Source organism: Winogradskyella sp. A2, assembly GCF_046762865.1.
Taxonomy (GTDB): domain Bacteria; phylum Bacteroidota; class Bacteroidia; order Flavobacteriales; family Flavobacteriaceae; genus Winogradskyella.
The window spans coordinates 519,045-576,715 of the sequence record NZ_JBKQXM010000002.1 but is presented as its reverse complement, the minus strand read 5'-3'; the positions used below and the strand labels follow the sequence as shown (position 1 = coordinate 576,715).

48 protein-coding genes and 1 tRNA gene (2 of these 49 cut by a window edge) are annotated in these 57,671 nt (G+C 33.4%); 28 read left to right on the top strand and 21 right to left on the bottom strand.

Annotated features, from left to right (window positions below; translation table 11 throughout):
- The 5 genes from ACFWV9_RS05710 to ACFWV9_RS05690 all read right to left on the bottom strand — a co-directional run.
- Positions 1–1,371 carry the 5' portion of a hypothetical protein gene (locus tag ACFWV9_RS05710; RefSeq protein WP_411894272.1) on the bottom strand. It extends 126 nt beyond the left edge of the window, so the window shows 1,371 of its 1,497 coding nt (coding positions 1–1,371); the start codon lies at positions 1,369–1,371; its stop codon lies off the left edge, out of view.
- 77 nt (positions 1,372–1,448) lie between these two features.
- Positions 1,449–4,598, bottom strand: coding sequence for a type ISP restriction/modification enzyme (locus ACFWV9_RS05705; RefSeq protein WP_411894271.1), 3,150 nt, complete (start codon positions 4,596–4,598; stop codon positions 1,449–1,451).
- Between the two features lie 43 nt (positions 4,599–4,641).
- Complete coding sequence (locus ACFWV9_RS05700; protein WP_411894270.1) at positions 4,642–4,812, bottom strand: hypothetical protein; 171 nt, start codon at positions 4,810–4,812, stop codon at positions 4,642–4,644.
- A 186-nt stretch (positions 4,813–4,998) separates the two neighbouring features.
- Positions 4,999–5,262: a hypothetical protein gene (locus ACFWV9_RS05695; RefSeq protein ID WP_411894269.1), complete on the bottom strand. Its 264-nt coding sequence runs from the start codon at positions 5,260–5,262 to the stop codon at positions 4,999–5,001.
- Positions 5,249–5,767 carry a hypothetical protein gene (locus ACFWV9_RS05690; RefSeq protein ID WP_411894268.1) on the bottom strand — a complete coding sequence of 173 codons (519 nt, stop codon included), beginning with the start codon at positions 5,765–5,767 and terminating at the stop codon, positions 5,249–5,251. Before ACFWV9_RS05690 ends, ACFWV9_RS05695 begins: the two co-directional genes overlap by 14 nt.
- A 380-nt stretch (positions 5,768–6,147) precedes the next feature.
- On the opposite strand from ACFWV9_RS05690, the gene ACFWV9_RS05685 reads away from it, so the two are divergent.
- Positions 6,148–6,327, top strand: coding sequence for a MerR family transcriptional regulator (locus ACFWV9_RS05685; protein ID WP_411894267.1), 180 nt, complete (start codon positions 6,148–6,150; stop codon positions 6,325–6,327).
- Between the two features lie 123 nt (positions 6,328–6,450).
- On the opposite strand, the gene ACFWV9_RS05680 is transcribed toward ACFWV9_RS05685, so the two are convergent.
- Positions 6,451–6,523 (bottom strand) — tRNA-Gln (locus tag ACFWV9_RS05680).
- Between the two features lie 155 nt (positions 6,524–6,678).
- Between ACFWV9_RS05680 and ACFWV9_RS05675 the strand changes: the two genes are divergently transcribed.
- Positions 6,679–10,080, top strand: a complete 3,402-nt coding sequence (locus ACFWV9_RS05675; RefSeq protein ID WP_411894266.1) for a DUF2723 domain-containing protein — start codon at positions 6,679–6,681, stop codon at positions 10,078–10,080.
- A 5-nt stretch (positions 10,081–10,085) separates the two neighbouring features.
- On the top strand, positions 10,086–10,727 hold the full coding sequence (locus ACFWV9_RS05670; protein WP_411894265.1) for a polysaccharide deacetylase family protein: 642 nt from the start codon (positions 10,086–10,088) through the stop codon (positions 10,725–10,727).
- Here the strand turns inward: ACFWV9_RS05670 and ACFWV9_RS05665 are convergent.
- The 5 genes from ACFWV9_RS05665 to ACFWV9_RS05645 form a co-directional block, all read right to left on the bottom strand.
- Entirely contained in the window at positions 10,724–11,020 is a 297-nt protein-coding gene (locus tag ACFWV9_RS05665; protein WP_411894264.1) for a thioredoxin family protein, read from the bottom strand. The two genes, ACFWV9_RS05670 and ACFWV9_RS05665, sit on opposite strands and share 4 nt — an antisense overlap.
- Positions 11,021–11,126: 106 nt before the next feature.
- On the bottom strand, positions 11,127–12,371 hold the full coding sequence (locus ACFWV9_RS05660) for a metallophosphoesterase (protein ID WP_411894263.1): 1,245 nt from the start codon (positions 12,369–12,371) through the stop codon (positions 11,127–11,129).
- Between the two features lie 43 nt (positions 12,372–12,414).
- Positions 12,415–14,901: a beta-mannosidase gene (locus tag ACFWV9_RS05655; RefSeq protein WP_411894262.1), complete on the bottom strand. Its 2,487-nt coding sequence runs from the start codon at positions 14,899–14,901 to the stop codon at positions 12,415–12,417.
- Positions 14,891–15,580, bottom strand: a complete 690-nt coding sequence (locus ACFWV9_RS05650) for a copper homeostasis protein CutC (protein ID WP_411894261.1) — start codon at positions 15,578–15,580, stop codon at positions 14,891–14,893. The genes ACFWV9_RS05655 and ACFWV9_RS05650 overlap by 11 nt, the downstream gene beginning before the upstream one ends.
- 1 nt (position 15,581) lies before the next feature.
- Positions 15,582–17,864 carry a beta-N-acetylhexosaminidase gene (locus ACFWV9_RS05645; protein WP_411894260.1) on the bottom strand — a complete coding sequence of 761 codons (2,283 nt, stop codon included), beginning with the start codon at positions 17,862–17,864 and terminating at the stop codon, positions 15,582–15,584.
- Between the two features lie 39 nt (positions 17,865–17,903).
- Here ACFWV9_RS05645 and ACFWV9_RS05640 point away from each other — a divergent pair, with 39 nt between their 5' ends.
- Genes ACFWV9_RS05640 through ACFWV9_RS05630 form a run of 3 tightly spaced genes read left to right on the top strand, consistent with a single transcriptional unit; the run spans position 17,904 to position 23,182 of the window.
- Positions 17,904–20,858: a GH92 family glycosyl hydrolase gene (locus ACFWV9_RS05640; RefSeq protein WP_411894259.1), complete on the top strand. Its 2,955-nt coding sequence runs from the start codon at positions 17,904–17,906 to the stop codon at positions 20,856–20,858.
- A 15-nt stretch (positions 20,859–20,873) separates the two neighbouring features.
- Positions 20,874–22,181, top strand: a complete 1,308-nt coding sequence (locus ACFWV9_RS05635) for a sugar MFS transporter (protein WP_411894258.1) — start codon at positions 20,874–20,876, stop codon at positions 22,179–22,181.
- On the top strand, positions 22,178–23,182 hold the full coding sequence (locus ACFWV9_RS05630) for an isoaspartyl peptidase/L-asparaginase (RefSeq protein ID WP_411894257.1): 1,005 nt from the start codon (positions 22,178–22,180) through the stop codon (positions 23,180–23,182). The genes ACFWV9_RS05635 and ACFWV9_RS05630 overlap by 4 nt, the downstream gene beginning before the upstream one ends.
- On the opposite strand, the gene ACFWV9_RS05625 is transcribed toward ACFWV9_RS05630, so the two are convergent.
- Positions 23,179–24,591 carry an aldehyde dehydrogenase family protein gene (locus tag ACFWV9_RS05625; RefSeq protein ID WP_411894256.1) on the bottom strand — a complete coding sequence of 471 codons (1,413 nt, stop codon included), beginning with the start codon at positions 24,589–24,591 and terminating at the stop codon, positions 23,179–23,181. The genes ACFWV9_RS05630 and ACFWV9_RS05625 overlap by 4 nt on opposite strands.
- Before the next feature lie 277 nt (positions 24,592–24,868).
- On the opposite strand from ACFWV9_RS05625, the gene ACFWV9_RS05620 reads away from it, so the two are divergent.
- The gene (locus ACFWV9_RS05620) at positions 24,869–25,129 is read left to right on the top strand and encodes a hypothetical protein (protein ID WP_411894255.1); all 261 of its coding nucleotides are present in this window, start codon (positions 24,869–24,871) and stop codon (positions 25,127–25,129) included.
- Between the two features lie 68 nt (positions 25,130–25,197).
- On the opposite strand, the gene cphA is transcribed toward ACFWV9_RS05620, so the two are convergent.
- Positions 25,198–27,837, bottom strand: a complete 2,640-nt coding sequence (gene cphA / locus ACFWV9_RS05615; protein WP_411894254.1) for a cyanophycin synthetase — start codon at positions 27,835–27,837, stop codon at positions 25,198–25,200.
- A gap of 94 nt (positions 27,838–27,931) precedes the next feature.
- On the opposite strand from cphA, the gene ACFWV9_RS05610 reads away from it, so the two are divergent.
- Entirely contained in the window at positions 27,932–28,795 is an 864-nt protein-coding gene (locus ACFWV9_RS05610; protein ID WP_411894253.1) for a cyanophycinase, read from the top strand.
- Here the strand turns inward: ACFWV9_RS05610 and ACFWV9_RS05605 are convergent.
- Positions 28,788–29,150, bottom strand: a complete 363-nt coding sequence (locus ACFWV9_RS05605; protein ID WP_411894252.1) for a DoxX family protein — start codon at positions 29,148–29,150, stop codon at positions 28,788–28,790. The two genes, ACFWV9_RS05610 and ACFWV9_RS05605, sit on opposite strands and share 8 nt — an antisense overlap.
- 80 nt (positions 29,151–29,230) lie before the next feature.
- On the opposite strand from ACFWV9_RS05605, the gene ACFWV9_RS05600 reads away from it, so the two are divergent.
- On the top strand, positions 29,231–29,668 hold the full coding sequence (locus tag ACFWV9_RS05600; protein ID WP_411894251.1) for a winged helix-turn-helix domain-containing protein: 438 nt from the start codon (positions 29,231–29,233) through the stop codon (positions 29,666–29,668).
- A 95-nt stretch (positions 29,669–29,763) separates the two neighbouring features.
- On the opposite strand, the gene ACFWV9_RS05595 is transcribed toward ACFWV9_RS05600, so the two are convergent.
- Entirely contained in the window at positions 29,764–30,693 is a 930-nt protein-coding gene (locus ACFWV9_RS05595; protein WP_411894250.1) for an isoaspartyl peptidase/L-asparaginase family protein, read from the bottom strand.
- An 89-nt stretch (positions 30,694–30,782) separates the two neighbouring features.
- Between ACFWV9_RS05595 and polA the strand changes: the two genes are divergently transcribed.
- The 18 genes from polA (at position 30,783) to rpoN (ending at position 52,186) form a co-directional block, all read left to right on the top strand.
- On the top strand, positions 30,783–33,629 hold the full coding sequence (gene polA / locus ACFWV9_RS05590) for a DNA polymerase I (protein ID WP_411894249.1): 2,847 nt from the start codon (positions 30,783–30,785) through the stop codon (positions 33,627–33,629).
- Positions 33,630–33,663: 34 nt separating this feature from the next.
- Positions 33,664–34,623, top strand: coding sequence for an L-threonylcarbamoyladenylate synthase (locus ACFWV9_RS05585; protein WP_411894248.1), 960 nt, complete (start codon positions 33,664–33,666; stop codon positions 34,621–34,623).
- Positions 34,624–34,719: 96 nt separating this feature from the next.
- Positions 34,720–35,289: a Pycsar system effector family protein gene (locus ACFWV9_RS05580; RefSeq protein ID WP_411894247.1), complete on the top strand. Its 570-nt coding sequence runs from the start codon at positions 34,720–34,722 to the stop codon at positions 35,287–35,289.
- A gap of 23 nt (positions 35,290–35,312) precedes the next feature.
- Entirely contained in the window at positions 35,313–37,256 is a 1,944-nt protein-coding gene (locus tag ACFWV9_RS05575; protein ID WP_411894246.1) for an adenylate/guanylate cyclase domain-containing protein, read from the top strand.
- Positions 37,257–37,260: 4 nt separating this feature from the next.
- On the top strand, positions 37,261–38,172 hold the full coding sequence (locus ACFWV9_RS05570) for a hypothetical protein (RefSeq protein ID WP_411894245.1): 912 nt from the start codon (positions 37,261–37,263) through the stop codon (positions 38,170–38,172).
- A gap of 118 nt (positions 38,173–38,290) precedes the next feature.
- Positions 38,291–38,725 (top strand): universal stress protein, encoded by a 435-nt coding sequence (locus ACFWV9_RS05565; protein ID WP_411894244.1) that lies wholly within the window; start codon positions 38,291–38,293, stop codon positions 38,723–38,725.
- A 97-nt stretch (positions 38,726–38,822) separates the two neighbouring features.
- Entirely contained in the window at positions 38,823–39,794 is a 972-nt protein-coding gene (locus ACFWV9_RS05560) for a hypothetical protein (RefSeq protein ID WP_411894243.1), read from the top strand.
- 5 nt (positions 39,795–39,799) lie between these two features.
- Positions 39,800–40,885, top strand: coding sequence for a DUF3179 domain-containing protein (locus ACFWV9_RS05555; protein ID WP_411894242.1), 1,086 nt, complete (start codon positions 39,800–39,802; stop codon positions 40,883–40,885).
- Between the two features lie 183 nt (positions 40,886–41,068).
- Positions 41,069–41,524 carry a 50S ribosomal protein L13 gene (rplM, locus tag ACFWV9_RS05550; protein ID WP_411894241.1) on the top strand — a complete coding sequence of 152 codons (456 nt, stop codon included), beginning with the start codon at positions 41,069–41,071 and terminating at the stop codon, positions 41,522–41,524.
- Positions 41,524–41,910: a 30S ribosomal protein S9 gene (rpsI, locus tag ACFWV9_RS05545; protein WP_299122041.1), complete on the top strand. Its 387-nt coding sequence runs from the start codon at positions 41,524–41,526 to the stop codon at positions 41,908–41,910. Before rplM ends, rpsI begins: the two co-directional genes overlap by 1 nt.
- Positions 41,911–42,121: 211 nt before the next feature.
- Positions 42,122–42,913 carry a 30S ribosomal protein S2 gene (rpsB, locus tag ACFWV9_RS05540; RefSeq protein WP_411894240.1) on the top strand — a complete coding sequence of 264 codons (792 nt, stop codon included), beginning with the start codon at positions 42,122–42,124 and terminating at the stop codon, positions 42,911–42,913.
- A gap of 81 nt (positions 42,914–42,994) precedes the next feature.
- The gene (gene tsf / locus ACFWV9_RS05535; RefSeq protein ID WP_411894239.1) at positions 42,995–43,825 is read left to right on the top strand and encodes a translation elongation factor Ts; all 831 of its coding nucleotides are present in this window, start codon (positions 42,995–42,997) and stop codon (positions 43,823–43,825) included.
- A 118-nt stretch (positions 43,826–43,943) separates the two neighbouring features.
- Positions 43,944–44,651: a UMP kinase gene (pyrH, locus tag ACFWV9_RS05530; protein WP_411894238.1), complete on the top strand. Its 708-nt coding sequence runs from the start codon at positions 43,944–43,946 to the stop codon at positions 44,649–44,651.
- Between the two features lie 44 nt (positions 44,652–44,695).
- Positions 44,696–45,250: a ribosome recycling factor gene (gene frr, locus ACFWV9_RS05525; protein ID WP_411894237.1), complete on the top strand. Its 555-nt coding sequence runs from the start codon at positions 44,696–44,698 to the stop codon at positions 45,248–45,250.
- Between the two features lie 67 nt (positions 45,251–45,317).
- On the top strand, positions 45,318–46,598 hold the full coding sequence (locus ACFWV9_RS05520; RefSeq protein ID WP_411894236.1) for a DUF5686 family protein: 1,281 nt from the start codon (positions 45,318–45,320) through the stop codon (positions 46,596–46,598).
- A gap of 168 nt (positions 46,599–46,766) precedes the next feature.
- Positions 46,767–49,187, top strand: a complete 2,421-nt coding sequence (locus tag ACFWV9_RS05515) for an efflux RND transporter permease subunit (protein WP_411894235.1) — start codon at positions 46,767–46,769, stop codon at positions 49,185–49,187.
- A gap of 20 nt (positions 49,188–49,207) precedes the next feature.
- Entirely contained in the window at positions 49,208–50,641 is a 1,434-nt protein-coding gene (asnS, locus tag ACFWV9_RS05510) for an asparagine--tRNA ligase (protein ID WP_411894234.1), read from the top strand.
- A gap of 78 nt (positions 50,642–50,719) precedes the next feature.
- Positions 50,720–52,186 (top strand): RNA polymerase factor sigma-54, encoded by a 1,467-nt coding sequence (gene rpoN / locus ACFWV9_RS05505; RefSeq protein WP_411894233.1) that lies wholly within the window; start codon positions 50,720–50,722, stop codon positions 52,184–52,186.
- Here the strand turns inward: rpoN and ACFWV9_RS05500 are convergent.
- Positions 52,183–54,072: a hypothetical protein gene (locus tag ACFWV9_RS05500; protein ID WP_411894232.1), complete on the bottom strand. Its 1,890-nt coding sequence runs from the start codon at positions 54,070–54,072 to the stop codon at positions 52,183–52,185. The genes rpoN and ACFWV9_RS05500 overlap by 4 nt on opposite strands.
- Positions 54,073–54,174: 102 nt before the next feature.
- Here ACFWV9_RS05500 and ACFWV9_RS05495 point away from each other — a divergent pair, with 102 nt between their 5' ends.
- On the top strand, positions 54,175–54,783 hold the full coding sequence (locus ACFWV9_RS05495; protein WP_411894231.1) for a hypothetical protein: 609 nt from the start codon (positions 54,175–54,177) through the stop codon (positions 54,781–54,783).
- On the opposite strand, the gene ACFWV9_RS05490 is transcribed toward ACFWV9_RS05495, so the two are convergent.
- From ACFWV9_RS05490 to ACFWV9_RS05470, 5 genes are all read right to left on the bottom strand, one after another.
- Positions 54,778–55,467 (bottom strand): porin family protein, encoded by a 690-nt coding sequence (locus ACFWV9_RS05490; protein WP_411894230.1) that lies wholly within the window; start codon positions 55,465–55,467, stop codon positions 54,778–54,780. The genes ACFWV9_RS05495 and ACFWV9_RS05490 overlap by 6 nt on opposite strands.
- A gap of 89 nt (positions 55,468–55,556) precedes the next feature.
- On the bottom strand, positions 55,557–56,021 hold the full coding sequence (locus ACFWV9_RS05485; protein ID WP_411894229.1) for an ExbD/TolR family protein: 465 nt from the start codon (positions 56,019–56,021) through the stop codon (positions 55,557–55,559).
- Positions 56,022–56,032: 11 nt separating this feature from the next.
- Positions 56,033–56,668: an ExbD/TolR family protein gene (locus ACFWV9_RS05480; protein WP_411894228.1), complete on the bottom strand. Its 636-nt coding sequence runs from the start codon at positions 56,666–56,668 to the stop codon at positions 56,033–56,035.
- A gap of 6 nt (positions 56,669–56,674) precedes the next feature.
- Positions 56,675–57,127: a hypothetical protein gene (locus ACFWV9_RS05475; protein WP_411894227.1), complete on the bottom strand. Its 453-nt coding sequence runs from the start codon at positions 57,125–57,127 to the stop codon at positions 56,675–56,677.
- Between the two features lie 15 nt (positions 57,128–57,142).
- Positions 57,143–57,671 carry the 3' portion of a MotA/TolQ/ExbB proton channel family protein gene (locus tag ACFWV9_RS05470; protein WP_411894226.1) on the bottom strand. The gene runs 242 nt beyond the window's last position, so 529 of the gene's 771 nt are visible here — the last part of the coding sequence; its start codon lies off the right edge, out of view — the gene reads right to left on this strand; it ends in the stop codon at positions 57,143–57,145.

Here is a 57,671-nt window from a genome sequence, read left to right as displayed (position 1 = left end):
AATATTTGTATAGGTATATATACCCAAATTTTTAGCTTCAACTAAGGCCGAGCCGCCATTTGCGATACAGGCTCGATTAATTATCTCTCTTTGTTTGAAAATTAAAACAAGTTCCTCAAAATTAGGCAAAAACCAATCGTTATAACCCCCTCCTCTGTATGAATTTGCAAGACCTGCGGCAATTCGTCTTGACTTACCAAAGTTAGTTAGGATTGTTTTTGTATTATTCATACCTCCACCAATATTTGAACTGTAAGAACCAATGCGCTTACTTTTACTGTTTAAAGTAGTGCCATATGGTGCCCATGAGACTTTATGACTACTGGTGTTATCAGTAATTGCACATACCAAGCCATGGGAGTTGTCATTTGGGTCCAACCAAAATACTATACCACCTTCGTGAAAGTCTCCAATTTTTGGATTCTTAACTGTTGCCCTTGTTGAAAAACCTCTAATAGTTTCAAAGGATGAATTATCATTTTCAATCTCAAAGTCTATTCTTCCCATTCCACTATACATGCCTGAATCAAATAAAAGTTCTACGGAATGAGTACGAGATGTATTATTTTCTTTTTTATATTTTCTTGTTATCCTAATAGATTCAACCGATTCGTAACTATTTCTGTAATTAATAATATCTATATTTTGGTTATCTCTATTCGGATTGAATTTTTCTAAGAGAGTAAATGAAATGGGAGAACTCTGAACATATTCATTGACGTAAAGTACTTCATTTTCTGTTATATAAATATCCCAAGCACCTTTCGTAATTCCAAAGCCATGAAACTTGACAATAGAAGGGTCCTCTTTTATTTTTTGATACAACTCTTTTGCTTCGGTAGATAAAACTTTCTTTGGTTTTTTTGACTCCTTTCTTAAATGTTCCCTTGTTTGAGAACCAAACATCCATCCCTTTTGACCATTATGTTCAATTTTATACCAGTAACTAGCGTCACCTCTAATTGTTTCAAAGCAACAGCTGTCCAGTACTTTTACTTTTGGATTATCATTAATTTTCATAATAACATCCCCTGAACGAGCTTTATTTCGTACCCAGATATCAATACCGTTAACCTGAAGAAATTTTGGATTGGATTCCTTCTCTTCAGTTTTGGTCACGACTATTGAATTTGTGTTATTTTCTTTTTCGGAATTTGAATTATTTGGCATTAGCCACCAACCTAATGGAATTAACAGTAATAAAAATAGATAAGCCCATTTTGGAATTGAAATTCCTTTATGCTTGCAATTAACACATATACCTTTATTTTCTCTGTTAATATAATCTGATATTTCTTCACCACACTTAATACATTTCTTATTGCTATCATAAGTATTTTCTTTGGTCGTATTTTGTTCTGGTGCTTTCACAGTATTATTTGCTTTTCATAGTTAAATATAGTTAAAAAAAGCAAATGATCCAGCAAAGCTGGACCATTTGCTTGTCACTATTTGCTATCTAAAAAATCAACCTCATCAATTTCTTTCATTAGTCTATCGGTCTCAGTTAACGCTACAATCATTTTCTGATAGTGTAGTATATCTTCAAAGTTCAGTTCACGCCCTCTGCGGTCTTTGAGCCATTTCTGGGCTGGTTGATAGCCACCAATATAAAACTCCCACGCTACCAGTGGTACACTATCAAAATATTGCTGGTCATTAATCCAGACTCGACCTTTAGCTGAGGTTTTTGCTTCGTAACCAATATTTGACTTTGTCAACTTACGAGTTACTATGTTGTCTCCATCAATAGGGTATTGCGTGATATAGTTTTCCACCACGGGATGCTCTAGAAGATGAACTTGGCGCAATTCACCACCGAGCTTAACTAGTTTCCAAAATTCCACGTGATCCGCTGGAAGCGGAACACGTGGAAAATCTATTTTTAGAAACTCTTTGTATGTTTCTCTATAGTTTGGAGAATGTAATATTGCATATATGTAGTCAAGTATGTCTATCGGACTAAAAGTGTGAGAAGTATTCTGCTTTTCGTTTGTAAATTCAAGCCCTAATGATTCTTCAATATCTGTAACTGTCTTTTGCTCAAAATTTGGATTTCTAGGACCTGTTTCTGGATAAATATATAATGGACTAATAAAATAATTACCACACACCAAAGAACCTTTTTCAGTCATTTTATCAGTTAACAAAACAACATACTTTTCGGATTCGTAATTCAATCTTAAATGAATCAATCCAAGGTTTTCCTTATCAATAAAATTTGGTGTTATTTCATTTCTAGGGTAAGCCAAAAAACCTTTCGTATTTCCAGTATAAAATGTATATCTAAAATCAAAGGGCCTGTAATGGATATTTAATAATTCAGGTCTATTTCTCTCCAAATCTTTTTTAGCTAGAGCCAATTTCCAATCACGACCATCCTTCCTTTCTTTATTGTCTATTCTAAACTGTTCCGTTTCCTTTGATTTGAGTTCATCTGTTATAGAAAATAGTTCCTTTTCATTATAGTGAATTGTCAAACTATCTCTTTCTGTTTTAATTCCACTTGAACCGTGAACAAATAAATCATTAGTCGAAAAACCTTCATTGTACTTTTCCCTAACTTCATAATTCTTTGGTATGAAGAAATAATTAGGCTCATTATTTTCTAACTTATTCCATTTAATTGTTTTGACGCTATTTTCGGATAAGATTTTATATTTATAATCACGCAATCCATATACATCAGCGTGGTAAATTTCACATCCGTCTGTGGTATTGTCATTCTTCAGCATTATATTTATTGAGACACCTTGTTGGATATCAAAAACATTTTGGTCTCTACCACCATCAGGTACTATTTCATGTTTTTTACTGCTACCATGTAGGTCTAAAACATAAATCTTATCAAAACTTCTCATCAATGAATTTCTCATCTGTCTATGAATTATCCCATCAATGAAACTGTTATTTGATATATAGGCTAATATCCCCGTATTATTTCTATCAATAAAGTGTTGGCCAAATCTTATAAACTTGATATAATCATCCGATAGTGGATTAATATTCCGTTCATTTAAGTTTCTTTTGTAATCCATCAATAACCCCTTAATCCAGTCACTTTTGTTGGAACTACTTACACTATAAGGTGGGTTACCCAAAACTACCATTACAGGAGTATCTCTTTTTATTGCATTTGCTTGGTCGGCTTCATCACTTAACCAACTACTAAATAAGGTGCCTGTATCAGGGTGGGCTTCTTCAAGTGAGTTTGTAAGATAAATTTTCAACCTTTGGTCTTCTGAAAGTTCAACACCTGTTTCAGTTAAAAGCATATCCATTTTCAGATGTGCCATAGCATAACTAGCCATGAGCAATTCAAAGCCATTAAGGCGTGGTATAAGGTCTTTTTTGACATAATTAGACCAGATACCTTGCTGACCTTTAAATTTCTTGTAAATCTGCTTTACCACCTCAGCAAGGAAGGTACCTGTACCTGTGGCTGGGTCGAGAATTTGCACCCGATGCACTTCCTTTTCATAGTCACGCACCCCTGACTTGTAACGCCCGTCATGAGTTGGTACCTTCACTTTAATTTTAGTCTTACTTGTATCTGCGAGACCTTGAGATAAGCCAAATTCAGTCTTCAAGATTTCGTCAACGCTACGTACTATGAAATTAACCACTGGTTCTGGGGTGTACCAAACGCCACGTGCCTTTCTTAACGCTGGACTATATTCACCTAAGAACGTTTCATAAAAATGTACCACAGGGTCTTCCTGTTTAGTGGACTTACCAAAATTCTTCATTATTTCGGCTACATCACTAGCCAAAAATATACTCACGAGTTCATCTACTATCCAGACCAATCTATCATCTAAATCATAACCAGCTATATCTTGGAATAGCTTCCTTAAAAACGGATTGCTCTTTGGTATTAACTGTGCCGCCTCGGTTCTAGAGAAATCCTCAAGTGTAGGGTCATGGTATCGTGCGGCAAACATTCCATATGCAATAGTCTGAGCATATATATCTGAGAATGCTTTGTTATCTATATCGTGAATCAACATTTGCTGGAACGAAAGCATCTGAGACTTAATGTTCGACCGTTGATTCAATTCATCATCATTGTTCAATGACCTTTCAATAACATCTGCCATAAGACGAGCCTTACCAGCCATCATTTGGGCCAGTCTGGTGGGTGATTTTATTGATTGTGATATTGTGGTGGCAAAATCATTAACTAGCTCAGTGAATGTCTTAAAATTTTCTGTTAGAGGTTTGATTTCACCATCTTCAACTTGAGCGATGCTGAGCTGCGTACGCAGTTCAGCATCGTTGTAGAATTGGAACTCTAAATAATCTGTTATAATAAGGTTTGATAAACCCGATTTATAGCGGTCGAACTGTTCCTTAAGTGTTTTGCTCTTTAAGTCAACACCGATATCTTTTGCTTCTATGTACCCAATTGGTACCCCTTTTTTTGTCAAACTATAATCTGGTGCACCACAGGCTACTCTTGCTGGTTCATTAGTAACCAATACATCAGGCAGCATACTTGATAAAAGATTCTGAAGGTCGCCACGATAAGAATGTTCACGGGCGTTACCAGTTTTGTAAAGTGTATTAAGGTTGCTGATGTATTCGTTTATGGTCATAAATTTGAGTCAGTGTTTTCCTCAAATTTAGATAATAAAAAACTCAATCCCTATTGGTTAACTTCTTTATTTTTTCGTGAGTGCTGTCCATATCCAATCTCATCTTAAGCACCTTAAGGTCTTGGTGAAGTTCATTCTTTTTATTCTGGTCTTGCTCAATATTTAATAGCTCTTGCGTATGCGCTATCTTGGCTCTTATTTCGTCTGCGTTCATTATTTTAAATTTTAAAGACAGGTCCGAGTGCTAAGACTCAAACCTGTTATTATATAACTGTTTAGGGGCTTTTCTGTTTTTACCGAAAGAATAAATACTTGGCGTAACGGCTTCCAAAATGCCAAATTTCTCTTAAAAAAAATTTTAAGCATCAGTCGGAATGTACCCCCCTTTGCAAATTATAATTTAGTTATGTAAGGGAGTTTCGCTGGGCGGTGTTAGTGGCAAGGGGACCTTTCTACTTTGGTAATACATTTGTCTTAGGCTATTAGCCTTAATGTGAATGTCAAATTCTTCAATTATAATCTCTTTACCACGCTCTAGTGCGCCTAGTTTACCATAGTAACTTAACTTATAAAATGTTTCTCTATCCAAGAAATCAAAATTATACTTATATAACTCGTAATGCCTCATTAGGTTATAGCCCATTTCAATTTTAAATGTCTTCATCTTTTCTTAATTTATTTATTTGACTGCCGTCCTTTGTTATATATTGCTTCCAACCTTCCAAGTCAAATATCTTTGACTCGTAATAGCTTAAGTTGGCGAATAAAAGTTCCAATGTCTGGTACAATGTTCTCTTTCTACTGGTTCTAATGTAACTATGTACATGGGGCTGGCCATTAGCCTTTCGCAATTCTATGGTATAATTGATTTCAAGATTAGGGTCATCTATCCTGTCTAGAACATTCTTAAGTATAAGTTCAATGTCCTCTGGTGAATAGCCTTTGTATGTCTTGAAGCTGAGAGCGAAATAAACCTCCTTGGCCTTGCGCTTTCTTTTAAATTTTGGCATCAGTAGATGATGAACCTCCCACTGGTCAAGTTTATTCTTGCGAACAAGACTGTCATTCTTGGTTTCTGCAAGTTCTCTTATTATTCTCCTGACATTTCTTGATGTCATACCGTTTTTCTTTCCTATTTCAGCAACGGTTAAGTATTCTTTGTTTCCCATATCTGTTGTTTTTAGGGCGTACCAAACGTTTTAGGAAGTAGCACTACTTCCTTGGTTTGGTTTTGTTATTTATTAAATAAATATCCCAGTATTAGTAAACCCTGGGCATTAATTTATCTAGGTAAGTATTCGTAATTTTTAGGAATAAGTAAAGTGAATTATTGAAGTTTTTTCATTTTTCCATGAAATGACCTTGTTTATGTCATTTTTTTTCGGTTTGTTTGATTTGAGACCTTGAATCATCATTGTATATTTTGTTGATTTTGAAGGCATGCGTTTTAAAAATGTTTATCTAGTCGGGAGTTCAGACCAGTTAGTACCAAGATTGGCTAGGTAACATTAAAGCACATAAGAAACTGGCGCAAACACACCGTGAAATCATGAATACATCAATCATGACTTCCAGAGATGTTATGGCACTGCTCCAAATAAGTGAAAACACATTATTGAAGTATGAGCGCATTGGAATTATTAAAGTTGACTTTAGACTTGGTAATAGGAAGCGTTACTATTGGAGTAGCATCGAAAAATCTCTGATTAGGCTTAGCAAAAGACGTTAAGATCAAAAAAGGACCCAGTTGGGTCCTTTTTTGATAATTCATTAAATTACTACGTATTTTACTACGCTAAAAAATAAACCCTTCCAGAACACTTGATTCTAAAAGGGTTTTTAATTTTACTTGTTGGCCTACTAGGGCTCGAACCTAGACTCTTCTGGACCAAAACCAGACGTGTTGCCAGTTACACCATAGGCCAATCTCTCAAAATGAGGATGCAAATTTATAACAAAGATTCACTTAGGCAAAAAAAAACTAAAAAAATAATTTAAATTACTTAACGTTAACTTAAAAACTTATGCTGTATTGTAATTATTAGTAAATTCGCCAGCATCATAAAGGACGCTTTTTTTCATGGGAGATTTTAACTTTAAGAAGTGGAATACAATTTTAAGTTGGTTTGTATTTGCTATAGCTTTAGTTGTGTATGCACTTACTGTTGAACCAACAGTAAGTTTTTGGGATGCTGGTGAATATATTTTAACCTCATCCAAATTACAAGTTGGGCATCCGCCAGGAGCACCGTTATTTCAGATGATGGGTGCTTTCTTCTCGTCCTTTGCGCTAGAACCATCTCAAATAGGTATGCTATTAAATATGATGAGTGCGGTTGCAAGTGCATTTACCATACTCTTCATGTTTTGGACCATAAGTATATTATTGGTTAAACTGGTTAAGTATAAAAAAGACTCAAGCAAAAACAAAGGTATCGCTATACTAGGTAGTGCTTTAGTAGGTAGTTTAGCATTTACGTTTACTGACTCTTTTTGGTTTAATGCTGTTGAAACCGAAGTTTATGCAATGGCAACCTTAATAATGGCGGTAATGTTTTATCTAGCCTTACGCTGGGAACAAGACATGCATAAACCTAGAGGTAACCGCTGGCTTATCTTAATTGCATTTGTAATTGGATTGTCTTTTGGTGTTCACTTTATGGGTTTATTGACTATACCTGCAATTGGACTTATCTATTATTTTAAGAACTATAAAACCATAACAGTTAAGAACTTTATTTTGGCCAATATTATTTCTGCCGCTATTTTATTGTTCATATTTAAATTATTGTTGCCATCTACGCTGAAGCTCTTCGGATATCTCGAAGTGTTCTTTGTGAATTCAATTGGATTACCATTTAATTCCGGAACCATCATTACTGGTCTTCTTGTTATTGCCTTGTTTTATTATGGCCTTAATTATACCCGAAAAAAGGATATGATCCATGCCAATACATTGGTACTATGTCTTATGTTTATTTTTATTGGATTTTCATCATGGATGATGCTACCAATCAGAGCTAATGCAAATGTTATCATCAATGAAAATGATCCATCAGATGCTAGAGAACTTTTAGCCTATTATAACCTAGAACAATATCCTGAAACACACCTTTTTTATGGCCCACAGTTTACGGAAATATATTCTGGTCAAGATGAAAATGAACCATTTGTTGACGATAAGAAAAACTATGAGCGTGATGAAGAAAAAGGGGAATACATAATTATTAATGATTGGGAAAAAAGTAAACAAAATTATAATCACGAACATGCTTCCATTTTACCAAGAATGTGGAGTAGCGAACATGCTGAGAATTATATGATGTTCACAGGCTTGATTGATTTTAAAGTAGACCCAACAATTCAAACACGTGCATATAACGAAGCGATGAATGCTGGTATACCAGAAGAACAATCAAGTCAGTATGCATTACAAGAAAAACGGAGAGTCGATAAAATTGTTAATGATTTTAGAATGCGAGTTGCCCAAGGAGAAATAGATTATGAAGGTTATGACAAGTTTCTAAGATCCTACGCACAACGTTATCTTATTGTAGAAAAACCTTCGTTTATTGACAACTTAGCCTATATGCTCCAATATCAATTTGGATACATGTATTGGCGATATTTTATGTGGAATTTCACTGGAAGACAGAATGACATTCAAGGTAAATTTGACGATTTTAATGGGAATTGGATTTCTGGCGTAAAACTCATTGACGAATTACATCTCGGAATGTCCCAAGATAATCTGCCTACCGATGTGTTAGAAAACAAAGCAAGAAACACGTATTATTTCTTGCCATTTTTATTAGGGTTAATAGGTTTCTTTTTCTTGCTCAACACAGATAAAAATAGATTTTGGGTGCTATTAGTATTCTTTCTATTAACAGGAGTAGCCATTCAATTTTATACTAATGTCAGACCATTTGAACCTCGTGAACGCGACTATTCTGTCGTAGGTTCTTTCTATGTTTTTGCAATTTGGATAGGTTTTGGAGTATATGCTTTATACGATTTATTAAAAGATAATATTAAGTCTAAATTGTTAGCACCAGCCATATCTCTTGCGTGCTTAATAATTGTACCTGGTTTATTGTTAGCAAATAATTGGGATGACCATGATAGATCTGGAAAATATACAGCCAATGCCATGGCAAGAAAATACTTGGAGTCTTGTGCACCTAACTCCATTTTATTTACCATTGGTGATAACGATTCTTTTCCATTATGGTATTTGCAAGAAATTGAAGGTGTACGCACAGATGTAAGGGTTGTTAATACAAGTTTGTTTCAAACAGACTGGTACATTGACCAAATGAAGCGTAAAGCCTACGATAGTGATCCTATACCTTCACAACTTACACACGAGCAATATAGAGCAGGTACTAGAGATGTAATTATCTACAGAGAAATAAGTGAAAGAATAGCAAATGACACTTTGGACATAAAACGATTTATGGACTTTGTTTCAAGTGAAAAACCAAACACTAAACTTAAATTTGTTATCGAAAGTATGGGTGAAGACCCAAGACAATATCCTAAACATCTACTTAATTCTAATTATTTCCCTACGAGAAATATTAGTATTCCAGTAAATAAAGAAGAAGTAATTAAAAATGGCGTTGTTAAAGCCAAAGATGCGGATAAAATAGTTGATAATATGTATACAAGAATTGGAGGTGGATACATTTATAAAAACCGATTATTGATGTTAGATATTATTGCAAACAATAATTGGGAGCGCCCTATTTATTTTACTGGAGGCGCTTTTGGTGATGAGGACTATATTTGGTTAAAGGATTACCTACAACTAGATGGTATGTGCTATAAACTTGTACCTATAAGAACTCCAGTAGACAGAGCAAACCCATACGATATGGGTCGTGTTGATGCGGAGTTAATGTATGAGAAGGTTAAAAATTGGAATTGGGGCGGAAGTGGCGAAGATATATACCATGACATTGAAACACGCCGAAATGGAATTACCTACAGAGGTAATATGGCAAGATTACTAGAGCAATTGATCAATGATGATGAATTAGAAAAGGCTGAAGAGATTGCTGACTTGGCTATGGAAAAAATGCCTGTAGATAAATTTGGTTTCTACTCATTGTTAGAACCATATATAAGTGCATATTATGAAATTGGTAGTGAGGAAAAAGGAAGGAAATTATTCAATGATGTTGCTAGGAAATTCCAAGAAAACTTAATCTTTTTAAGTGGTTTATCACTTGAGAATCAAGAGAAATACATTGAAGAGATTTATACAGATATTCAACGCTACCGTGCATTAGTTGATGTTTTAGTTGTTTATGATCAAGAATTTGCATTAGAAGAAACGAAAAAATTCAATGGGTATCTGAGATTATATGACGCACTATTGGGCCCAGCGTTGCAGGACACTGAACCAAGAAACGATTTAGACATCGATGATTTGTTAGAGGATAGCTCGACAACTATTACTCCAGAAGAAGAATAAAAATTATGCAAATTATTCCAGCCAAAACTCCGGGATTTGTAAAAACACTTTTTCCCAATTTGGTCTGGAATATTCCAACACAAAAAAAGGAGCTTTACCTTACTTTTGATGATGGTCCAACTCCAAAAATTACAAATTGGGTGTTAGAGAGATTATCTCATTACAATGCCAATGCCACATTTTTTTGTATTGGAAATAATATTAAAGAAAACCCTGAACTAATTTCAAAAATTATTGAAGGTGGTCACACCATTGGTAATCATACTTATAATCATTTAAAAGGCTGGAAACACAAAACTAAATTTTATATCGAAGATGTTCGGAAGACTGAAGAATTAATAAATTCATTTGATGTAATTAGCAAAACAAAATTATTTAGACCGCCTTACGGAAAGTTCAAAGCCAATCAAAGCAAAAAAATCCAAGCATTAGGATATAAAATAATTATGTGGGATGTATTGTCTTATGATTGGGATAACTCAATAAGGCAAGAAGATTGTTTGAACAATATCATTTCTTCAGCTAAGGAAGGCAGTATAATAGTAATGCATGATAGTATTAAAGCTTCCAAGAATTTAAAATTTGCACTACCTAAAGTTTTAGAACATTATACGGAGAAAGGGTACAAATTTAAAGCGCTTACTTAGATATATTCTTGAATAATTTCTATCAACGCATCTGCATCTTGTTCACCACTATGGCGCCATTTCATTTCACCGTTTTTATAAATAATTAATGTTGGTAAACCTTTAACTCTTAGTGCCTCAGCTAACTCTTTATTTTTATCAACATCAATTTTAATGACTTTAGCTTTATCGCCAAGGGCTGCCGCTACATCTCTCAAGATTGGATGCATGGCAATGGACTCTTCATTCCATTCAGTGTAGAAGTCTAATAGAACCGGAATTTCGACATCTATTAATTCTCCAAATTTTGACATACGTTATAGTTTTAGTCAAACGAGTTATACAAACCTACATAAAATTCTCGTAGAAAATCGCAGTACGTTTATTATGAGCTATATAAAAATAAACAATTGTTTACAATTATGCTTCTTTTTCGCCTTTTTTAAGCTCTATCACAGTTATTTCTGGCCATATCCCAACACGTCCTGGAAAAGCTAAATAACCAAATCCTCGATTCACATTTATGTACTGTCCTAATTCTTCATAAACACCTGCCCAATATTTATAACGCCATTTTACCGGACTCCACTTAAACCAACCTGGAATTTCGATACCAAACTGCATTCCGTGTGTATGACCACTTAAAGTTAAATGATAATGATAATCATCATTGATTACTTGTTGCTCCCAATGACTAGGGTCATGACTCAATAATATTTTAAAGTCTTCTTTATGTACATCACTAGACGCTTTTTTAAGATCACCTGCTTTTTTAAAACCACCCTTACCCCAATTTTCAACACCAATTACTGCAATACGTTCACCATCTTTTTCAATGAACCTGTTTTCATTAAGGAGCAAATCAAAGCCTATTTCTTTTTGTAAAGTTTTTAAATCTTCAAGGTTTTGTTTTTTCTCATCGTCAGAATCCCATCGTACGTAATCACCATAATCATGATTTCCCAATATGGAATATAGCCCGTCTTTTGCATTCAGTTTTTTAAATATATCTACAAAAGGTGTCATTTCTTCAGCTTTATTATTAACCATGTCTCCTGTAAATAAAATAACATCACTTTGTTGTTCATTTATTAAATCAATAGCATACTCTACCTTTTTTACATTATCAAAACTACCAGAATGTACATCACTAATTTGCGTTAACCTATAGCCATCAAAAGCTTCGGGTAAATCCTTAAAATGAAGAGTGTATTTTAAAACTTTAAAATTATATTTCCCCTTGTACATACCATAGAGTATTGAAGCAAATGGAATCGCTGCCAAACCAAGACCAATTTGACTAATAAATTTTCGGCGAGATGGGAAATGCCTCATTTGGTTACCACTAGCACTATCATCTTGCATAAAATAACTGTAAATACCCTGTGGTACTCTAAATACATCTTCAGTAAACATTATTGCAATTAAAATGAGTTTAGGCACTACTAACGCAATTAAAAATCCAACAGCAAAAGCATTAGTCTGTGAAAATCCATTGCTACGATTAAACCCATAAAACTGAAAAATGAAATTCCCAATTACCGCAATAGTAAAGACCCAATACAATGCATACCACCAATTACTCTTTGTAACCGTTTTTAATGTTTGAAATGCATAGTAATCAGCAATCCCGATAATGACAATAAAGATTATCCAACGAATCATAATAAAATTTTTAACTCTCAAAATTAAGCATCTCATTTTTCACTTATCTTATGAATTTGTTAAAGCTTGTTATTTTGAGATCATCGATGGTTTTAAGATCCTTTAATCTCTTATCATCAGATTTAAAGTATACCCATCTGCGTTGTCCAGGATATAAATCGAAGAAATTTTCATGAAACCAACCATCATACCTTGTGGACAGAAATACATCTTTATGAAATGTATCTGACCAGATGATAATTTTAATACCATTATCCATTTTGACAAACTGAGTTTGAAAATTACTCTCTTTTAATCTTATATCTTTTGGTTTTACAAAAAAATAATGCTCACTATATGTATCAAATCTCGCATCAAAATAAATTTCCTCTTTGGGATAATTTATATCCGATAAAGGTAATTGGTATTTAATTTTGCTAGAATTAGCCTCAACAACTACTTCTCTTGAATCTTTCCATATAATGTTATCATTAAAATCTTTAATCGACACCCATATTTTGTCTTTAATATCCTCCAAATTATCATTGACCACATAAACATTTAAAGTGTCATTTTTAATATGTGAACTAACGAGTATATTTTTATAGTCGTGCACCAGTTTATATTGCATGGCTTTCCAATTCCCAAAATAATCTATACTACTCCAGGAAACTACTGGCCAACAGTCATTAAGTTGCCAATATAAAGTTCCCATATTATAGGGTTTAGCCCTTCTCTGAGCCCTTATTCCCATTGACATTCCCCTAGCTTGTAACAACTGACTCATATATACATAATCTTCAGGATTGTTAGGTATTGGAAAGTCGCGCTTCATATATTCTTCTATGAGTTGAAAACCTCTTGGGTGTTTTTGATGATTTAAAAACGCCTCAGAATCAATAAAAACAGAGTCCTGTTGGTTTATATATCGAATGGTTTCATAACTTGGAAATGACTGAAAACCAAACTCACTCATGAATCGAGGTACGTTGACCTCTAGATGTTCAAATGGATATGCATCATGCCAAATCCACCAGTCATGAGCATCACCTTCTGTTTTATATTTTGGGTTACCACGACCATATTTTGGTGATGATTCCCAATAATCCGTTTCTGATAATTTAGAAATCGCATTTGGTAATATGGAATCAAAAACCTTAAGATAATTTGTCCATATTTTATCCTTTTCGGCTTCACTTCGTCCTTCTTGCCATCCCCATCGATGCCATGCTTCCGAATTTTCATTGTTGCCACACCATAAGGCTATGGAAGCATGATTTCTTAGTCGGATAACTTGTTGTTCTGCCTCAACCTTTACATTATTTAAAAAATCCTCATCTCCAGGATACATAGCACAGGCAAACATAAAATCTTGCCAAACCAGAATCCCTTTTTCATCACATAAGTCGTAAAACATATCATCCTCATAGATGCCACCACCCCATACTCTAAGCATATTCATGTTAGAATAGACAACATCATGTAATAACTTCTCGTAATGAGACTTAGTTACCTTATTTTGAAAGCTATGTTGTGGTATATAATTGGCACCTTTTGCATAAACCGGTACACCATTGACCTTAAAGTAAAATGATTGACCAATACTATCATTCTCGGCTACTAAATCAATGGTTCTTACACCATGTTTTACCGAAATACTGTCTAAAATTTTCCGTCCTTCTTTAACTACGACCTTAACATCATACAAATAAGGATCACCGAGATTGTGTGGCCACCAAAGTTCTGGATTTTTTATCTCAAAAGGAATGTGTTGAGGACTATATTGTAAATCGTATTCCTTAACTGTAACTAATGAATCGTTTACAAATAATTCGAATGAATAGCCTTCGATGTTACTATAAGCTAAATCCAGCTCAAAATTCAATTTGGCAACAGAATCATTTTGCTCTAATTGATGTATATAACCATCTTTAATTCTTAAGTTATTACTTGAAATCAATTTAATAGGTTTCCATATACCACTAGTATTTAGTACTGGTCCCCAATCCCAACCATATTGAAATTGTGCTTTTCGAGTAAATATTCGGTCTCCTGCAGGTAATTCATATGGTAATTTTGACTTGGCTTTTTCTTCATATTTAGATGTATTTTCAAAAACTAATCGCAATTTATTATTAGATTTTAGAATAGGTTTAACATCAACTTCCCAAGATCTAAAAGCATTATTTGCTTTTAGAATAAGGCTATCGTTTAAGTATACTTTTGCATAGGTGTCTAAGCCTTCAAAATTGAAATCAAAGTGATTTCTATCAAGCATTTCTTCATCTAAACTAAATGTTGTAAGATATTCCCAGTCATTTTCAGAAACCCATTGCACATCCTTCTCATTGTCGCCAATAAATGGATCTTCTATAAGTTGGTTATCTAATAAATCAGAAAATACATTTCCTGGCACTTTTGCGCTACGCCAAACCGTATCTTGGACTTGTTTGAATTGCCAATTACTATTAAATTCTAAAGTAATTGGAACATCATGATTTGGCCCACAACTAAAACTAAAAATGATTAAAAATAGAATACTATATCGCATTTAAAATAGCTTTTATTTTATAAGGATCAGACACAGTCTGTGGTGATGAAAACATTGTTTCTTTTTGCTCAACAATTACTGAAGCAGATGCATGAATTTCCTTAAATCCTTGAGTTTTAAAATACATGGCATTCTTGGCATTAATTCCACTACCCGGTATAATCAGTATTCTGCCTTTTGATAATTTATTAAGCTCTCCTAAGAGTTCAATACCTTTTATAGCAATTTCTTTTTGGCCAGAAGTTAGAACGCGTTGAACACCTAAATCAATCAATTGTTCTAGTGCTTTTTTTGGATCTATAACCTCATCAAAAGCACGATGAAAAGTGAATGGCAATGGTTTTGATAATTCAATGAGTGTTTGGGTTCTTTTAATATCTATAGATTTATCTTCATTAAGTATTCCCGACACTATTCCATCACAGCCCAGTTTTTTACATATTTTAATATCTTGTTTCATTGTCTTAAACTCATCATCTGAATACTCAAAGTTTCCAGATCTGGGTCTAATCAATACATAAACTGGAATTTTTAAATCCTCATTTATTTGTTTTATTAAACCATAAGATGGTGTAATGCCTCCAACCGATAACTCGTTACATAATTCAATACGATGTGCTCCGGCCTCTTGAGCATTTTTTGCCGAATGGTATGAGTTGGCACAGATTTCTAGAAGCATATCAGTTTACAATTATTTCATCAATAAATGTCCAAGCTTTGTTACCAGCGCCTTGTTTACCAACTGGTATTTCACCATAGTTCTTTATAACAATGTCAATCCTTTTTACTTTAGTAGATTCCATTTTGTATGAAAAGTCCACTAATAAATCAGTCTTATTTTTGATCAGTTTTATATCATTTATAGTTTTCCCGTCTGAAAGCATAAAACTAAAACCTATTTCTTCAGGCGCATAAATCCATTGCCCATTTCCATTGTGAAAACGTGTTTCAATGGAATTGATTTCTATTTCTTCTGCCAAATCGATCGTAATCTCAATATCTTCTCCCCAAAAGCCTAACCATTCTTTATCGCCATAGCGAGAGTCACTTCCACTTATTCCATTTATTAAACCTTCTACTCCACTACCAGAATACGCTTTATGTGGGCTTTTGTCAATAGTGATTTTTGCTCCAATAGCTTTATGATAATTGATGTTTTGAGTAAAGGTTTTACCAAGTTTAGCATCACCATCAAAAACCTGAGATTTTAATGTTAAAGATGACGAAATAGGGATTTTATCATTATAGATGGTTGAATTTAAATTGGGTTCTGTACCATCTATTGTAAATCTGATCGCCTTATTTTTAGAAAGTGTCTTTAGTTCATAAAGAGAGGCTTCATTCTCTATTATCATTTTACCCTCAATTTCATATAAGTGATTAGCATAATTGATTTTTAATGCTTCTAATCGTTTATGAAAGTATTCTACACGAGATGCAAAATCCTCATAGTTTTTCTGTTGAGGATTAGACCAGACCACCTCGCTCATAGCAAATATCCTTGGAAAAGCCATGTACTCAACTTGATCTTGAGTTGGCATATACTCTGTCCAGATATTACCTTGGGCTCCGACTACATATTTTGATTCTTTTTTGGTTAACTCTTCAGGAATAGGATTAAAATTATATACCTTTTCTAATGGCAAAAACCCACCAATCGCCAGAGGTTCATCATCATTTTCGGACTGGTAATAATCAAAATAACAATGTGATGTTGGTGTCATTACCACACTATGTCCAGCCTTTGCGGCCTCAACACCACCATTAGTTCCTCGCCAAGACATTACTGTTGCATTAGGTGCTAAACCACCTTCTAATATTTCATCCCACCCAATAATTTGTCGTCCTTTAGAATTCAGATACTTTTCCATTCTGGTGATAAAATAGTTCTGTAATTCGTGCTCATCTTTTAGATCTTCTGTTTTAATCCTAGCTTGACATTGACTACAATCTTTCCATCGTGTTTTAGGAGCTTCGTCTCCACCTATGTGAATGTATTTACTTGGGAATAGTTCTAAAACCTCATCCATTACATTTTCTAAAAAGGTAAACGTTTCATCCTTTGTACAATAAATCTCTTCAAAAACACCCCATTTCTGAGCCACTTCAACCTGCTTTCCTGTACAACCCAAATCAGGATATGCTGCCAATACGGCTTGGCTATGGCCTGGCATTTCTATTTCTGGAATGATAGTAATAAATCTATCTTGTGCATAAGCAACAATTTCCTTTACTTCCTCTTGAGTATAAAATCCACCATATTTTTTACCATCAAATTGATGTGGTTGGTCGCTATAATGCCCAACTAAGGTTTGGTCTCTATAAGCTGCAACTTCTTGTAATTTTGGATACTTTTTAATTTCAATTCGCCACCCTTGATCTTCGGTTAAATGCCAATGGAAAGTATTCATTTTCAACATGGCCAAAGCATCTATATATTTTTTAATAAAGTCAACCGAATACATGTGTCTACCAACATCTAAATGCATGCCTCTATACGAGAATCGAGGTTCATCTTTTATAGAAACAGCCTTAATTTTAATTTCATCATCTTTAAAGCTACTGTTTTCAAAACTCGTTGGTAGGAGTTGCCTTAAGGTTTGTAAAGCATAGAATGCTCCATTATCTGTACTTGCTTCAATCCTTATATTCGATTTTGAAATTTGTAGATTATAAGCCTCAGCACCTAAAGAATCATTCTTAAAAAATTGAATATCCTCTCCTTCTTTAAGACTAATTCCGCTTCCTGTTTTAATGAAGGAATTAAAAAAATTGGTGCTGACTGGGAATTGATTATTCGAGTTAAACCCTGTATTACTATTTAAAGTAAAATACGTATCAGTAATTTCAATTGTATTTGGAATTGGTATAATCGAAACCTTGTAATCTTCTGTTGGCTGATTTTGACAACCTGAAATTAAAATGAATAAAATGAAATTACGAGCAAAGGTCTTGAAATGCATTTTAGTATATTAGATGCATTAAATTTAGCAATCTTTTTGATGAAGTTTAAACTACTCTCTGTTTTAATCGTTCTTGCTTTACTTTTAAGCTGTAACGAATCATCTAAAATTCTTGAAGCCCAAAAAGATAAACCTTTAATTAACTATGTAAATACCTTTATTGGGACTGGTGGTCATGGTCATACATATCCTGGTGCAACACTACCCTATGGAATGATGCAATTGAGCCCTGATACACGCTTAGAAGGATGGGATGGTTGCTCGGGTTATCATTATACTGATAGCTTTATTTATGGATTTTCTCATACCCATTTAAGTGGTACAGGAATAAGTGATTATGGTGATGTTTTGTTAATGCCTACAAATAAAGTTCAATTTAATAATGGTGCTAACGGTAAAGAAGGGTATCGTGCTCATTTTTCTCACGAAAATGAAAATGCAGAGCCAGGATATTACAAAGTGCATTTAGATTCTACAAATATTGATGTAGAACTGACCGTTTCCTTGCGAAGTGGCATCCATAAATATCAATATCCTTCAAGTGAAAATCAGTATGTCGTTTTAGATTTACAACATCGAGATAAAGTCTTAGACTATAAAATTAATAAGTTTAATGACTATGAATTAAGTGGTTATAGACATTCATCTGCTTGGGCAAAAGATCAGCGTTTATTTTATCATATCAGGTTTTCACACCCAATTAAAGATATCGTCTATGAGGATGGAGAAGGTGTTGCACTATCTAAAAATTTTAAGTTTAAAAGTAAGAAAGCGGTTTTACTTTTTGAAAATCCTAACAATGAGCCTTTGTATACCAAAGTTGGAATTTCTGCAGTTGATGAAAATGGCGCAAAGGAAAATATGACTGCCGAAATTGGTTCAAAATCTTTTGAGGAAGTAAAAAAAGACGCACAAGACTACTGGGAGAAACAACTTGAAAAAATTATCATTGAAAGTGATAACATAGACTATAAAACAAATTTCTATACTGCATTGTATCATACTATGATTGCACCTAATCGCTATCAAGATGTTGATGGACGCTATAGAGGTATGGATTTAGAAATTCATCATGCAGATTTTGATTACTATACCGTATTCTCACTTTGGGACACCTATAGAGCGGCACATCCATTATATACTATTATTGAGCAAGATCGGACCAATCACTTTATAAATACGTTTTTGGCAAAGTATGATGAAGGCGGTATTATGCCAATGTGGGATTTGGCAGGTAATTACACAGATTGCATGATAGGTTATCATTCTGTTCCCGTTGTGGCAGATGCATACCTTAAAGGCATTAGAGATTATGACACTGAAAAGGCCTTTGAAGCCATGAAGCATTCAGCCACTCGTGACAAATTTGGGTTAGAGGCTTATAAAAAATATGGATTTATTCCAGTAGATGAAGAAAGTGAATCGGTTTCTAAAACTTTGGAATATTCATATGATGACTGGACTATTGCCCAAATGGCAAAAGCAATGGGTAAAGACGAGGATTATAAAACCTATATTCAACGTGCACAGTATTATAAAAATGTCTTTGATCCAGAGAGTAAATTTATGAGAGGTCGATTTAGAAATACTTGGTTTGCACCTTTCGATCCGTATGAAGTCAACTTTAATTATACTGAAGCTAATTCTTGGCAATACAGTTTTTATGTACCACAGGATATATCTGGCTTTATCAATCTCTTAGGTGGTAAGAAAAATCTAGAAGAACAACTTGATGAGTTATTTAACGCAAAATCAGAAACATCGGGTCGTGATCAATCTGATATTACTGGATTAATTGGTCAATATGCACATGGTAATGAACCAAGTCATCACATGGCTTACCTCTATAATTTTGTAAACAAACCACATAAAACTCAAGAGAAAGTACATCAAATACTCACAGAGCTATATAAAAACGATCCTGATGGCGTTTCTGGCAATGAAGATTGTGGACAAATGAGTGCATGGTATGTACTAAGTTCTATGGGTTTTTATCCTGTTACACCAGGAAGTAACTACTATATCATCGGAACACCTTTGTTTGATAAAACCACAATAAATCAAGAAAATGGTAAAAGCCTTAATATAGTTGCAAACAACTTGAGTGATACTAATATTTATGTAGAATATGTAAGACTAAATGGAAAGGATTTAGATGTCACTTTTTTAAAGCATGATGACATTATTGCTGGTGGTACTATAGAATTTTCAATGACTGACAATCCTGCGGTTTGGGGAAGTATAGATGGAAGTGAACCAAAAACTGAAATCAAAGACCATATCATTCTACCATCACCATATATTGAAAAAGGTGACATTACCTTCAGAGGATCTACAGAAGTAGTACTGAATACATCTGAAGACAATGCAAAAATCTATTATGCGTTGGATAATGAAGACTTTAAACTTTATAACAAAGCATTCACCATTACAAGAGATACTGAAGTCAAATTATATTCAGAAAAAGGTGACCTAAAAAGTCCTGTTTTAACCACACCATTTTACAAGATAGATCCAAATCTTAGCATTACCCTAGAAAGCGAATATGCCAATCAATATTCAGCTGGAGGAAACGATGCACTAATAGATGGTATTAGAAGTACTAAAAATTACAGAACCGGCAGCTGGCAAGGCTATTGGAATACTGATGTCATTGCCACAGTAGATTTAGGAAGTCAGAAAACAATTGAAAACGTTTCAATAAACTTTTTAAGAGATCAAGGTGCATGGATATTTCATCCTACAAAAGTTACTTGTTTAGTTTCAGCTGATGGTCTAAACTTTCAAACATTTGCAGGTGGGAGTATAAGAATTGAAGCTACAACAGAGAATAGTGATATTGAAATAATTACTACAAAATTTAATATTCCGTCAAAGAAATACAGATATGTCAAAGTCATTGCCAATAAACTAGGTAATTTACCACAATGGCATATTGGCCATCCTATGGATGGTAAAAGCTGGATTTTTATTGATGAAATATCTATTAAATGATTAAACTAACTAACAATGAATCAAACTAAATCGTATCGCTCATCATTTATTCTATTAACTACATTGTTCTTTTTATGGGGTTTTATTACAGTTCTAGTAGACTCTCTGATTCCTAGGCTAAGAGAACTTTTTACACTAACCTATTTCCAAGCAGGTATGGTACAGTTTGCATTTTTTGGCGCCTATTTCTTGTTATCTATTCCTGCAAGTTATATCCTGTCAAAAATTGGTTATAAACGTGGTATTATCTTAGGGCTATTCACCATGGCTTTAGGATGCTTGTTATTTTATCCTGCTGCATCTTATCGTGTCTTCGGAATATTTATGTTGGCTTACTTTATTCTAGCCGGTGGAATGACCATTTTGCAAGTGGCTGCTAATCCTTATGTTGCCGTTTTAGGATCAGAAGAAGGTGCATCAAGCCGATTAAATTTATCACAAGCATTTAATTCCTTAGGTACTGCTATTGCACCTGCAGTTGGTGCACTTTTTATTTTAAGCGATACCATTAAAACTAAAGAAGAAATTGCATCACTTTCTGAATCGGCAAAAGAAACTTATTTGGCTACAGAAGCTTCTGCAGTACAAAATCCATTCCTTGGACTGGCTGTTTTCATTTTATTAATTGCTGGAATATTCTTTTTTGCGAAACTTCCTAAGTTAATAAGTGAAACTTCTACAGGAACTTATGCTGAAGCCTTTAAACAAAAAAACTTGATGCTTGGTGTATTGGGTATTTTCTTTTATGTAGGTGCTGAAGTTGCCATTGGCAGTTATCTCGTTAACTACTTCTTAGACATGAATCTTGTTGAGGTTATAAAAGAACATGGATTTATGACTACAATTGCCGAAGGAATTTTGAATTCTGGATTAGCAGAAAATGACAATAAGGCAATTGTTGGTGTTTTTGTGACATTCTATTGGTCTGGCGCCATGATAGGCCGTTTTGTAGGTTCTTACTTAACAAGAATAATGAAACCAGGCAAGGTGTTAGGCATTTTTGCAACCTTAGCTATTTCACTCATTATTATATCAATAAGCACAACTGGCTTGGTAAGTATGTGGAGTATTTTGGCAGTAGGATTGTTTAATTCAATAATGTTCCCTACAATATTTACCTTGGCCATTGATGGTATTGGCGAGCTTAAACCAAAAGCATCTGGACTATTGTGCACTGCTATTGTTGGTGGTGCGATAATACCTCCTTTGTATGGAAATTTTGTAGATAATGTTGGATTTAAAACAGCCCTAATGTTTATCATCATATGCTATGCTTATATATTATGGTATGGTTATAAAAATTCTAAAAAAGAGACAGCATGAATCGAAGAAAATTTATAAAAAATGCCTCATTAACTGGAGCAGGATTAGCAGTTGGCTCAACACTTATTCATTGTGCTGAAGCAACTTCTAAAAACGAGGAAAATACAGCAGTTGTTGATACAAAGAATAATTTACCATTAGTCATTGCTACTTGGCATGTAGAAAATGCTACTACCAAAGCCATGGAAGTATTGGAGGCTGGTGGAAATGCTCTTGATGCTGTGGAACAAGGCTGTATGGTAGAAGAAGCCAATGAAAAAGGACAATCCGTAGGTAAAGGCGGATTACCTGACAGAGATGGCAATGTTACTCTAGACGCCTGTATTATGGATAAAAATGGTAACTGTGGTGCCGTGGTCTATTTAAAAGATATTACACATGCCGTTTCAGTGGCTAGAAAAGTAATGGAAGATACACCTCACGTTATGCTTGCAGGTGAAGGTGCAAAACAATTTGCAATTTCAAAGGGATTTGAACCTGAAGACCTATTAACCGAAGCTTCTAAAAAAGCTTGGGAAGAATGGAAGGTAAAAAGTGAGTATAAACCCATTATCAATATTGAAAACCACGATACCATTGGAATGCTTGCGATTGACAATAATGGGGATATTTCTGGTGCATGTACAACAAGTGGTTTGGCTTATAAATTGGCTGGACGTGTTGGAGATTCGCCAATTATAGGTTCTGGATTATTTGTAGATAATGAAGTTGGAGGTTGTGTTGCTACTGGCCTAGGAGAAGAAGTTGTAAAAACAGTTGGTAGCTTTTTAGTGGTTGAATTAATGCGCCAAGGAAAAACACCGCAAGAAGCTTGTGAGGAAGCCATAAGTAGAATTGTGAAAAAACCAAACAGTAATTACAAAGCCTTTCAAGTAGGCTATATTGCTGTTAACAAAAAAGGCGAAACAGGAAGCTTCTCCATACATCAATGGTTTAGTATGACGAAGTTTCAAAATGGAGTTAATGAACAAATACAATCAGACTACTTCAACAAAGCTTAAAACCACTTAATAGTAAGCTTTGCTATTTTTTCCTTAAAACTTGTATATGGTGGAAACAAAAATTCTGTAGCACCAAAAAAGTGCTGTTTTACAACTGCACGTTCATTACTGAAAGCCTTAAAACCAAAAAAACCATGGCTTTTTCCAATACCACTATTGTTTGTGCCTCCAAATGGTAGGTTGTGATTGGCATAGTGTATTACATTATTGTTTATGCAAGTACCACCAGCTCTAGTATTACTTATAACTTTTTTGATATTAGTTTTACTTTTACTGTAAACATATAATGCCAGTGGTCGTTCTTTTGAATTCACAAAATCTATAGCTTCTTCCAGTTTTTTATAAGAGATAATCGGCATAATAGGACCAAATATTTCCTCATTAAGCAAGGATGCTTCTTTATCTAAATCAGTAACTATTGTTGGTGCAATAAATTTACTTGCCTTATCATGTTCTCCTCCAGCGACAATATTTGCATTCAATGATTTCGCATTCTCCAAGTACGACAATAACCGGTCAAAATGTTTGGGAGTTACAATTCTTGCATAAGATTCAGACTGTTTAGGTTCATTTGAATAAAAATGTTTAATCCATGTTTTACATGAGTTTATAAATTCTTCTTTAACACCCTCTTCTATTAATATATAGTCTGGTGATACACAAATTTGTCCTGCATTCAAAAATTTGCCCCATACAATCTTCTTGGTAGCTTTTTTAATATTTGCGGTTTTATCAATTATGGTTGGTGACTTACCTCCCAGTTCTAATGTAACTGAAGCGAGATGATTAGCTGCAGCAGTCATTACTATTTTTCCAACATTAGGTGAACCGGTAAAGAATATATGATTAAATGGTAGTTTTAATAAAGCTGTTGAGACTTCAACTTCACCTTCTACTAATGCAACCTCATCTTCATCGAACAAATCTTTTATTATGGTGGCCATTAAAGCAGAGGAATGTGGTGTCATCTCCGAAGGCTTTATAACCACGGTATTTCCAGCTGCTATAGAAGAAATCAATGGCCCGAAGGTTAAATTAAAGGGGAAATTCCACGGTGAAATAATCAAACATACCCCTTTAGGCTCATAAATATAATACGAACTAGATCCTAACATGGACAAAGGTGTTTCAACCTTTTGCTTTCGCATCCATTTATGTAAATGCTTCTTTACATACTTAATATCACCAATAATCTGATACACTTCTGACAGTTCAGACTCTACCTTTGGTTTACCTAAATCTTTATTCAAGGCATCATTTATCTCCTCTCGATAAGTGAATTCTATCGCTCGTTGAAGTGCATTTAACTTCTTAATTCTCTGATTATAAGATGTTTGCGCAACTTTATATTGATTCTCTTTTTGCCTATTAAATAGCTTAAGGTATGAGTTTTGCGTATTTTGTGTCATTTTTTATCCTTAATTTTATTGGGATACAGGCTAAATTAGTGCATTTCATCGATGTTTTTGTAAATCTTCTGTATTTCATCCGAAATTGTACTTAAATCATCCTTAAAATTACCACTTTTAAAGGGCTACAAGCCTAAATTGTGTATTTCGTCGATGTTTTTTACAACCGATTACACGTTATCTAATTATCGCCTTGATTCGTCCAAAAATTTAAGCCTGAACCTAACCTTTGATGCATATTTGTGTGGAAGTTAATAGATAAACACTTCAAACAATTATGAAAAAAGGTTTAGTAATCATATTATTTTTAACAATGTCTCTGGCGAGCTTCGCTCAACAGGATACTGTAGTTAATAACGAGACTGAACTTGTTGAAACTTTAAACCTAGAAAAGCCAGTTGCTAAGAAAGTAATTATTTCTGCCAAGGCAAAAGCTAAGTTTTTAAAAATCAACCGTAAGAAGAATGTAGAAATCATAAGCATTAAGGCTTATAGAAAAAGTCTTCAGATTAAAACTAAAACAGTAAAACTTTGCTAAGAGTATATTATAGATAGTTAAAAAAGCCGAAACATTAGTTTCGGCTTTTTTTATTCTAGTATTTTCTATTATACAAGATTTAATTCTCCTCTAGATTCTTTCTCTTTTAATTCCTTTACTAAATCTAGGGCATCTGGTACAACATCACTACATAAAATTATTAGTGATCCTTTAACGGCATTCTTAACCGCATATGTTATAGCTTCTTTTTCAGATGGAATGATTGTAGTCTTCTTATTTGGATCCTTCATCTTAATACCATCATCTAACATCTTAATGAGTTCTTCTTCCGTTTTTCCTCGCAAGCGCTTGTCTTGCCGTATAATAATTTCATCAAACATTTCAGCAGCTATTCTTCCCATTTCATTATTATCTTCAACTCTACGATCTCCAATACCAGCAATAATGCCCACTTTAACTGTTGCTTCTAATTCATCTGTAAATTTTTGTAGTGCTCGCATTCCGGCTGCATTATGTGCGTAGTCTAATAAAATATTAAAATCGTTAAACTCAAATAAGTTTAGCCTTCCTGGAGTTTGTGAGGCAGAAGGAATAAAGGTTTCTAAACCAGCTTTCATATCTTCAATACTAATACCTTGAACATGTGCCGCTAAAATACCAGCAAGAACATTTTGAATCATAAATTTTGCCTTTCCACCATAAGTCAACGGAATATTCTCAGCTTTCATTAATCGCATTTTCCACTCTCCTCTACAAATAGTCACATAACCATTTTCATAAACAGCTGTAATTCCATTTAAACGCTGTAAGGCTTTAATCCTAGGATTGTTTTCGTCCATTGAAAATAAAGCGACATTACAATCCACACTTCTGCGCATATCATAAACTAAATCATCATCCGCATTTAAAATAGCATAACCATCTGGTAAGACTGTTTCTGGCACTACACCTTTAACTTTTGCTAATTGTTCAATAGTATTAATCCCCTTAAGACCTAAATGATCTGAAGCAACATTAGTTACAATGGCAACATCACATTTTTTAAATCCTAATCCAGCTCTTAGCAATCCACCGCGAGCACATTCTAATACAGCAAAATTAACTGTAGGGTCCTTAAGTACAAACTCTGCACTTGCAGGTCCTGTACAATCCCCAGTCATTAACAATCTATTTTGAATATAGACACCATCACTTGTAGTATATCCTACACGATAACCTTTCATTTTAGCTATATGAGACACCAATCTAGACGTTGTAGTTTTTCCGTTAGTTCCTGTAATTGCAATAATCGGAATACGTCCTGTATCGCCTTTTATTGGAAAAAGTTTGTCAATTACTGGTGCTGCTACATTACGTGGTAATCCTGAAGTTGGTGCCAAGTGCATTCTAAATCCTGGTCCGGCGTTAACTTCTAATACAGCACCACTTGTTTCAGATAGTGGCTTAGATATATCCGTAGTCATAATGTCAATACCACAAATATCCAAATCTATAATTTTAGAAATACGTTCTGCCATACTCACATTTGCCGGATGGATAATATCTGTAATATCCTCAGCAGTTCCACCGGTACTCAAATTAGCCGTATCCTTTAAAATTAATCGCTCACCTTCATCAATAACAGATTCTAAAGTATAGCCTGCATCTTTTATAATGGTTTTGGTTAATTCATTAACCGTAATTTGAGTTAATACATTTTCATGACCAAAACCGCGTCTTGGATCACTATTTACTTTATCAATAAGTTCCTGTATTGTTGATTTTCCATCACCAATAACATGAGCAGGAGTTCTTATAGCCCCAGCCACTAATTGATTATTTATCACTAACAATCGATAGTCCTCACCTGTAATAAACTTTTCAACAATGATAGCTCCACTTTTAGAACTATCTTTTGCATGTCTAAAGGCAACTAAAGCATCATCATAATTATTTATATCTACCGTAATTCCACGGCCATGATTACCATCAATAGGTTTAATCACTAAAGGATAACCAACGTAATTACATGCATCTTCTAAACTACGCTCACGACGAATAATATCACCTTTGGGCACTTCAACTTCCGCTTGTTCTAACAAGAACTTGGTATCCTCTTTATCGCAAGCTAATTCTACACCTATACTGCTGGTTTCGCTGGTTACTGTTGCTTGAATTCTCTTTTGATTGGCTCCATATCCGAGTTGACAAAGCGAATATTTATTTAATCTTATCCAAGGGATTCCTCTTGCTTCGGCTTCTGCAACAATAGAACCAGTACTTGGCCCTAATCGATCAGCTTCGCGAAGCTCTCTCATTTCTTGAATATCATCAGACAAATCATAATCTTCACCAGCAATTAATGCCTCACAAATCCTCACTGCTGCCTTAGCTGCAAACCGACCTACGGATTCTTCCATATAAGAAAACACCACATTATAAACACCATGTTCACCATAACCACGAGTTCTTCCAAAACCAGTATCCATACCAGCTAACGTTTGTATTTCTAATGCAATATGCTCAATGATATGACCCATCCAAGTCCCTTCATCAACACGCATGAAAAAACCTCCTTCACAACCTTCTGAACATCGATGCGAAAACATACTTGGAAACATAGTTTTTAATCGTTCTGGGAAACCTTCTATTTTATTAGAGGGTAAGTCCTCCATTTCCTGGAGATCAAGAACCATTACAATTAGTTTATGTCTTCTGACCGACCAATAGTTTGGTCCTCGCATTGCATTTATACTTCGAATTTCCATTCCGGTTGATTATTAGTTAGTGAAAGATTATAAATATAGTATTTTTCAATAGAAAATTTGGCTTATTTTTACCCAATATTTTGAGATTAAAGTTATGCAGAAGATTAAGGGAACATTAATACCTATAGGGGGAAATGAAGACAAGGGTATTGAAGAAGAAGAAATGTACACTCTCGAATTTATTGAGGAAGGTATCCTATATCATGTTGTTAAAGAAGCTGGTGGTATTGAAGCAAATATTGTAGTAATACCTACTGCATCGAGTATACCTATTGAAGTGGGTGAAAATTATTTAACTGCATTCGCTACTTTAGGGTGTAAAAATATTGAAATTTTAGATATCCGTTCTAAAGAAGATTCTGAATCTGAACGTGCCATTGCACTCATAAAAAACGCAAATTGTGTTATGTTTTCAGGTGGTGATCAATCTAAAATTACAGATAAGATTGGTGGAACCACAATTCATAAATTATTAGTAGATCGATATAAAGATGAAGAAGGATTTGTAATTGCTGGTACGAGTGCTGGAGCTATGGCAATGGCAAATGATATGATTGCTGGAGGAAGCGCTACAGAATCCTTTATAAAAGGTGCCGTAAATATGTATAACGGATTGGGTTTAATTCCTGAATTAATAATTGATACCCATTTTATTCGTCGTGGCCGTTTTGGAAGACAATCTGAAGCCGTTGCTAAACATCCTGAATTACTAGGGTTTGGTCTAGCTGAAGATACTGGAATGATAATTAAAAATGGTAATGAATGTACCGTAATAGGCTCTGGTATGGTTATCGTTTTTGATGGTAGTACATTAACACATAATAACGAAAAAATACTTAAAGAAGGTACACCTATGACCATGGCAAATCTTACCGTTCATGTCTTATCTAATGGTGATCAATATTCTATAAAAAATAGAACTGTAACTGTTTTACCTATTGAAGCAGATTTTATATAATTTCCTTCTTTGTAATAAAATTCAACTTATATATTATTGCCACTAGTATGAAAAAGATAAGTGGTCTAATCAATTGACTTAGAGGGTCATTTATTATATGAGTTAGACTAGCACCAATTAATATTACAACAATTCCAATAATTGAGGGTTTTAGAGTTTTGGGAATCAACAATAAAACAGCTAGTGTAATTTCAATTATTCCAATAATAAAATAGAACCGATCAGGAAATCCCCAATTATTAAACATTTCTATAACTGATGGATTATTTGTGAGTTTACCAAGACTCGCCATTAATAAACCAAGTGCAACTAATCCTCGAAGTATCCAGCTAATAATTATGTTTCTTTTTTTCATTATCTTGTTATTTTAACTCAAATCTGAAAATAAAATATCTAAAGCCATTGAATAAAAAATGAAAAATTGGTGAAATTAAGATGAAAGACATTGATCGTACAATTCAAAAAACTATAGAATTTCCACCCTACCTTTTTAACTATAGAGAAGGAAGCATTACGAACAGAAATGGTATTGAAGTATTTATGGAACCGCGTTTAAAAACATTGTTTTACGTCTTACTTATTCACAAAAACGATTTTATAGAAAGAGAACGACTAATGTCTTTGGTCTGGGAAGATATTGTTGTAAGCAATCAATCGGTAACAAAAGCAATATCTGATTTAAGGAAATTTTTGACCATAAATGGCATTGAAAACATACGAATTGTAACTATGAGTAAACTTGGTTATAAATTAGAAGTTATCACAAAAGTTAAGCCCACATTAATTCACCAAACTTTAAAATTTTCGGCATATATTTTTGGATTTCTTGTCATTCTAATACTAATCATAAGAGCCTTAAGGTATGAACAGTAAACCTAATTCTATCTCATATTGATTGACTTTAGTTGTCAATCTCGCTCTATGGTATTATTTTAATGTGTTAGTATGTCCTTATGGTTATAATTTCATTATTTATATATTGAAATTTCTTCTTGCCCATTAGAGGATTTACAAGCACGATACATTCCTTCAGTATTAAATGGCATGGCAATAGTTCCTTCAGCATCAACCGCAATCAATCCGCCATCACCATTAATTTCTAATATACGCTTATGTATCACTTCATTAGTGGCATCTTTTAATGATAGCCCTTTATATTCCATTAAACAAGAAACGTCATATGCTACAACACCTCTAATAAAAAACTCACCACTTCCTGTACAACTCACGGCGCAAGTTTTATTGTTTGCATAGTTTCCAATACCAATCATTGGTGAATCTCCAACACGTCCCCATTTTTTATTAGTCATACCACCAGTTGAGGTTGCTGCAGCTATATTACCGTATTGATCGCAAGCTACGGCACCAACGGTACCAAATTTTCCGTCTTTTTTAACACTATGATCTAATTGAAATGAATCACTATCCTTAATACCTTGCCATTGTTGATAGCGCACTTCATCATAGAAATATTCAGGAGATTCTATAACATAACCTTGATTTTTAGCAAATCTCATGGCCCCTTCGCCAGCTAAAAACACATGGTAGCTTTTCTCCATCACATCACGAGCTAAAGCGACCGGATTTTTAATTCCAGTAATTAAGGATACTGCTCCTGCTTCTAAGTTTTCACCTTCCATAATTGCTGCATCCATTTCATGGGTGCCTTCAGCAGTAAAAACACTGCCTTTACCTGCATTAAATAAAGGTGAATCTTCTAATAGCTTAACCGAAGTTTCAACAGCGTTTAATGCCGAACCTCCACTTTCTAAAATGTCGTAGCCTGCATTTCTTGCAACTTTTAAGGCGTTTCTATAATGGTCTTCTAATTCTGCAGTCATGAGACCTTTAACTAAAGTACCTGCTCCTCCATGTATTGCAATTGAGAATGTGTTCATATATTAATTTTGAATGTGGAAAATTACAAATTGCTTTTGAAATAAACCCTTAACTTTTCGTAGTTTTATAGACTTCAAAATTATTATTCATGTCAGATCAAAAACGCCTTTTTTTAGTTGATGCTTATGCCTTAATATTTAGAGGTTATTATGCTTTTATAAAAAATCCAAGAATTAATTCAAAAGGAGAAGACACCTCAGCTATTATGGGTTTTATGAATTCGCTTTTAGATGTTATTAAACGAGAGCGACCAGATCACCTAGCTGTTTGCTTTGACAAAGGTGGTAGTGCAGACCGCGTTGAAATGTATGAAGCCTATAAAGCCAATAGAGACGAAACACCAGAAGGGATAAAAACTGCTGTACCCTATATTCATGAAATTCTAAAGGCCATGCACATCCCTATTATGGTTAAAGAAGGTTTTGAAGCAGACGATGTTATTGGTACACTATCAAGACAGGCAGAAAAAGAAGGCTATAAAGTATTTATGGTGACGCCAGATAAGGATTTTGCTCAATTGGTCACGGATAATATTTTTATGTATAGGCCAGTTTTTGGTGGTGGTTATGAAACTTGGGGAATACCCGAAGTTCAGAAAAAATTTGAAGTTAAAACTCCAGATCAGGTTATTGACTTTCTTGGCATGATGGGTGACGCAAGTGATAATATTCCTGGTTTACCAGGTGTTGGTGAAAAAACAGCCAAAAAGTTTATTAATCAATTTGGAAGTATGGAAGGCTTATTGTCTAATACAGACCAGTTGAAAGGCAAAATGAAAGAAAAGGTTGAAGCTAATGCGGAACTAGGTAAACTATCGAAAGAATTAGCCAGAATAATGCTCGATGTACCTGTTGATTTTGATGCAAAAGATTTTGAGCTAGATCATCCTGATATTGAGAAAGTGAAAGAAATTTTTCAAGATTTAGAATTTAGGCGGTTAACAGAAAATTTTTTAAAAACATTTAGTACGGATAACTCTTCAAATGGTAATGAAACGACTGTAGAAGAAAAAACCGAGTCAAAGTCCACTCCTAAAGAACAAAAAGCGGCAGGTGCAGGTCAGTTTTCATTGTTTGGAGGAGATAGTTCTACAGATACTGAAAAAATAGACGAATACTCACGTAGAACAGCTGAAACAAGTTCACACTTGTACCAAAGTGTAGCTCCTGGTATGGCAACCAAACTGTTCATAAAAAACTTGATGAATCAATCATCTGTCTGTTTTGATACTGAAACTACAGGTCTCAATCCATTAATAGCAGAATTGGTTGGTATTGCATTTTCATGGGAAACTGGCAAGGGGTTTTATCTTCCTTTTCCTGAAGACAGGGAAGAAGCGCAAACATTAATTGAAGAACTCAGACCATTCTTTGAAAATGAGAATATTGAAAAAATTGGTCAGAATTTAAAATATGATATTAAAGTATTAGCCAAGTACAATATAGATGTCAAAGGCCAATTGTTTGATACCATGTTAGCACATTATTTGATAAATCCAGATATGCGCCATAATATGGATGTCTTGGCCGAAACATACCTTAACTACACACCTATTTCAATAACAGAACTAATTGGAAAAAAAGGTAAGAATCAGTTATCTATGCGAGATGTTCCACTAGAGAAACAAACAGAGTACGCTGTTGAAGATGCAGATATTACTTTACAACTAAAAGAACATTTTGAAAAAGAATTAGGTGAAGCCAATACCAAAAAATTATTTGATGAAATTGAAATTCCATTACTACGTGTTTTAGCATCTATGGAACTTGAAGGCATTAATTTAGATATTGAATTTTTAAATTCCTTGGCAGAGGAGTTAAACAATGACATCATTACTCTTGAAAAGAAAATTTATGACATCGCTGGAGAGGAATTCAACATCGCATCACCTAAACAACTTGGTATCATTCTATTTGAAAAAATGAAACTGGTAGATAAGCCAAAAAAGACTAAAACCGGTCAATATTCTACTGCAGAAGATGTTTTGAGCTATTTGGCTAAAGATCATAACATAGTGCAACACATTCTAGATTATCGAGGATTGGCAAAATTAAAAAGTACCTATGTAGATGCGTTACCTCTTCAAGTTGAAGAATTAACAGGTCGTGTTCATACCGATTATATGCAAACGGTTGCAGCAACAGGTAGATTAAGTAGTAACAACCCAAATTTGCAGAATATACCTATAAGAACTGAAAGAGGTCGCCAAGTACGAAAAGCATTTATCCCAAGAGATGAAAATTATACATTATTAGCGGCAGATTATTCTCAGATTGAGCTTCGCATTATTGCCGCGCTTAGCAAGGAAGAAACCATGATTGAGGCTTTTAAAAATGGTGAGGATATTCATGCGTCGACAGCATCGAAAGTATTTAATGTCCCTATTTCAGAAGTTACTAGGGAACAACGTGGGAATGCTAAAACTGTGAATTTTGGAATAATATATGGTGTTTCGGCATTCGGTTTAAGTAATCAAACAAATCTTACAAGAAGTGAATCTAAAGAGCTAATAGACACCTATTATGCTACCTATCCTAAACTTAGACTTTACATACAGGATCAGGTCGATTTTGCTAGGGACAATGGTTACGTGCAGACAGTTTTAGGAAGACGTCGTTACTTAAAAGATATTAATTCTCGTAATGCTGTGGTTCGTGGAGCAGCAGAACGAAATGCTGTTAATGCACCAATACAAGGTAGTGCGGCAGATATCATTAAAATCGCTATGATAAGAATTCATGATAAACTTAATAAAGGGGACTTTAAATCAAAGATGCTTTTGCAAGTTCATGATGAATTAGTGTTTGATATTTACAAACCTGAATTGGAGGAAATGAAAACGCTAATCAAATCCGAAATGGAAAACGCCTACAAGTTAGAAGTCCCTCTTGATGTAGAATTAGATATTGGAGATAATTGGCTAGAGGCACATTAATTTTTATATTTTAAGTAATATTGCAATATTACTTATGAGCATTATTTCTACGGACATATCTAAAGCGATTGAGCTTTTGAATAATGAGGAGCTGGTAGCAATTCCTACAGAAACAGTGTATGGATTAGCTGGAAATATCTATTCAGAGAAAGCAATTAAATTGATCTTTAATACTAAAAAGCGTCCAAGTTTTAATCCCTTGATTGTTCACATTGCATCAAAAGACAGATTATCAGATATCGTTACACATATCCCAGAAAAGGCTAAGTTGTTAGCAGATGCCTTCTGGCCAGGGCCAATTACATTAGTATTACCTAAACAAAAATCCATACCAAATATAATTACATCAAATAAATCAACCGTTGCGGTAAGAGTACCTAATCACCCAAAAACACTGGAGCTATTAAAACAATTAGATTTTCCATTGGCTGCACCAAGTGCCAATCCATTTAGCAATATTAGTCCAACAAAACCTGAACATGTAGAAAACTATTTTAGAAATGATATTAAATTGGTTTTAGATGGAGGACCTTGCACAAGCGGTATAGAATCAACCATTATTGGTTTTGAAAATGATGAACCTATCATATACAGGCTTGGGTCTATACCTATTGAGGAAATAGAAACTATTGTGGGTAAAATCAAAGTAAAAAACAAAAAAGAAGTCAGTCCGGATGCTCCTGGAATGTTAGAGCGACATTATGCGCCAAAAACAGCCACAGTTCTAACAGATAATGTTATTGAAACATTAAAACAAAACAAGAATAAACGAATTGGTTTAATTACATTTTGTACCCAAACTGAAAACATACAAGTAACATCTGAATTTGTACTCTCAGTTAACTGTGACATGAATGAAGCCGCCTCGAAGTTATATGATGCCTTGCACTACATGGATAATAAAAATTTAGATATAATTATTGCTGAACAATTTCCTAACCATGGATTAGGTAAGTCCATAAACGATAGATTATTAAGAGCAACTAAGCGCTAAATTGCACACATAAACATAAAAATTAGGAAACTATTCTACTTTACTATATTTTACAACATACTTTGTAATTAGATTACATTATTGAATTTAATTGTAATGGCAGAAACTATAAGTACTAAAAAAGATAATAAAGCGATAACCAACCCAAAACCAAATCAAGAATTAACTATTCATTACTGGAATAGTATTAATTACTTTGTTGGGCTAATTAAATCATCAGAATTAAAGGCTGGTTTAATACTATCCTTTTACGGAATCTTGTTTAATTTCTTGTATCAAAACATGGAACGTAGTGTGGTATATTTCACCCAAAATACATTCATGTATGTACCCTTGGTTTTATGGTTTTGTTGCTCTCTGACATCTATTTATTTTAGTATAAGAAGCTTCATCCCAAGAATTGAGAGTAAGTATGATGATAATATATTTTTCTTCGGTGATGTAATTACAAAGTTTGGTACAATTGAAGATTTCTCAGAAACTTTTTATAATACAAGTACTAATGGACGGATGCGTTACGATCAATTGGGACAGCAGATTTATATCAATGCCAAAATAGCTGATAAAAAGTTTAAAAATGTAAGTCGCTCATTTAAATCTATGGCTTTAGGACTATTTTTTTTACTAATGGTTGTAATGTTTTATTTTATAATGGTATTGTTTTAGATCCATATTCGATTAAGCTAATCATGAAAAATATTATTACATCCCTCGTGCTTTTTTGTTGCCTTTTCTTGGTTAATGCACAAGAGGAGAATTATTACGATATATGGCAAGACGAAACTAAAACAGATTCCACAAGAGCTAAGGCCTATTATACCTATCTTTTTATCGAATATATGTTCGACAAACCCGATTCTGCAATAATTCTTGTAGATAACTTAAAATCATTTGCTGAACAAAATAATGATTTATATTCTCTGGGCCTAAGTGAAGATATACGTGCAAGATCACATTTTTACAATGGTGATTATGTTAATGCACTTAAAGAAAGTAACAAGGCTTTGAAAACGTTTCAAGAGCAAGGTGATCGATTAAAAATTTCACAATCTTTATCCTTAATTGGTGAAATCTACTCAGACCAAGGAGACTATCTAAGAGCTATAAATTATATAAATCGTAGTGCGAAAATCGCAGAGGAAATTGAAAATGAAACTCAAATAGTAAGCACAAATAACTTAATTGGCAACATTTATTCAAATCAAGAAGACCCAAATAATGCTCTAAAATATTATGAAAAAAGCTTATTGATCACTGAAAAAAAACAAAATTCTTTAAGCCATGCTAATGTTCTGCAAGATATAGGAGTCGCATATGATCAGTTAGAAGATTATAATAAAGCCCTTCAATATTACAATCAAAGTGAGAAAATTTACAAAGAAGTTGGTGAACAAGTTGGTTTATCTAATATCTTGTTTCTAAAAGGAAGCGTTTATGCAAATCAAAATCAATTTAACATTGCTTTAGAATTTTTCAAGGAGAGTTTAAGATTAGACGAGGAATTTCAAATTGAATATAATTCAATAATCAAATTTTTAGAAATTGGTGATGTTTATCTAAACACAAATAAATTTAGGGAAGCCATAAAAAACTGTAAAAAAAGCTTAACACTAAGTGATAAGTATGGTTTGCTTGGTATTAAAAGTACAAGTTGCAGTTGTTTATATGAGGCATATAAAGGTCTAGGTAATGCCAATCAGGCACTTTATTACAATGATAGGGTAGAACAAATCGAAGATAGCCTTAAAGAAGAAGAACTTGCCTTAAAATTACAGCAAATGGAATTTGCTAAACAAGTTGAAGCTGATAGTCTAAAACAAGTTGAAATTGATCTTCGCAAAGAAATGGCTTTTCAAGCAGATTTAGGTAAAAAGAATAGGAATAAAAACATAGCAATTGGTGCTGGCCTGCTGTTTTTAATTCTTGCAGGAGGATTTTACTCAAGGTGGAGGTATACCAAAAAATCTAAAAATGTTATTGAAAAAGAAAAGGAAAAATCCGAAAACCTGCTATTAAATATATTACCAGCAGAAATCGCTGAAGAATTAAAAACCAAAGGGCGTGCTGATGCAAGAGATTTTGATAACGTTTCTATACTTTTTACTGATTTTAAAGGATTTACTCAGGCCTCTGAAAAATTAAGTGCAAAAGAGTTAATTGAGGAGATAAACTATTGCTTTAAGGCATTCGATCATATATGCACAAAATATAGTATCGAAAAAATAAAGACCATCGGTGATGCTTATATGGCAGCCGGTGGATTGCCAGTTCCATCTGAAGATTCCATTAAAAATACCGTCCTTGCAGGTTTAGAAATGCAAAAGTTCATTACAACTAGGATAGCCGAAAAAAAGGAACAAAATGAGATCTTTTTTGAAATGCGATTGGGTATACACACAGGACCTGTTGTTGCCGGTATTGTAGGATTAAGAAAATTTCAATACGATATTTGGGGAGATACTGTAAACACTGCTGCTAGGATGGAAAGTAGCGGAGAAATAGGTAAGGTGAATATTTCTGAAAGCACCTATAATCATATTAAATCAGATATACTGTTCTCATTTAAAAGTAGAGGCAAAATACAGGCTAAGGGCAAAGGAGAAGTTGAAATGTTTTTTGTAAATAAAGTCTAATAATTTGACTGATTTAAAGGAAAAAATATCAAAATTAAAAAAGGCTGATGTACACAGTCATTTGCATTTAGCAGGTTCGCAAAAACGGTTTTCAGAGCGCTATCCAAATGCCCGAATCAACTTTCCTAATCAATTTAATGGTCTGCCAGGAATGATAGAATTTATATATGGATCTTTAAATACTATTATGTCGACAAAGGAGGACGTAATACACTTTATGGACATTGCCATACAAAGTGCCATTGATGATAATGTTATCCTACTTGAGGCAAGTGTTGATATTGGTTTAGCGAGATTTTTTAACAATTCAATAGAAGAAGTAATTCATGAAGTCATCAAGCTACAGGAGAAATATAAATTCGAAATTAACTTTAAGCCAGATATAGGTGTAAATAAGGATTTAGATATTGATAAAGTTTACAACTATAGTCTAAAATGTATAGAAAGTGGTATTTTTCATGGTATTGACTTATATGGACAGGAAGCTGGTAAGGATTTAAATCCTTTCACTCGGCTCTATAATATTGCTAATGACAATGGATTAAAAACAAAAGTCCACATTGGTGAGTTTTCTAATCATCAAAGTATTGAAGAAACTATTCAAATCTTAAATCCAAATGAAATTCAACATGGAATTAGAGCTGTAGATTCAGAAAATACAATGGAGCTTATTCTTAAAAATGATATACAGCTTAATATTTGCCCTCAGAGTAATATTGCCCTTGGAGCTGTTAAACAATTAAAAGATCATCCTGCAAGGATATTACACGATCATGGGATTAAAATTACCATCAATACCGATGATTTAATTTTATTTAATGCTTCAATATCTGATGAGTATAATAATCTCATTAAAGCAAAAGTCTTCACATTTGACGAAATTAAAATGATTCAGTCAAATGCATTCAATTTATAAAATACTTTACACTTTGAATTATTGGATTTCATCGGATAATTGTCATGTTTTAAATGATAAATATTTCTTATCTTAAAGAGGCTCTAATTTTAAGGATAATCTAATAATACTTTCTGTGATGAAAAATATTTTAGTACCAATTGATTTTAAAGGTAATGAACAGTTACTTCTTGATAAAAGCTTGGAAATATCCAAAAAGTTCAAATCTAAAGTTTGGTTAATTCATGTTGCTGCACCAGACCCTGATTATGTTGGTTACGATGCCGGACCACAATCTACTAGAGATGATCGTGCAAATAAACTCCGAGAAGAGCATAAGAATATTCAAGACTTAGCGGATGAACTAAAAAATAATGGCATAGAGTCAGAAGGATTACTCATCCAAGGTGTAACGGTCGATGCCATTTTAAAAAAAACCAAAAAATTAAATATCGATCTTATTATAATAGGTCATCAATCATACGGTATTTTTTATAAGGCATTATTTGGAAGTGTTTCTGAAAGCTTGATAAAAAAATCTAAAATTCCTGTACTTGTGGTACCATTAGATTAAAGCAACTATTTCATCATATTTCCTTTAAATCTCTTCTTTAAAATGTAAGCAATCCATATATCTGCGTCTAATCTTTGTATATATCTATGTCATTATTATGAAGTTTAGAAATGTTGCTTACACATTAGGCTTATTAACTTCAATTTCATTGTACAGCCAAACATGTTGTTCAGGAGGAATACCTTTATCTAATAATCTTGGTTTAGAATTTTCATCCGAACATACAGCTATTTTAGGATTGAGTTATGACTTTAATAATCTGAATACTTTAAAAAACGACTCTGAAACTTTAAATGATGATTCAAGATTAAGAACTACACATTCAATTTTAATAAATGCAGGTTATTCTTTTACTGACAGATTATCTGTTGAAGGTTTATTTACTTGGGTTAACCAAAGACGAATTATAAATCAATTTGATGAAGAAAACTTGGATCAGACTTACGGTATTGGTGATGCTGTTGTTTTGGTTAGATATAAAATCATCCAAAATCTTGATAAAAAATTCAATCTAAATGCAGGACTAGGTGTAAAGATACCATTAGGTTCATCAACCGAAACAAATGACCAAGGTATTGTACTTAATGCAGATCTGCAACCTGGAAGTAATGCCTGGGATTTAATTTATCTACTTGGTGCAAACAAAACCTTTGACTTTAGGCCTTCAATGACATTTGCAACAAGATTAGTCTACAGGCAAACTGGTGAAAATGATACGTATTTTGGTGATTCTATATATGAATTCGGCAATGACATACAAGCTTATTTTGGAGTTACGGATCAGTTTCTAATGGGAAATATTATAATAAATCCAGGTATAACACTTAAGTATAGAAATGCAGTCAAAGACAAAATTCAAGGATCAGATATACCAAACACAGGTGGTAGTTGGCTTTTTATAATTCCAAGTGTATCTATTAATGTTTTTAGCAATACTTCCTTTAATGTTTCTGCCGAATTGCCACTATATTCAAGACCTGACGGTATACAATTAACACCAACGTATAGAATAACTTCAGGTTTTTTAATTAACTTATTCAATAAACCCCAAGCTGTATTAATAAATTAGAATCTATGAAAACTATAAAAACAACTTATCTATTACTATTAGTCTTGCTCGTTTTTTCCTGCAGCAGTAGTGACCCTTCAAATAATGATTCTAACTCAGATACTTCAGATGATAATGATCCTTCACCTACCGATTCATGGCTAATTCCAGTTGGTGATGTTAAAGATGGAGGTCCAGGCAAAGATGGTATTCCATCAATTGAAAATCCTATGTTCAACCTAGCAAGTGAGACTACAATGGATGACGATGAAATAGTTGTTGGAATTAAAATTGGAAATACCATTAGAGCATATCCTCATTTTATATTAGACTATCACGAAATTGTAAATGATATCATTGATACTGAAAATATTTCAATTTCATATTGCCCATTAACTGGAACAGCGTTTGCTTGGGAGAGTGCCATTGAAGGAAATATTGAGTCTCATTTTGGTGTTTCAGGATTACTTTATAACAGCAATCTTATACTATACGATAGAGAGACAGATAGTTATTGGTCCCAAATGCGATTGCAATGTGTAAATGGGGACCTTATCGGTGATTTCCCAGAAATCTTTCCAGTAATTGAAACAAACTGGAACACATGGAAAAATATGTATCCAAATTCTGAAGTACTGAACACACAAACTGGTTTTGATAAACCCTACGGTAATTATCCTTATGGTGACTATAGAACCGATCAAGATCTATTCCTATTTGTTCCGAGTCCATTAAATCCAGCTTTACCTAACAAGGAAAGAGTTTTTACAATTATAGATGATGACAAAGCGAAAGTGTATAAGTTTTCAAATTTTATTAATGGAAATGTAATCATTGATAATTTTAATGGCAAAGACTACTTGGTAATAGGTAACGAAAATATAATTAATGCTTTTGAAGTAAACGGTATTTTCAACCAATTAGAATATACATTTTCATTTGTTAATTCCGACGTGTTTTTTACGGATAATGAAGGTAATGGGTGGTCTATATTTGGTGAGGTGATTAGTGGCCCAAGATTAGGTCAAACATTGAACAGTCCAACATCTGTAACTAGCATGTGGTTTGCAACAGCAGCATTCTATCCAAACCCACAGATTTATTCTGAATAATCAATCTCTTTTAAAATACTTAAATTACTCATTTCAAATTTTATTAATCTGATTGATTTTCAGCACAAAAAAACCTTTAGCAAGGTTTGGTAATCCAATAGTTTATCGTAAATTTGCAAACTCTTTTTTAGAGAGAAATGTATAATCAATTGTGCAAAATGCACAGTTATAAATCAAATTAGTGTGGATACATTAAGCTACAAAACAGTTTCTGCTAACAAAGCTACCGTGAATAAGGAGTGGGTCTTAGTTGATGCTGAAGGACAAACTTTGGGTCGCTTAGCTTCAAGAGTAGCAATACTTTTAAGAGGTAAGCACAAACCTAATTTTACGCCACACGTTGATTGCGGTGATAACGTAATTGTTATTAATGCAGAAAAAATCAACTTAACTGGAAACAAATGGACGGAAAAAAGTTATATCCGTCACACAGGTTATCCAGGTGGTCAAAGAAGCCTGACAGCTACTGAGATGTTTGAGAAAGACCCAACCAGATTAGTAGAAAAGTCAGTAAAAGGAATGTTGCCTAAAAATAAATTAGGCGCTACTCTTTTTAGAAACTTAACAGTTGTTTCAGGTACTGAGCATTCTCACGAAGCTCAAAAACCTAAAGCAATTAAATTAAACGAAATTAACTAATGGAAGTAATTCACAAAATTGGCCGTAGAAAGACGGCTGTTGCTCGTGTGTATGTTGCTAAAGGAAAAGGCAAAATCACGGTGAACAAAAAAGACATGGCGGAATACTTTACTACTGGAACACTTCAGTACAAAGTAAACCAACCTTTAGCCTTGACTAACAATGATGGCAACTTTGATATTACTGTTAACGTATATGGAGGTGGTATCACCGGCCAGGCAGAAGCAATACGTTTAGGGCTTTCTCGTGCAATGTGCGAATTAGATCCTGAAAACAGAGCAATATTAAAGCCCGAAGGTCTATTAACAAGAGATCCAAGAATGGTAGAGCGTAAGAAATTCGGTCAGAAGAAAGCGCGTAAGAAATTCCAGTTCTCTAAACGTTAATATCCAAACAATCCTTAATTCAGAATCTGAACATTCAGATTCTGAATTACTTTATTTTATTGAAATCGCTGAATAGTTCAGCAAAATTTAAACCAGTTATTGTTGTCCACAATGGAAGCATTGGGATTTAGTTTAGCATCTAAATGGTTAAGGCGAGCAAAAGCAACCACTTGATCATTGCTAATTCAACAGAACGTAAACTATTACAAAAATGGAAAAAGTAGAAGTAAAAGAACTACTAGAAGCAGGTGTACACTTCGGACACCTTACACGTAAGTGGGACCCAAACATGGCTCCTTACATTTATATGGAGCGTAATGGTATCCATATTATCAACCTTTACAAAACGGCTGCAAAAATTGAAGAAACATCTGCAGCATTGAGTAAAATTGCCGCATCTGGAAAGAAGATTTTATTTGTAGCTACTAAAAAACAAGCTAAAGACATCGTTGCTGAAAAGGCGGGTGCTGTAAATCAACCTTACATTACTGAGCGTTGGCCAGGTGGTATGTTAACTAACTTTGTAACTATTAGAAAAGCTGTTAAGAAAATGGCTTCTATTGATAGAATGAAAAAAGATGGTACATTCAACTCTTTATCTAAAAAAGAACGTCTGCAGGTAGACCGTCAACGTGCTAAATTAGAAAAGAACTTAGGGTCTATTTCTGATATGACTCGTTTACCAGGTGCACTATTTGTGGTTGATATAAAGCGTGAACATATTGCGATTAAAGAAGCTCAGAAATTAAACATCCCAATCTTTGCAATGGTAGATACTAACTCTGACCCACGTCAAGTAGATTATCTTATCCCTGCAAATGATGATGCTTCAAAATCAATCAATAAAGTACTTTCTATTGTAACCTCTGCTATTGAAGATGGGCTAAACGAAAGAAAAGCAGAACGTGTAGAAAAAGAAGGGAAAGCACAAAAACAAGATGCTAAACCAGCACCAGTTGAGGCAAAAGCTGAGCCTGTTGCAGCAAGTAAAGAAGAAGAATAAACAACATTTATAATACATAAAAAAGTCGTTTAATTCTTTTCTATAAGAGAAAAATTAATCGGCTTTTTAAATTTAATAATTATGGAAAATACTGTAAAAATAACAGCAGCAGAAGTAAACAAATTAAGAAAAGCTACTGGTGCGGGTATGATGGATTGTAAGAAGGCATTAGTTGAAGCTAATGGTGATTTTGACAAAGCCATTGAAATATTACGTAAAAAAGGTCAAAAAGTTGCGGCAAAACGTGCTGATAGAGAATCTACAGAAGGTGCTGCTATCGCAAAAGTTAACGGAGATAAGACAGTTGGTGTTTCAATTGTGTTAGGTTGTGAAACTGATTTTGTGGGTAAAAACGATAATTTTGTTGCACTTGCACACGAATTAGCTGATTTGGCGTTGAACTTTAACTCTAAAGAAGATTTTCTAGCAGCAGATTTTAATGGAATGACAGTTGCCGAAAAGTTAATTGAACAAACTGGTGTTATTGGTGAAAAATTAGAAATTAATGCATTTGAAAAAATAGAAGCTCCATTTGTTGGTTCTTATATACATGCAGGAAACAAGATTGCCACTTTAGTAGGTTTGTCTGCTAATATTGAAGGTGCTGACGTTGTAGCTAAAGATGTTGCAATGCAAGCTGCAGCAATGAATCCAATTGCTTTAAATGAAGAAGGTGTTGATGCTTCTATAATTGAAAAGGAAATTGAAATTGCCAAAGACCAACTTCGTCAAGAAGGAAAACCTGAAGCAATGTTAGATAATATTGCTAAAGGAAAATTAAAGCGTTTCTTTAAAGACAATACTCTAGTAAATCAAGCATTTATCAAGGACAGTAAAGTGAGTGTAGCTAACTATGTTAAAACAATTGGTGATGTTGAGGTAACTACATTTAAACGAGTGGCCTTAGGTTAATTACTTAATTATATAAATTTTAAGCCTTCAAATTAAATTGAAGGCTTTTTTTTGTCCATTTTTTCACTTTTAAAGAAGCTAAGAATTGTGTAGCTTTGTTCAACTTTCAAAATTCATAATGAAATACAAAAGAATTTTACTAAAATTATCTGGTGAAGCCTTAATGGGAAATCGTCAGTATGGTATAGACCCAGAGCGTTTAGCCGAATATGCTCAAGATATAAAAACAATAACGGACAAAGGAATACAGGTTGCTATTGTTATTGGTGGTGGTAATATTTTTAGGGGTGTTTCAGGAGCAAGTAATGGCATGGACCGCGTGCAGGGAGACCATATGGGAATGTTAGCTACTGTTATTAATGGATTAGCTTTGCAAAGTGCATTAGAAGACGCTAATATCCCTACACGATTACAGACCGCAATAAAAATAAACGAAGTTGCAGAGCCATTTATAAGAAGAAAAGCAATACGCCATTTAGAAAAAGGTAGAGTTGTTATTTTTGGTGGTGGAACTGGTAATCCGTATTTCACTACAGATTCAGCAGCAGTATTGAGAGCAATAGAAATGGAAGCTGATGTAATTTTAAAAGGAACTAGAGTGGATGGTATTTATAATGCCGACCCAGAAAAAGATACAAGTGCCATAAAATTTGATGAGATATCCTTCGATGATGTACTTAGGAAAGGTCTTAAAGTAATGGATACAACAGCCTTTACATTAAGCCAAGAAAACAACTTACCTATTATAGTTTTTGACATGAATAAGAAGGGCAATTTGTTAAAGGTAGTGTCAGGAGAAAATATTGGTACGGTAGTAAATTTATAATTTTGGCTTAAATTTTGATAATGCTCAATTAAAAGTATAATATTATGAACGAAGAGATTGAATTTATTGTAGACACAGCTAAAGAGGCCATGGATGCCGCAATAAAGCATTTAGAAAAACAATTGGTTAATATCAGAGCTGGTAAAGCAACGCCATCTATGTTGGGTAGTGTCATGGTAGACTACTATGGTGCTCAAACTCCACTTAATCAAGTAGCAAATGTTAATACTCCAGACGGTAGGACCATTTCTGTTCAACCTTGGGAAAAAAGCATGCTTCAAGAAATTGAGCGAGGTATTATGATTGCAAACTTAGGCTTTAATCCAATGAATAATGGTGAAACAATAATTATCAATGTTCCACCTCTTACAGAAGAACGTCGAAAGGAATTGGCAAAACAAGCAAAAAGTGAAGCAGAAGATGCAAAAATTGGTGTAAGAAATGCACGGAAAGATGCAATGCATGATATTAAAAAATCAGATGCTTCAGAAGATCTTCAAGGTAATGCCGAAATTGACATACAAGAATTAACAGATACTTACGTTAAAAAGATAGACAGTATTCTAGACGTTAAAGAAAATGAAATTATGACGGTTTAGAATTCTTCAAAAAACATAAAAAACATCCCAACAAAACGGGATGTTTTTTTAACTACAACACATCTTTATGTCTAAGCATTTTTTTGTTGTTATTTGTTTACTGATTGCAACAAACTGTTTTGCTCAAAACCCAAGTGATGTCAAAAACGATTCTGCAAAAGTCAAGCAAGACTCCATAAAAAAGATTGAATTCATAAGAAAACTTGGTAATGGCTATCTTCCATTTAAGTATTTCAACCTCGACTTAAGATACCTTATAAAATACAACCAATACGAAGGGTTTAGAACTGGACTTGGTGGTATAACTAATGAAAGGTTTTCTGAACGTTATCGCCTAAATGGCTACACCGTATATGGTTTTAAAGATGAACGATACAAATTTAGTTTTGGTGGAGGCTTTAGAATAAATAAAAACTCAAACACATGGATTAACTTGTTATATACTGATGATTTGCAAGAAACTGGTAGTTCTTCATTTTTAACAGATAAACGCTTTTTTACCTTTTTTGAACCTCGTTTACTTAACATTGACTTATTTCATAGACATATTACAAAGTCAATCTCCATTGAACATAAAATATCAAACCATCTATTGTCAGAAACCCAATTGGCTACGAGTAAAATAAATCCAACTTATAATTATAATTTTGTTTTGGATAATGAAAGTTTCAACACTTTCGATGTTAGTACTGCGAAGATTAGTTTACAGTGGAGCCCTTTTAGTATTTATAAATATGAAAAAGATTATATAGTTGAAGAAAAAGATGGGTATCCTAAATTCACTTTACAATATACTCAAGGATTCAAATCTGTTTTTGGAAGCGACTTTAATTTTTCCAAATTAGACTTTAGAACCATATACCATATTCAACACAAAAATGAATCTTTAACAACCTTTGGATTAGTTGCTGGTATTGCTGGGGGTGAAACACCCTTAACCCATCTTTATCATTCTTATCCAAATAATATTAGAAAAGAAACTATTCTACAGCGTTTTTCAGTAGCAGGCCTAAACAGTTTTGAAACGATGTATTTTAATGAATTTTTTAGTGATAAGTTTAGTACGTTACAGTTTAAACATTTCTTTAAACCATTTAAAATTACAGAATGGTTTAAGCCACAATTAGTTTTAATATCTAGACATGCGGTTGGTACAATGAATAGTATTGGCCGGCACCAAGGAGTTGATTTCAATACTTTAGAAAAATTGTACTCAGAATCTGGCTTTGAAATTAATAAGTTGTTTTTAGGATTTGGGTTGAGTTTTGCTTATCGATATGGCTCATATCATCTCCCAAATTTAGAGGACAATATAGCCTTTAAGTTTACCTTTAATATTTCTTTGTAGCTCATATTATATTCGTGTTAATTAAATGGCAAATCATTAGGTTTTTTCTACCTTTGCCGCTCATTTTGAATTGCATATTGGCTTCAATTTGATTCAGCATCAATTCAAATAATTATTATTATCAAGAAATAACATCTTAAAGAACAAACTCTTTAAGAAATTTAGTGCATGTTTAAGCTATTTACAACAGGATTTTGGGAGACTATTGCGAGATTAATTCTTCGTAATAAAATCTTCATATTAATAATTATTGTCCTGGCAACAGTGTTTTTTAGTTTACAATGGAAACACATGCGCTTTACTTATACCGAAGCTAATCTTCTACCAGACGATCATGAGGTAAATTTAGTTTATAATAATTTTTTAGAGGTTTTTGGTGAAGAAGGAAATCTTATTGTTCTTGGTGTAAAGGATTCGAGTCTTTTTTCCGTTAATCAATTCAATGCATGGAACAGACTGGCAGATTCCTTTAAGGAATATGATGAAGTAGAAACTGTTCTTTCCATTAAAGACTTACAAAAACTTGTAAAAAACACTAAAAAAGAACAGTTTGAATTAGAGCCATTCATACAAGATTCAATTTCTACTATTGATGAGCTCAATGCATTACAAAAAGAACTCTTTAAGAAATATCCGTTCTACGACAATTTTTTGTTCAATGCTGAGACTAAAACTATAAGAACAGCAATTTATCTTAAAAAGGATATTGTTAATACTTCAGCAAGAAAAGATTTTATAATTGAAGATTTAGAGACTATAATTAATTCTTTTGAGCAAGAAACGGGATTAGATGTCAGGGTTTCTGGCATGCCTTATATTAGAACTCTTAACTCTCAAAATATTGTTGATGAAATTGGTCTTTTTATTAGTGCGGCATTACTAGTAACATCACTCATTTTCTTCCTGTTTTTTAGATCTTTCAGGGCCACATTTATTTCGTTAATTGTAGTTTGCATTGGAGTTATGTGGACCTTTGGTATACTGGGTCTATTAAAATACGAGATTACTGTTCTTACGGCATTAATTCCTCCTTTAATAATTGTAATAGGAATACCCAATTGTATTTTCCTGATAAACAAATACCAGCACGAGGTAAAATCTCATGGTAACAAGGTAAAATCACTACAACGTGTTATTACAAAAATTGGTAATGCAACATTAATGACAAATGTTACAACGGCGTCTGGTTTTGCTACTTTCATACTTACTCAAAGTAAATTATTAAAAGAATTTGGTATTGTAGCATCACTAAGTATTCTTGCGATTTTCATATTGTGTTTATTGATAATACCTATCATTTACACTTTTCTACCTTATCCAAAACAACGACATCTAGAACATTTAAATAAACGCTGGATTGGTGGTTTTGTAGATTGGATGGAACGTATGGTAAAACACAAAAAAATCACCATTTACGTTACTGCACTAGTTTTAATCATAGCAAGTATGCTTGGTATAAACAAAATCACAATTTCAGGAAGTCTTATTGAAGATATGCCTAAGAACAAGCAATTCTTCAAGGATATACGTTTCTTTGAAAGTGAGTTTAACGGTATAATGCCTCTTGAAATAATGGTAGATACCAAACGCAAAAAGGGCGTAATGAAGCTGAGCACATTGAAGCGTATTAATGAAATTGAAGAATTGATCATTGAAACTCCAGAGCTTTCCAAACCAATCTCAGTAGTTAGTTTGGTTAAATATAGTAAGCAAGCATATTACAATGGTAATCCCAAATACTACCAATTACCAACAAGTCAAGAAAACAGTTTCATATTATCCTATGCCAAAAATTCCAATTCTGAGGTAGACTTATTGAAGAATTTTGTTGATAGTACAGGTCAATATGCCCGTATAACAACCTTTATGAAGGATATTGGTACCGATAAAATGGAACGTATTCAAGAGAATCTTCAAAACAAAATAAATAAAGTATTTCCAAAGGAACGCTATGACGTTACTCTAACTGGTAAGGCATTAGTGTTTCAAAAAGGAACAAAATTTCTTGTAAGAAACCTTGTCATTTCATTGAGTTTGGCCATATTTTTAATTTCATTATTTATGGCGTACATGTTCCGTTCGCTCAGAATGATAATCGTTTCCTTAATACCCAACTTATTACCATTATTGATAACTGCTGGATTAATGGGTTATTTGGGTGTACCAATAAAACCATCGACAATTTTAGTATTCAGTATTGCATTTGGTATTTCTGTAGATGATACAATCCATTTCTTGGCAAAATACAGACAAGAACTACAGGCCAACCATTGGAAAATTAGAAAATCGGTTTATGCTGCCTTAAGAGAAACTGGTGTAAGTATGTTCTATACATCTATTGTTCTATTCTTTGGTTTCTCTGTTTTTACAATATCTAGTTTTGGTGGTACAGTGGCATTAGGCGCATTAGTGTCTGCTACTTTATTGTTCGCAATGCTTTCAAATTTATTACTGCTGCCTTCTTTATTGCTTTCACTAGAGCGCAACATTGCTAACAAGGAGGTCTTAAGAGAACCAGCAATTAATATTATCCCAGAAGATGATAATGAAGAGGATGATATTGAAAATCAAGAAGAAAATATATCTTAGTATTCAAAAATTAAATAGAGATGATAACTAAAACTGTAGCTGAATTACTTTCACAAGATGTGACCTTGCAAGATGTTACTGTAAAAGGATGGGTAAGAACTTTTAGAGCAAACCGTTTTATTGCTTTGAACGATGGTTCTACTTTAAATAATATCCAATGTGTTGTAGATTTCGAAAATTTTGAGGAGTCTGAATTAAAGCGTGTTACAACTGGTGCAGCAATCCAAGTGAACGGTGATTTAGTTGAAAGTCAAGGAAAAGGGCAAAGTATAGAAATTCAGGTAAAAGAGTTGGCTATTTTGGGAGATTCTGATCCAGAGACTTACCCAATTCAACCTAAAAAACATTCGTTTGAATTTTTAAGAGAGAATGCTCATTTACGTACTCGTACAAACACCTTTAGTGCTGTAATGCGTTTGCGTTCATCACTTTCTTTTGCAATCCATAAATACTTTACAGAGAATGGATTTTACAATATGCATACACCTATTGTTACAGGTAGTGATGCCGAAGGAGCTGGTGAAATGTTTAGGGTGAGCACATTAGATCCTAAAAATCCGCCATTAAATGATAAAGGTGATGTAAATTATTCTGAAGACTTTTTTGGTAAGGAAACAAATCTTACAGTTTCAGGTCAATTAGAGGCTGAAACTTATGCCATGTCATTAGGTAAGGTTTATACCTTTGGTCCAACATTTAGAGCAGAGAACTCTAATACATCTCGCCATTTAGCTGAATTCTGGATGATAGAACCAGAAGTCGCATTTATGGATTTGACAGGTAATATGGATTTGGCAGAAGATTTTTTAAAGTCTGTATTAAATTATGTGTTAGAACATAATAAAGAAGACTTAACGTTTCTGGAAAAACGATTATTAGATGAAGAAAAAACAAAACCTCAGGCAGAGCGAAGTGAAATGAGCTTGATAGAAAAAATGAGGTTTGTTGTAGATAATAATTTTAAACGTGTTAGCTATACAGAAGCAATTGATATTCTTAGAAATTCTAAGCCAAATAAAAAGAAAAAATTTAAATATATCATTAATGAATGGGGAGCAGATTTACAGTCTGAGCATGAACGTTTTCTTGTTGAAAAACACTTTAAATGTCCTGTGATTTTGTTTGATTACCCAGCAAATATTAAAGCCTTCTATATGCGTTTAAATGAAGACGGAAAAACTGTAAGAGCTATGGATATTCTCTTCCCTGGAATTGGTGAAATGGTTGGCGGTTCACAACGTGAGGAACGACTAGATGTTTTAGTTGAAAAAATGAAAGCATTAGATATTTCTGAAGAAGAATTATGGTGGTATCTGGATTTACGTAAATATGGAACTGCAGTTCATTCTGGTTTTGGTTTAGGCTTTGAACGATTAGTTATGTTTGCTACTGGAATGAATAATATAAGAGATGTAATTCCTTACCCAAGAACACCTCAAAACGCAGAATTTTAAAGACAAGAGAAACCTGTTAAGAATTAATAACCTGACAGGTTTTTTTATTATTTTTAAAGATACAAGAGAAAAAAATAAATGGCCCTAAAACAATATTTACAATTTAAACTTTCGCAAAAGCTATCGCCTCAGCAAATTCAGTTGATGAAGCTGATTCAATTACCTACGCAAGCTTTTGAACAGCGCTTAAAACAAGAGCTAGAAGAAAATCCTGCGTTAGATACTGGTAAAGAAACTGATACTTCAGAAGATACTTTTGATGAATTTGATAACAGCACTGATGATTATAATGATAATGATACTATTGATGCTGAAGATATTAATGTTGATGAATACCTCAGTGATGATGAAATACCAGATTATAGAACACAAGCCAATAATTACAGTACTGATGATGATGAGAAAAGTATACCTTATGCTGCAGGCACCTCATTTACACAACATTTAATCAACCAATTAAATACATTTAGATTATCTGATCAGCAAGAGGAAATCGCTCAGTTTTTAGTGGGTAGTGTTGATGAAAGTGGATATATAAGACGTTCCTTATCAGATATTGCAGATGATCTTGCTTTTACTCAAAATGTGTACACAAACGAGGATGAGGTTGAGCAAGTTCTAATGGTGGTACAGCAGTTAGATCCTGCAGGTGTAGCAGCAAGAAATTTGCAAGAATGTTTGAGCATTCAATTACATAGAAAAGAGCAAAATCCAGACATAGAACTTGCTGTAAAAATTATTGATAAGGCCTTTGAACAATTTACAAAGAAGCATTATAAGAAGTTATTGCAAAAATTTAGCATTAATGAAGAACAACTTAAAGATGCTATTGAAGAAATTGAACGATTAAATCCAAAACCAGGAGGCTCATATGCTGGTAATAATAAAATAATAGAACATATAGTACCTGACTTTGCAATTAAAATAGTAGAAGGTGAGTTGGAGCTGACATTAAATGGCAGAAATGCACCTGAACTTCATGTATCCAGAGAGTACAATAATATGTTGAAGGGTTACAAAGACTCAAAGGAAAAGTCTAAAGCACAAAAGGATGCTGTAATGTTTATAAAACAGAAGCTTGATGCCGCAAAGTGGTTTATTGAAGCTGTAAGGCAGAGACAACAAACGCTGTTTGTAACCATGAGTGCTATCATGAACTATCAGAAAGAGTATTTCCTTTCTGGTGATGAACGTAAACTTCGTCCTATGATTCTTAAAGATATAGCAGATGAAATTGATATGGATGTTTCAACAATATCTAGAGTTGCTAATAGCAAGTATGTTGACACTCCATATGGTACAAAATTAATAAAGGAATTTTTCTCAGAATCCATGACCAACGATCAAGGTGAAGAAGTTTCTACTAGAGAAATTAAAAAGATATTAGAGACTGTAATTGAAGAAGAAAACAAAAAGAAACCACTTACAGACGAAGCACTGTCTAAGATTTTAAAAGAGAAAGGATATCCTATTGCCAGACGTACAGTTGCCAAATATAGAGAGCAATTAGATATTCCTGTGGCAAGACTCAGGAAAAAGATTTAATCACAATTCTCACAATAACCGTTTCTTAAGTATTCATTATCTAAAAGTTGGAAAGTTACGCCACCATCATCAACAGAATTAAATAAATTACAGTAACGTTCTTTATTTTGGTTATAGGCATTTAACATTATCGCTCTGTAGTCATCTCTCTTTGTTAGCTCAGTATTTATAAGTGTGAGATTCAAATAATAAAATATTAAATCTTCATCTACATCTATACTTCTGGCCTTATTATTCAATAAATCCGCCGCCTTTTCAACATTAGCATAATAGGTTAAAAACTGTGCAAGACTAAAATAGTCGTAATCCGAAAGTGGTATTTTCTTGTAATACTTATTAATGTAATTGACAGACTTATCCTTTTCGTCATATTTTCTCTTTTTCATATGCTTTTCACTCATTATAATATGGTAATTAATCATCATTCTATCTATCAGTTTTTGGTCAAGCCCATAATTCTTGAGATTATATATTTCTGTTTTAAATGCAGTTGCATTGATTGGGGCAAAATCAAATCTCCAAATTCTAAATTTAAGTGCTATAAGATTATACCTAACCTTTGCGTTTTTAGAATCTAATTTAAGCAATGCATTAAGTTCATCTCTCACAATTATAATCTGCCTTTTATTTATTTGATATTTAATGGCGCTATTAGCATTTAAGAAGTTTACGTATTTGATTTGTCTAGGTATCTCCATATTACTCAAAAGATTTGGAGATATTTCCTTGTTCTTTAACCTATTAAACAATGAATTTTGTATCTGGATAGCCTTGTCTAATTCATCAGCGCTGATAGCTTTATTAAATTCATCTACTAGTTCTGTACCTGACTTGTTTTTATACACATCCTTTAGTTCTAATTCTAAAGTTAAAACAGCTTTCCTGTGATTCTTTAAATAAGGCTCCATTTCTTTTGAAAATGAACCAACAAGTTTTGCCTTAATTTCTGATTTTGTTAAATCATTAAGGTTTTGAAATTTGGTTCCTTCAATATCATTCAAAAATTCTACCCAGTTTTCCGATGACGATATTGTAGTTTTAATTGTTGGTTCTTGATAGGTCTGAATAGCTTCAGCCATACTTTTTGCTCTTCCCTTCTGTAGTTCAATATTACGCTCTAAGCTACCTTCTATTGATGAGTAAGCTTTAATGTCTATAGTCTTAATATTAAAATCTGTTAGGCTAAGTGAATCGTAAATTGGTCGTATATCTTCTGGCAAGTACTTTGACTTGTTCTTTTCAAAAGGTACTTTAAACTTTAATGTTTTGTACTTAATATCTGCCCTGTTCTCATCTAAACTTAATACTTTATCATTCTGAAAACTTAGTGAATCTAAGTACATACCCATATCTAATAAATCCCAATTGTATGATTGTAGATTAAAAATTATCTGATACCTACACAAGTTTTTGTTTCCAAGAAACAAAATGTTATACTCCAATTCTTTATCCGCCAAATTCTTAGGAAGCCTACCTACTAAAACCCTGAAATAATTTTCTTTAAAAGGTTTTAAGCCACTCTTCAGTTTAGATGAAAATATTGGTCGTAAAAGTGTACCTCTTATTTGTTCCGTATCAACAATTGGCAAAGCACAATCGTATATGTCCTTAGATACTACATCAATGGCTATACCATCATTTGAATTTTTAAATAACTGGTTAAACCATTTTTTATCATTGGTTTGGAAGTACAAATTATATCCTTCTCTTTTAATTGAAAACTTTACCTCTTTTGGTTTTTGCTGAAATGCCATTTGACAGTTTCTGCAATTTCTGTTTCTCTCACTTTCACTTTTAGGAAATACTATCCCATAGTTTTCTTGTGCAGATAAGAGATTAAAAGATGAACTAAATAAAAAGCAAAATATTAATAAATATAGATTCATTTAAGGGGTATTTTATATCTGGTTAATTTAACTAAAATACATACTTGATGAAAGTTCTTTCATCTATTTTGAAAATAAAAAAGTTATTTTTGTTCGTAGCCTATGAAAGATTTCATTTTAAAAAGTGTCTCATTTATTTTTCATCCACTAATAATGCCATTATTAGGTGTATTGTTTTACTTTTCAAAAACACCAAGGTATATACCAGAGCCTGTAATGAAAGCAAAAGTTTTCTCTATTATTATACTTACAATAATACTTCCCATTCTGCTTTTTTTCCTACTGAAGACTATTAATAAAGTAGACACAATATATCTTAAGACCACTAAGGAGAGGGTTTTACCTTTATTAATCAATTCAGTAATTATTACCTTAATTCTATTGCGTGTTATGACGCCGAATGAAATAGAGGAGTTGTTTTACTTTTTTCTTGGTATCCTAATTTCAAACCTTCTCTGCCTTTTCTTGGCATTCTATGGTATCAAAGCAAGTATTCATATGATTGCAGCCACAGGGTTTTTTATGTTTGCTGTTGGCATAGGTATCCATTTTAAAATTAATATCAATGGTACAATAGCGCTTACGATGATCATTTTAGGTGCAATTGCTACGTCAAGACTTCATTTAAAAGCACATACAAATCAAGAATTAATTACTGGTGTGTGCACTGGGTTATTACCGCAATTGGTATTGTTAAAATTCTGGTTATAAAATATAAAACATCAATCCTAATCTTATAACATTCATATCTATTGGTTGATTATTCAATTTTGAATCGTCATTAAAAACAGAATTCAGTCCATAATAAGCATGGAAATTCCATGTTCCGTAGCCAGCACTAAGTGTTATTCCATACTGAACCTTATTAAAGGAATCAATATTAGAAAGTTGAACATCACCTGTGCTTGTTTTTAATTTTGTAGAGTTATATACCATATAGCCCAACTTAAAACCGGTATATATACGCCAAAAATTATAATCTGAAGCTGTTGAAGTTCGCCATCTTATTTCTAAGGGTATTTCAAAAAGATAGGTTGAGAATTTATTCTTAGAAACATTTATTTCGTCTTCATTCAAAATGCTAAAAAGTATTTCCTTATTCTCCTCTGTTATTGATAAATTTTGATTGTAAGAATTTGAAGAGAATCCAATACCCAATCCAATGGCAAAATCCCTATCTTCATTAATAGGCATATCTCTAATAAAACCAATATGAAAACCCGTTGAAAAACCGCTTTGTGCTAAATCAGTAGGTTTAGAATTCAGTAAATTATAAGTTACTGAGGCATAAAACTGATCCTCCCTATAATTCTCATACAACTCTGATTTATCAATATTTTGAGCAAACCCAAAATGACCAGTTATAATGATAACTATAAATAGTAAATTCTTCATATGGTTAAATCTACAAAATCTTTAATTGTTACGTAAAAAAAACGTCCTGATTACTCAGGACGTTTATATAAAATTAAGAATAAGAATCTTTATTGTTCTGCTCTTGCGTTTGCGATATACATAACTTTTAATGTATTTGCTTTACGCAATTGTTGCTTAATATCAGAGACAAGACCAGCGTGAGTGTCTTTGTCAACCTTAAGCCCTACTACAATTTTACTTTTTAGTTCTTCATTCATATCTGCTTGAGCCTGTAATACAGATGCTTGCACATCTTCAATACTAATAAAGGCATCATTAAATTGAATTCTTGGCTCTTCACCAAATTGCTTGTATTGACTACTTGGCTTCCCTGCGTAGATAAAAGTAGTTCTATCCTTTTTTAATTTCTCTACTTGATCTGCACTTGGTAACCTATTCTCAATCATTAAAGAACTATCTCTCATTACTGTTGCTACCATGAAAAAGAAAAGCAACATAAATACAATATCAGGTAAGGATGCCGTCGAAATCGCTGGCAATTCACTTTTTCCTCCTTTTTTAAACTTTGACATATCTGTTACTTTTAATTATTATCTGGTTCTGCTTCAGACAATTTAAGTGGGTAAAGATTTTTAATGGTTTCTATACGTTCATTAAGCACTTCATCCTTTTTAAACTGATTCTTTTCCTTCTCTGCTAACATTGCTGCGAATACCTTATCATCATTTGGATAATATCTTTTATACAATCTTGCCGCTTCTCTCTCTCGTAAAAAGTTATAAGCTCCAACAAGTTCATTTTGCACATCAATATATTTCTCATATGAAGTTTCTCTATCATGCTTCATGGAGATAATCGCCTTGTCCGGATGGTCCGATGAACTAGGTGATCTCTTGCCTTTACAATAGTCACAACGTTTACCTTCAGCATTTTCTCCACCTCCGTTATCCAAGAACTCTATAGCTGCCTGTCTTAAGTCTTTTAACTCCATTTGCTCATCCTCAACAAGAAGCTGATTTCTACGGTTAATTAAAACCGTAAATAAATTCTTCTGCTTGATAATTGGTGGCTCTACTTCAGAGTCATCAATTGGTGGCAAACTTCTTAATAGTCCTTTGTCCTTTTCAATTGTTGTTGTTACTAAGAAAAAGATAAGTAATAAGAAGGCAATGTCAGCCATTGAACCTGCATTTACTTCGGGTGCTGCTCTCTTTGCCATAGTTTATTATTTACTAATTACTTTTTTAACTCCTGAGAAAATCATTGTTAATGCCGCAACGATTATCAATATGTAAAAAGCTGTTAAACCTGCTCCTACCATTTGAGATTGACTATCTGTAGCAATACCATCTTGTAATTTATATTGCATTGGATCACCTCCAGATACTACATAAGAAATTATCAATACTGCAGCAAAGGCTCCAAATCCAATTAAGGTATTCTTAAGACCAGATGCGTTAGTGAATAAATTTTTGACAACAAAAATTACCACAAACAATAACACAAGTCCAAGAATTATGTAAGCCACAAATGCCATTGGATCTACTATCGCAGTATCTCCGTTAAGTGCCGCTGCCTTTATCTCATCATCGCCTTTAGATATTATTCTCGCCAAGAAAATAATACCAGCAACTCCAAGTAAACCAGCTACTATTTTTAATATTTTGTGTAAATTCATAATTAAAGTGGTCTTTTATTTTTTATGTCTTACTAATAAATCCATCAAAGTGATAGATGCATCCTCCATGTCATTTACAATACTATCAATTTTTGCAATGATATAGTTGTAAAAAATCTGAAGTATAATCGCAACAATAAGACCAAATACTGTTGTTAAAAGCGCTACTTTAATACCACCTGCTACTAATGATGGTTGCATATCACCTGCAGCTTCAATTTTATCAAAGGCCTGAATCATACCGATTACTGTACCCATGAAACCAAGCATTGGTGCTAGTGCAATAAATAAAGAAATCCATGACACATTCTTTTCTAACTGACCCATTTGTACTCCTCCATAAGCCACAACAGCTTTCTCGGCAGCGTCAATGTCTTCGTCAGCTCTATCTAATCCTTGGTAGAATATAGAAGCAACAGGTCCTTTTGTATTTCTGCAAACTTCTTTAGCAGCTTCAATACCGCCTGATGCTAGTGCATCTTCTACATTTTGAGTTAATTTCTTTGAATTGGTTGTTGAAAGGTTTAAAAAGATAATTCTCTCA

What these genes read in the sequence shown, in the direction of transcription:
- ACFWV9_RS05705 (WP_411894271.1), bottom strand. Translation starts at nt 4,598, where the DNA reads ATGACCATAAACGAATACATCAGCAACCTTAATACACTTTACAAAACT.
- ACFWV9_RS05700 (WP_411894270.1), bottom strand. Translation starts at nt 4,812, where the DNA reads ATGAACGCAGACGAAATAAGAGCCAAGATAGCGCATACGCAAGAGCTA.
- ACFWV9_RS05695 (WP_411894269.1), bottom strand. Translation starts at nt 5,262, where the DNA reads ATGAAGACATTTAAAATTGAAATGGGCTATAACCTAATGAGGCATTAC.
- ACFWV9_RS05690 (WP_411894268.1), bottom strand. Translation starts at nt 5,767, where the DNA reads ATGGGAAACAAAGAATACTTAACCGTTGCTGAAATAGGAAAGAAAAAC.
- ACFWV9_RS05685 (WP_411894267.1), top strand. Translation starts at nt 6,148, where the DNA reads ATGAATACATCAATCATGACTTCCAGAGATGTTATGGCACTGCTCCAA.
- ACFWV9_RS05675 (WP_411894266.1), top strand. Translation starts at nt 6,679, where the DNA reads ATGGGAGATTTTAACTTTAAGAAGTGGAATACAATTTTAAGTTGGTTT.
- ACFWV9_RS05670 (WP_411894265.1), top strand. Translation starts at nt 10,086, where the DNA reads ATGCAAATTATTCCAGCCAAAACTCCGGGATTTGTAAAAACACTTTTT.
- ACFWV9_RS05665 (WP_411894264.1), bottom strand. Translation starts at nt 11,020, where the DNA reads ATGTCAAAATTTGGAGAATTAATAGATGTCGAAATTCCGGTTCTATTA.
- ACFWV9_RS05660 (WP_411894263.1), bottom strand. Translation starts at nt 12,371, where the DNA reads ATGATTCGTTGGATAATCTTTATTGTCATTATCGGGATTGCTGATTAC.
- ACFWV9_RS05655 (WP_411894262.1), bottom strand. Translation starts at nt 14,901, where the DNA reads ATGCGATATAGTATTCTATTTTTAATCATTTTTAGTTTTAGTTGTGGG.
- ACFWV9_RS05650 (WP_411894261.1), bottom strand. Translation starts at nt 15,580, where the DNA reads ATGCTTCTAGAAATCTGTGCCAACTCATACCATTCGGCAAAAAATGCT.
- ACFWV9_RS05645 (WP_411894260.1), bottom strand. Translation starts at nt 17,864, where the DNA reads ATGCATTTCAAGACCTTTGCTCGTAATTTCATTTTATTCATTTTAATT.
- ACFWV9_RS05640 (WP_411894259.1), top strand. Translation starts at nt 17,904, where the DNA reads ATGAAGTTTAAACTACTCTCTGTTTTAATCGTTCTTGCTTTACTTTTA.
- ACFWV9_RS05635 (WP_411894258.1), top strand. Translation starts at nt 20,874, where the DNA reads ATGAATCAAACTAAATCGTATCGCTCATCATTTATTCTATTAACTACA.
- ACFWV9_RS05630 (WP_411894257.1), top strand. Translation starts at nt 22,178, where the DNA reads ATGAATCGAAGAAAATTTATAAAAAATGCCTCATTAACTGGAGCAGGA.
- ACFWV9_RS05625 (WP_411894256.1), bottom strand. Translation starts at nt 24,591, where the DNA reads ATGACACAAAATACGCAAAACTCATACCTTAAGCTATTTAATAGGCAA.
- ACFWV9_RS05620 (WP_411894255.1), top strand. Translation starts at nt 24,869, where the DNA reads ATGAAAAAAGGTTTAGTAATCATATTATTTTTAACAATGTCTCTGGCG.
- cphA (WP_411894254.1), bottom strand. Translation starts at nt 27,837, where the DNA reads ATGGAAATTCGAAGTATAAATGCAATGCGAGGACCAAACTATTGGTCG.
- ACFWV9_RS05610 (WP_411894253.1), top strand. Translation starts at nt 27,932, where the DNA reads ATGCAGAAGATTAAGGGAACATTAATACCTATAGGGGGAAATGAAGAC.
- ACFWV9_RS05605 (WP_411894252.1), bottom strand. Translation starts at nt 29,150, where the DNA reads ATGAAAAAAAGAAACATAATTATTAGCTGGATACTTCGAGGATTAGTT.
- ACFWV9_RS05600 (WP_411894251.1), top strand. Translation starts at nt 29,231, where the DNA reads ATGAAAGACATTGATCGTACAATTCAAAAAACTATAGAATTTCCACCC.
- ACFWV9_RS05595 (WP_411894250.1), bottom strand. Translation starts at nt 30,693, where the DNA reads ATGAACACATTCTCAATTGCAATACATGGAGGAGCAGGTACTTTAGTT.
- polA (WP_411894249.1), top strand. Translation starts at nt 30,783, where the DNA reads ATGTCAGATCAAAAACGCCTTTTTTTAGTTGATGCTTATGCCTTAATA.
- ACFWV9_RS05585 (WP_411894248.1), top strand. Translation starts at nt 33,664, where the DNA reads ATGAGCATTATTTCTACGGACATATCTAAAGCGATTGAGCTTTTGAAT.
- ACFWV9_RS05580 (WP_411894247.1), top strand. Translation starts at nt 34,720, where the DNA reads ATGGCAGAAACTATAAGTACTAAAAAAGATAATAAAGCGATAACCAAC.
- ACFWV9_RS05575 (WP_411894246.1), top strand. Translation starts at nt 35,313, where the DNA reads ATGAAAAATATTATTACATCCCTCGTGCTTTTTTGTTGCCTTTTCTTG.
- ACFWV9_RS05565 (WP_411894244.1), top strand. Translation starts at nt 38,291, where the DNA reads ATGAAAAATATTTTAGTACCAATTGATTTTAAAGGTAATGAACAGTTA.
- ACFWV9_RS05560 (WP_411894243.1), top strand. Translation starts at nt 38,823, where the DNA reads ATGAAGTTTAGAAATGTTGCTTACACATTAGGCTTATTAACTTCAATT.
- ACFWV9_RS05555 (WP_411894242.1), top strand. Translation starts at nt 39,800, where the DNA reads ATGAAAACTATAAAAACAACTTATCTATTACTATTAGTCTTGCTCGTT.
- rpsI (WP_299122041.1), top strand. Translation starts at nt 41,524, where the DNA reads ATGGAAGTAATTCACAAAATTGGCCGTAGAAAGACGGCTGTTGCTCGT.
- rpsB (WP_411894240.1), top strand. Translation starts at nt 42,122, where the DNA reads ATGGAAAAAGTAGAAGTAAAAGAACTACTAGAAGCAGGTGTACACTTC.
- tsf (WP_411894239.1), top strand. Translation starts at nt 42,995, where the DNA reads ATGGAAAATACTGTAAAAATAACAGCAGCAGAAGTAAACAAATTAAGA.
- pyrH (WP_411894238.1), top strand. Translation starts at nt 43,944, where the DNA reads ATGAAATACAAAAGAATTTTACTAAAATTATCTGGTGAAGCCTTAATG.
- frr (WP_411894237.1), top strand. Translation starts at nt 44,696, where the DNA reads ATGAACGAAGAGATTGAATTTATTGTAGACACAGCTAAAGAGGCCATG.
- ACFWV9_RS05520 (WP_411894236.1), top strand. Translation starts at nt 45,318, where the DNA reads ATGTCTAAGCATTTTTTTGTTGTTATTTGTTTACTGATTGCAACAAAC.
- ACFWV9_RS05515 (WP_411894235.1), top strand. Translation starts at nt 46,767, where the DNA reads ATGTTTAAGCTATTTACAACAGGATTTTGGGAGACTATTGCGAGATTA.
- asnS (WP_411894234.1), top strand. Translation starts at nt 49,208, where the DNA reads ATGATAACTAAAACTGTAGCTGAATTACTTTCACAAGATGTGACCTTG.
- rpoN (WP_411894233.1), top strand. Translation starts at nt 50,720, where the DNA reads ATGGCCCTAAAACAATATTTACAATTTAAACTTTCGCAAAAGCTATCG.
- ACFWV9_RS05500 (WP_411894232.1), bottom strand. Translation starts at nt 54,072, where the DNA reads ATGAATCTATATTTATTAATATTTTGCTTTTTATTTAGTTCATCTTTT.
- ACFWV9_RS05495 (WP_411894231.1), top strand. Translation starts at nt 54,175, where the DNA reads ATGAAAGATTTCATTTTAAAAAGTGTCTCATTTATTTTTCATCCACTA.
- ACFWV9_RS05490 (WP_411894230.1), bottom strand. Translation starts at nt 55,467, where the DNA reads ATGAAGAATTTACTATTTATAGTTATCATTATAACTGGTCATTTTGGG.
- ACFWV9_RS05485 (WP_411894229.1), bottom strand. Translation starts at nt 56,021, where the DNA reads ATGTCAAAGTTTAAAAAAGGAGGAAAAAGTGAATTGCCAGCGATTTCG.
- ACFWV9_RS05480 (WP_411894228.1), bottom strand. Translation starts at nt 56,668, where the DNA reads ATGGCAAAGAGAGCAGCACCCGAAGTAAATGCAGGTTCAATGGCTGAC.
- ACFWV9_RS05475 (WP_411894227.1), bottom strand. Translation starts at nt 57,127, where the DNA reads ATGAATTTACACAAAATATTAAAAATAGTAGCTGGTTTACTTGGAGTT.